The 46,157-nt window shown below is 73.0% G+C and carries 44 protein-coding genes and 1 riboswitch (1 of these 45 cut by a window edge); of the genes, 21 read left to right on the top strand and 23 right to left on the bottom strand.

What is annotated here, in order from left to right; translation table 11 throughout:
• Positions 1 to 375: 375 nt before the first annotated feature.
• Genes ACIPXC_RS13195 through ACIPXC_RS13185 form a run of 3 tightly spaced genes read right to left on the bottom strand, consistent with a single transcriptional unit; the run spans position 376 to position 3,319 of the window.
• A complete protein-coding gene (locus tag ACIPXC_RS13195) occupies positions 376 to 1,722 on the bottom strand; it encodes a bifunctional RNase H/acid phosphatase (RefSeq protein WP_401616398.1) in 1,347 nt (448 codons plus the stop codon).
• On the bottom strand, positions 1,722 to 2,465 hold the full coding sequence (locus ACIPXC_RS13190; RefSeq protein ID WP_401616454.1) for a zinc ribbon domain-containing protein: 744 nt from the start codon (positions 2,463 to 2,465) through the stop codon (positions 1,722 to 1,724). The genes ACIPXC_RS13195 and ACIPXC_RS13190 overlap by 1 nt, the downstream gene beginning before the upstream one ends.
• Positions 2,462 to 3,319, bottom strand: coding sequence for a Nif3-like dinuclear metal center hexameric protein (locus ACIPXC_RS13185; RefSeq protein ID WP_401616396.1), 858 nt, complete (start codon positions 3,317 to 3,319; stop codon positions 2,462 to 2,464). The genes ACIPXC_RS13190 and ACIPXC_RS13185 overlap by 4 nt, the downstream gene beginning before the upstream one ends.
• A gap of 224 nt (positions 3,320 to 3,543) precedes the next feature.
• On the opposite strand from ACIPXC_RS13185, the gene ACIPXC_RS13180 reads away from it, so the two are divergent.
• Positions 3,544 to 4,659 (top strand): hypothetical protein, encoded by a 1,116-nt coding sequence (locus ACIPXC_RS13180; RefSeq protein ID WP_401616394.1) that lies wholly within the window; start codon positions 3,544 to 3,546, stop codon positions 4,657 to 4,659.
• A 4-nt stretch (positions 4,660 to 4,663) separates the two neighbouring features.
• Here ACIPXC_RS13180 and ACIPXC_RS13175 read toward each other — a convergent pair whose 3' ends face one another.
• The 3 genes from ACIPXC_RS13175 to ACIPXC_RS13165 form a co-directional block, all read right to left on the bottom strand.
• A complete protein-coding gene (locus tag ACIPXC_RS13175; protein WP_401616392.1) occupies positions 4,664 to 5,605 on the bottom strand; it encodes a 3-oxoacyl-ACP reductase in 942 nt (313 codons plus the stop codon).
• A gap of 67 nt (positions 5,606 to 5,672) precedes the next feature.
• Positions 5,673 to 6,749: a Zn-dependent alcohol dehydrogenase gene (locus ACIPXC_RS13170; protein WP_401616390.1), complete on the bottom strand. Its 1,077-nt coding sequence runs from the start codon at positions 6,747 to 6,749 to the stop codon at positions 5,673 to 5,675.
• Between the two features lie 38 nt (positions 6,750 to 6,787).
• On the bottom strand, positions 6,788 to 7,642 hold the full coding sequence (locus ACIPXC_RS13165; protein ID WP_401616388.1) for a MaoC/PaaZ C-terminal domain-containing protein: 855 nt from the start codon (positions 7,640 to 7,642) through the stop codon (positions 6,788 to 6,790).
• A 216-nt stretch (positions 7,643 to 7,858) separates the two neighbouring features.
• On the opposite strand from ACIPXC_RS13165, the gene ACIPXC_RS13160 reads away from it, so the two are divergent.
• The gene (locus tag ACIPXC_RS13160) at positions 7,859 to 8,212 is read left to right on the top strand and encodes a DNA-binding response regulator (RefSeq protein ID WP_401616452.1); all 354 of its coding nucleotides are present in this window, start codon (positions 7,859 to 7,861) and stop codon (positions 8,210 to 8,212) included.
• A 236-nt stretch (positions 8,213 to 8,448) separates the two neighbouring features.
• Here ACIPXC_RS13160 and ACIPXC_RS13155 read toward each other — a convergent pair whose 3' ends face one another.
• The 6 genes from ACIPXC_RS13155 to ACIPXC_RS13130 form a co-directional block, all read right to left on the bottom strand.
• Positions 8,449 to 9,636 (bottom strand): lipid-transfer protein, encoded by a 1,188-nt coding sequence (locus ACIPXC_RS13155; RefSeq protein WP_401616386.1) that lies wholly within the window; start codon positions 9,634 to 9,636, stop codon positions 8,449 to 8,451.
• Between the two features lie 40 nt (positions 9,637 to 9,676).
• Positions 9,677 to 11,809 (bottom strand): acyl-CoA dehydrogenase, encoded by a 2,133-nt coding sequence (locus tag ACIPXC_RS13150; protein ID WP_401616384.1) that lies wholly within the window; start codon positions 11,807 to 11,809, stop codon positions 9,677 to 9,679.
• A gap of 376 nt (positions 11,810 to 12,185) precedes the next feature.
• Positions 12,186 to 13,052 (bottom strand): SUKH-3 domain-containing protein, encoded by an 867-nt coding sequence (locus ACIPXC_RS13145; RefSeq protein ID WP_401616382.1) that lies wholly within the window; start codon positions 13,050 to 13,052, stop codon positions 12,186 to 12,188.
• A 150-nt stretch (positions 13,053 to 13,202) separates the two neighbouring features.
• The gene (locus ACIPXC_RS13140) at positions 13,203 to 14,780 is read right to left on the bottom strand and encodes a serine/threonine-protein kinase (RefSeq protein ID WP_401616380.1); all 1,578 of its coding nucleotides are present in this window, start codon (positions 14,778 to 14,780) and stop codon (positions 13,203 to 13,205) included.
• A gap of 33 nt (positions 14,781 to 14,813) precedes the next feature.
• A complete protein-coding gene (locus ACIPXC_RS13135) occupies positions 14,814 to 15,152 on the bottom strand; it encodes a DUF397 domain-containing protein (protein ID WP_401616378.1) in 339 nt (112 codons plus the stop codon).
• Complete coding sequence (locus ACIPXC_RS13130; protein ID WP_401616376.1) at positions 15,112 to 15,960, bottom strand: Scr1 family TA system antitoxin-like transcriptional regulator; 849 nt, start codon at positions 15,958 to 15,960, stop codon at positions 15,112 to 15,114. Before ACIPXC_RS13130 ends, ACIPXC_RS13135 begins: the two co-directional genes overlap by 41 nt.
• Before the next feature lie 170 nt (positions 15,961 to 16,130).
• On the opposite strand from ACIPXC_RS13130, the gene ACIPXC_RS13125 reads away from it, so the two are divergent.
• From ACIPXC_RS13125 to ACIPXC_RS13110, 4 genes are all read left to right on the top strand, one after another.
• Positions 16,131 to 16,772 (top strand): class I SAM-dependent methyltransferase, encoded by a 642-nt coding sequence (locus tag ACIPXC_RS13125; RefSeq protein ID WP_401616374.1) that lies wholly within the window; start codon positions 16,131 to 16,133, stop codon positions 16,770 to 16,772.
• An 88-nt stretch (positions 16,773 to 16,860) separates the two neighbouring features.
• A complete protein-coding gene (locus ACIPXC_RS13120; RefSeq protein ID WP_401616372.1) occupies positions 16,861 to 17,856 on the top strand; it encodes an N-acetylmuramoyl-L-alanine amidase in 996 nt (331 codons plus the stop codon).
• 155 nt (positions 17,857 to 18,011) lie between these two features.
• Positions 18,012 to 18,836 carry a hypothetical protein gene (locus ACIPXC_RS13115; protein ID WP_401616370.1) on the top strand — a complete coding sequence of 275 codons (825 nt, stop codon included), beginning with the start codon at positions 18,012 to 18,014 and terminating at the stop codon, positions 18,834 to 18,836.
• A 288-nt stretch (positions 18,837 to 19,124) separates the two neighbouring features.
• Positions 19,125 to 20,135 (top strand): LLM class F420-dependent oxidoreductase, encoded by a 1,011-nt coding sequence (locus ACIPXC_RS13110; RefSeq protein ID WP_401616368.1) that lies wholly within the window; start codon positions 19,125 to 19,127, stop codon positions 20,133 to 20,135.
• Between the two features lie 40 nt (positions 20,136 to 20,175).
• On the opposite strand, the gene ACIPXC_RS13105 is transcribed toward ACIPXC_RS13110, so the two are convergent.
• On the bottom strand, positions 20,176 to 20,559 hold the full coding sequence (locus ACIPXC_RS13105) for a hypothetical protein (protein WP_401616366.1): 384 nt from the start codon (positions 20,557 to 20,559) through the stop codon (positions 20,176 to 20,178).
• Positions 20,560 to 20,793: 234 nt separating this feature from the next.
• Positions 20,794 to 21,432, bottom strand: a complete 639-nt coding sequence (locus ACIPXC_RS13100) for a hypothetical protein (RefSeq protein ID WP_401616364.1) — start codon at positions 21,430 to 21,432, stop codon at positions 20,794 to 20,796.
• A gap of 112 nt (positions 21,433 to 21,544) precedes the next feature.
• Here ACIPXC_RS13100 and ACIPXC_RS13095 point away from each other — a divergent pair, with 112 nt between their 5' ends.
• Positions 21,545 to 21,847, top strand: a complete 303-nt coding sequence (locus tag ACIPXC_RS13095) for a hypothetical protein (protein ID WP_401616362.1) — start codon at positions 21,545 to 21,547, stop codon at positions 21,845 to 21,847.
• A gap of 74 nt (positions 21,848 to 21,921) precedes the next feature.
• On the opposite strand, the gene ACIPXC_RS13090 is transcribed toward ACIPXC_RS13095, so the two are convergent.
• From ACIPXC_RS13090 to ACIPXC_RS13080, 3 genes are all read right to left on the bottom strand, one after another.
• Positions 21,922 to 23,004, bottom strand: coding sequence for a prenyltransferase (locus ACIPXC_RS13090; protein ID WP_401616360.1), 1,083 nt, complete (start codon positions 23,002 to 23,004; stop codon positions 21,922 to 21,924).
• A complete protein-coding gene (locus tag ACIPXC_RS13085; protein WP_030852354.1) occupies positions 23,001 to 23,735 on the bottom strand; it encodes a class I SAM-dependent methyltransferase in 735 nt (244 codons plus the stop codon). Before ACIPXC_RS13085 ends, ACIPXC_RS13090 begins: the two co-directional genes overlap by 4 nt.
• A gap of 64 nt (positions 23,736 to 23,799) precedes the next feature.
• Positions 23,800 to 25,119: a glycosyltransferase family 4 protein gene (locus tag ACIPXC_RS13080; protein ID WP_401616358.1), complete on the bottom strand. Its 1,320-nt coding sequence runs from the start codon at positions 25,117 to 25,119 to the stop codon at positions 23,800 to 23,802.
• 217 nt (positions 25,120 to 25,336) lie between these two features.
• On the opposite strand from ACIPXC_RS13080, the gene ACIPXC_RS13075 reads away from it, so the two are divergent.
• From ACIPXC_RS13075 to ACIPXC_RS13065, 3 genes are all read left to right on the top strand, one after another.
• Positions 25,337 to 25,960, top strand: coding sequence for a TetR family transcriptional regulator (locus ACIPXC_RS13075; protein WP_401616356.1), 624 nt, complete (start codon positions 25,337 to 25,339; stop codon positions 25,958 to 25,960).
• A gap of 82 nt (positions 25,961 to 26,042) precedes the next feature.
• On the top strand, positions 26,043 to 26,414 hold the full coding sequence (locus ACIPXC_RS13070) for a VOC family protein (protein WP_401616354.1): 372 nt from the start codon (positions 26,043 to 26,045) through the stop codon (positions 26,412 to 26,414).
• A 48-nt stretch (positions 26,415 to 26,462) separates the two neighbouring features.
• Positions 26,463 to 26,813 (top strand): hypothetical protein, encoded by a 351-nt coding sequence (locus ACIPXC_RS13065; protein WP_401616352.1) that lies wholly within the window; start codon positions 26,463 to 26,465, stop codon positions 26,811 to 26,813.
• 104 nt (positions 26,814 to 26,917) lie between these two features.
• Here ACIPXC_RS13065 and ACIPXC_RS13060 read toward each other — a convergent pair whose 3' ends face one another.
• Positions 26,918 to 27,151 carry a ferredoxin gene (locus tag ACIPXC_RS13060; protein WP_030656932.1) on the bottom strand — a complete coding sequence of 78 codons (234 nt, stop codon included), beginning with the start codon at positions 27,149 to 27,151 and terminating at the stop codon, positions 26,918 to 26,920.
• Entirely contained in the window at positions 27,151 to 28,614 is a 1,464-nt protein-coding gene (locus tag ACIPXC_RS13055; RefSeq protein WP_401616350.1) for an aldehyde dehydrogenase, read from the bottom strand. The genes ACIPXC_RS13060 and ACIPXC_RS13055 overlap by 1 nt, the downstream gene beginning before the upstream one ends.
• Positions 28,615 to 28,795: 181 nt before the next feature.
• On the opposite strand from ACIPXC_RS13055, the gene ACIPXC_RS13050 reads away from it, so the two are divergent.
• The 7 genes from ACIPXC_RS13050 to ACIPXC_RS13020 all read left to right on the top strand — a co-directional run bounded on the left by ACIPXC_RS13050 (position 28,796) and on the right by ACIPXC_RS13020 (position 36,856).
• Positions 28,796 to 29,845: an MBL fold metallo-hydrolase gene (locus ACIPXC_RS13050; protein WP_401616349.1), complete on the top strand. Its 1,050-nt coding sequence runs from the start codon at positions 28,796 to 28,798 to the stop codon at positions 29,843 to 29,845.
• A gap of 184 nt (positions 29,846 to 30,029) precedes the next feature.
• Positions 30,030 to 30,109, top strand: a riboswitch (cobalamin riboswitch).
• 126 nt (positions 30,110 to 30,235) lie between these two features.
• Positions 30,236 to 31,510, top strand: a complete 1,275-nt coding sequence (locus tag ACIPXC_RS13045) for a prenyltransferase/squalene oxidase repeat-containing protein (protein ID WP_401616347.1) — start codon at positions 30,236 to 30,238, stop codon at positions 31,508 to 31,510.
• Positions 31,510 to 32,166 (top strand): SCO2322 family protein, encoded by a 657-nt coding sequence (locus ACIPXC_RS13040; protein WP_401616345.1) that lies wholly within the window; start codon positions 31,510 to 31,512, stop codon positions 32,164 to 32,166. Before ACIPXC_RS13045 ends, ACIPXC_RS13040 begins: the two co-directional genes overlap by 1 nt.
• Positions 32,163 to 33,449 (top strand): energy-coupling factor transporter transmembrane component T, encoded by a 1,287-nt coding sequence (locus ACIPXC_RS13035; RefSeq protein ID WP_401616344.1) that lies wholly within the window; start codon positions 32,163 to 32,165, stop codon positions 33,447 to 33,449. Before ACIPXC_RS13040 ends, ACIPXC_RS13035 begins: the two co-directional genes overlap by 4 nt.
• On the top strand, positions 33,446 to 35,215 hold the full coding sequence (locus ACIPXC_RS13030; RefSeq protein WP_401616342.1) for an ABC transporter ATP-binding protein: 1,770 nt from the start codon (positions 33,446 to 33,448) through the stop codon (positions 35,213 to 35,215). The genes ACIPXC_RS13035 and ACIPXC_RS13030 overlap by 4 nt, the downstream gene beginning before the upstream one ends.
• Positions 35,216 to 35,238: 23 nt before the next feature.
• Entirely contained in the window at positions 35,239 to 36,162 is a 924-nt protein-coding gene (locus tag ACIPXC_RS13025) for an ECF transporter S component (protein ID WP_401616450.1), read from the top strand.
• A 289-nt stretch (positions 36,163 to 36,451) separates the two neighbouring features.
• On the top strand, positions 36,452 to 36,856 hold the full coding sequence (locus ACIPXC_RS13020) for a transglycosylase SLT domain-containing protein (protein WP_401616340.1): 405 nt from the start codon (positions 36,452 to 36,454) through the stop codon (positions 36,854 to 36,856).
• A 134-nt stretch (positions 36,857 to 36,990) separates the two neighbouring features.
• On the opposite strand, the gene ACIPXC_RS13015 is transcribed toward ACIPXC_RS13020, so the two are convergent.
• Positions 36,991 to 38,160, bottom strand: a complete 1,170-nt coding sequence (locus ACIPXC_RS13015) for a steroid 3-ketoacyl-CoA thiolase (RefSeq protein ID WP_401616338.1) — start codon at positions 38,158 to 38,160, stop codon at positions 36,991 to 36,993.
• Positions 38,161 to 38,401: 241 nt separating this feature from the next.
• On the opposite strand from ACIPXC_RS13015, the gene ACIPXC_RS13010 reads away from it, so the two are divergent.
• Positions 38,402 to 39,646: a cytochrome P450 gene (locus tag ACIPXC_RS13010; protein ID WP_401616336.1), complete on the top strand. Its 1,245-nt coding sequence runs from the start codon at positions 38,402 to 38,404 to the stop codon at positions 39,644 to 39,646.
• Positions 39,647 to 39,873: 227 nt separating this feature from the next.
• On the opposite strand, the gene ACIPXC_RS13005 is transcribed toward ACIPXC_RS13010, so the two are convergent.
• Positions 39,874 to 41,967 (bottom strand): bifunctional glycosyltransferase 87/phosphatase PAP2 family protein, encoded by a 2,094-nt coding sequence (locus ACIPXC_RS13005; RefSeq protein WP_401616334.1) that lies wholly within the window; start codon positions 41,965 to 41,967, stop codon positions 39,874 to 39,876.
• Between the two features lie 340 nt (positions 41,968 to 42,307).
• Between ACIPXC_RS13005 and ACIPXC_RS13000 the strand changes: the two genes are divergently transcribed.
• Together ACIPXC_RS13000 and ACIPXC_RS12995 are read left to right on the top strand one after the other, a co-directional pair.
• The gene (locus tag ACIPXC_RS13000; protein ID WP_401616332.1) at positions 42,308 to 42,613 is read left to right on the top strand and encodes a hypothetical protein; all 306 of its coding nucleotides are present in this window, start codon (positions 42,308 to 42,310) and stop codon (positions 42,611 to 42,613) included.
• Positions 42,614 to 42,928: 315 nt separating this feature from the next.
• Positions 42,929 to 43,273, top strand: coding sequence for an antibiotic biosynthesis monooxygenase family protein (locus tag ACIPXC_RS12995; RefSeq protein ID WP_401616330.1), 345 nt, complete (start codon positions 42,929 to 42,931; stop codon positions 43,271 to 43,273).
• A gap of 238 nt (positions 43,274 to 43,511) precedes the next feature.
• Here ACIPXC_RS12995 and ACIPXC_RS12990 read toward each other — a convergent pair whose 3' ends face one another.
• Positions 43,512 to 43,907: a nuclear transport factor 2 family protein gene (locus ACIPXC_RS12990; protein ID WP_401616328.1), complete on the bottom strand. Its 396-nt coding sequence runs from the start codon at positions 43,905 to 43,907 to the stop codon at positions 43,512 to 43,514.
• Between the two features lie 107 nt (positions 43,908 to 44,014).
• Between ACIPXC_RS12990 and ACIPXC_RS12985 the strand changes: the two genes are divergently transcribed.
• Positions 44,015 to 44,539 carry a GNAT family N-acetyltransferase gene (locus tag ACIPXC_RS12985; RefSeq protein WP_401616326.1) on the top strand — a complete coding sequence of 175 codons (525 nt, stop codon included), beginning with the start codon at positions 44,015 to 44,017 and terminating at the stop codon, positions 44,537 to 44,539.
• 21 nt (positions 44,540 to 44,560) lie between these two features.
• Here ACIPXC_RS12985 and ACIPXC_RS12980 read toward each other — a convergent pair whose 3' ends face one another.
• Positions 44,561 to 46,157: the 3' portion of a DHA2 family efflux MFS transporter permease subunit gene (locus ACIPXC_RS12980; RefSeq protein WP_401616324.1), read on the bottom strand. 473 nt of this gene lie beyond the right edge of the window; the window shows 1,597 of its 2,070 coding nt (coding positions 474-2,070); its start codon lies off the right edge, out of view; the stop codon is at positions 44,561 to 44,563.

Raw genomic sequence — 46,157 nt, 5'->3', positions numbered from 1 at the left:
CCGGCCCCCCGACCCACCCGCACCACGCCCGCAACCCGGGACCCGCGACACACTCCCGACCCCGCGAAGCAAACCCGTATCCCGCCCGGCAGCACACTCCGGACCCGGCAAGGCCAGCCCGGAACCCGCCGAGCAACCCCGCAGGGGCCCGGCCCCCCGACCCACCCGCACCACGCCCGCAACCCGGGACCCGCGACACACTCCCGACCCCGCGAAGCAAACCCGTATCCCGCCCGGCAGCACGCTCCGGACCCGGCAAGGCAAGCCCGGATCCCTCCGAGCAACCCCGCAGGGGCCCCGCGACACGCTCCCGACCCCGCGAAGCAAGCCCCGGACCCGCCGAGCAACCCCGCAGGGGCCCCGCAGGGGCACGGCCTACCGCAGGTGCGCGGTGTCGTTCAGGAGGCGGACCGAGGCGTTGCCGTCGGCGTAGTAGGCCACCGCCGACAGGGAGGCCGCGGACAGCTCCATCCGGAAGAGGGACTCCGGCGGGGCCCCGAGGGCCAGCCGGACCAGGATCTTGACCGGGGTCACGTGGGTGACCAGCAGTACGGTGCGGCCCGCGTGCGCGGCCAGCAGACGGTCGCGGGTGGCCGAGATCCGGCGGGTGGCGGCCGCGAAGCTCTCCCCGCCGCCCGTGGGGGCGGCCTTCGGGGAATCCAGCCAGGCCTGGAGGTCGTCCGGGAAGCGCTCCTGCACCTCGGCGAAGGTCAGGCCCTCCCAGGCGCCGAAGTCCACCTCGCGCAGGCCCTGTTCGACGGTCACGTCGAGGCCGAGCCGGTCGGCGACGGCCCGGGCGGTCTCGCGGCAGCGCAGCAACGGCGAGCTGATGACCGTCTGGACGGTGCCGCGGGCGGCGAGCGCCTCGGCGACGGCCGCCGCCTGGCGGCGGCCGGCCGGGGACAGCTCGGGATCGCTTCCGCCACTGCCGGAGAACCGCTTCTGCGGGGTGAGCGCGGTCTCGCCGTGCCGCAGCAGTACGAAGGTGGCCGGCGCCCCCATGGCGGGCCCCCAGCCCTGCCCGCCCGCAGGGGCGGTGAGGCCCTGACCGGCCCCGCCGGGCTGCGCGAGGAGGGCGGCGGCCCCGGTGTCCGCGGACGCCGGGGCGGTGGCGGGCGCGGTGCCCGCCGCGCCGGGCCCGGCGGTCGGCGCACCGGCCGACGTGTCGGCGCCGGCGACGCCGCGGGCGGCGGCCAGGGCCGCCCGGGCCGCCGCGGCACCCGCGGCGGCGTCACCGGGCGGGCCCGACGGGGCCGACGGCGCGGACGGGGCGGCGAGGGCGGCCGAGGAGTCCGACGGCTCCCACTGCGCGCCGCGCTTGCCCGCGTCCATCGCCTCGTTGGCGAGCCGGTCGGCGTGCTTGTTGCGCTCGCGCGGGATCCACTCGTACGTCACCTGCGCGCGGGGCAGGATCCGCGCGGCCTCGGCGGCGAGCGGCTTCATGTCCGGGTGCTTGATCTTCCAGCGGCCCGACATCTGCTCGACGACGAGCTTGGAGTCCATCCGGACCAGGACCTCCGCGTCGGACGCGAGGTCACGGGCCGCCGTGAGCCCGGCGATCAGGCCCTTGTACTCGGCCACGTTGTTCGTCGCGACGCCGATGTACTCGGCGCGCTCGGCCAGTGTCTCGCCCGAGCCCGGGTCGAGGACGACGGCGCCGTAGCCGGCCGGCCCCGGGTTGCCCCGGGACCCGCCGTCCGCCTCCACGACGAAACGCGGCATCAGATGCCCGAGTCGGCCGTACGGACGAGGATGCGGCCGCAGTTCTCGTGACGGACGACCTGGTCGCGGGCGGCGGCCTTGATCTCGTTGACCTCGGCCATGTCGAGCTCCAGCCGGCAGCCCTCGCAGCGGCGCTGGTAGAGGCGCGCGGCGCCGACCCCGCCCTGCTTGACGCGGATCTTCTCGTACAGGGCCATCAGGTCGCCCGGCATCGAGGTGACGATCACCTCGCGGTCCTTGGTGACCTTGGCCGCCTCGGCGTCGATCTCGGCGGTGGCCGCGTCACGACGGGTGGTGGCGTCGGCGACCTTGGCCTCCAGGGCGGAGACCCGCCCGGTGAGCTCGGAGACCCGCTCCTGCGCGGCCTCCAGGCGCTCCATGACCTCCAGGACCACGTCCTCCAGGTCGCCCTGGCGCTTGGCGAGGGAGACGACCTCGCTCTGCAGGTTCGCCAGGTCCCGGGCCGAGATGCCCACGCCGGAGTCCAGCCTCTGCTGGTCGCGGACCGCGCGCTGGCGCACCTGGTCGACGTCCTGCTCCGCCTTGGTCTGCTCGCGGGCCGTGTCGCTCGCCTGCGTCTGGGCGGCGACCAGCAGGTCGCGCTGCTGCGTCAGGTCCTTGGTGAGCGTGTCGAGCTCGGCGTGCTCGGGCAGCGACTTGCGCTTGTGGGCGAGCTGAGACAGCCGGACGTCCAGCGCCTGGACATCGAGAAGTCGGATCTGGTCGGCGGGCTCGGCGTTCAGTTGGGGGCTCCAGAGATAGAAGGGGAGGGTACGGACGGCGCGTGTACCGTCCAGGGGTCGGTGACCGTGCGCGAGACGTGGGTGCGCAGACCCCAGCCGTGGCGCTCGGAGATCGCGTCGAGCTGTGCGGCGGCCTGCTCGCACCAGGGCCATTCGGTGGCCCAGTGGGCGGCGTCGACGAGGGCCAGCGGGCTCTGCTCGCGGGCCTCGGACACCGGGTGGTGGCGCAGGTCGGAGGTCACGAAGGCATCCACGCCGGCGGCGCGTACCTCGGCGAAGAGGCTGTCGCCGGAGCCACCGCTGACGGCGACGCGCCGGATCATCGCGTCCGGATCGCCGGCGACCCGGATGCCCTGGGCCGTCGGCGGCAGCCAGGCCGCACAGCGCGCGGCGAACTCGCGCAGGGTCTCGGGGCGGTCCAGCTCGCAGATCCGGCCGAGGCCGCGGCGGCCCTCCGGGTCGGTCGGGTCCGGCACCAGCGGACCGGTGATCCGCAGGTCCAGGGCACCGGCGAGGGCGTCGGAGACCCCGGGGTCGGCGGTGTCGGCGTTGGTGTGGGCGACGTGCAGCGCGATGTCGTTCTTGATCAGCGTGTGCACGACACGGCCCTTGAAGGTGCCGGCCTCGACCGTGGTGGTCCCCCGCAGGTAGAGGGGGTGGTGGGTGACGATCAGGTCGGCACCCAGGTCCACCGCTTCGTCGACGATCTCCTGGACGGGGTCCACCGCGAAGAGGACCCGGGTGACCTCGGCGTCGGGTTCGCCGCATACGGTTCCGACCGCGTCCCACTGCTCGGCCCGCGAGGGGGGCCAGAGAGCGTCCAGCGCGGCGATGACTTCAGAGAGACGGGGCACGGGCCAAGGCTACCGTCCGTGGCGGCCCGCCCGGTCAGCGCCGGCCCCCGCGAAGCGGCCGGACCCACGCCCGTCACGCCTGCCTTTCGATGCCGCACAGCACAATCGCACCGCGCATCACAGACGAATCGCCGCCCGGACACCCTTACGTGTGAAGCCGCCTTGGTCGTGTTGTTCGGCGGGAATCCCGAAAACTAGCTTCCTCACCGGAGGTGACGGCCCGGATGACTGTCTGTGCCATCGAGATGACGACCACGGCCCCGTTCACGATCTCCGCGGACGGGACGTACGCCGCCCGGCTCGCCGGGAACGGCGAGGCCCGCTACGCGGAACGCTGGACCCTCGCCGGTCCCGAACCGTACGCGGTGCCGCTGCCCCTCGCACAGCCCGAGGAGGCGGACAGCGAGCTCCTCCCGCTGGCCGACGGGCGCGTGCTGATCCACCGGCGGATCGCGGACCGCCACGCCTTCGCCCTGCTCTACCCGACGGGTGCCGCGGCCGGGCCGCGCACCGGGGAGCTGCAGCTGGGCGGGGTGGACGCGGAGGAGGGCGTACGGGTCTTCCTGCTCCCGCCGGCGCCGGACGGGTCCGGTGCCTTCGCCGTGGCCGCGGCGGACACCGTGACCACGCTGTGGCAGGTGGCCGGGTGCGCGTTCGGGCCGCAGCGGGTGGCGCGGATCCCGGGGCGCTGTTCCGGCGGCGTGTGGCTGGACCGGACGGGGCGGCTGCTGGCTCTGGACCGCGAACTGGACGGCACCGTCAAGGCCGTCGCCGTGGACCTGGGGCGCAACGGCGAGGTCTCCCCGCTGCTGCAGATCACCGAGGACAGTGACGACCGGCTGCTGCTGGCCGAGCCGGACAGCGGGTTGCTGCTGATCCGCTCCGACGCCCCCGGCGCGCCGCGCCTGGGCTGGGGGGTGCTGGGCAGTTCGCGGCCGGTCCGCTTCCCCGAGTGCCTGCGGCTGGGGGACGCCCTGCCCTTCGCGGTCCAGCCGGGACAGGCGCTGATGCCGGAGACCTGCGGGGTGGCACTGTGGCTGCCCGAGGGGGACATCGGCCTGTGGCGCCCCGCCGACCGGCGCGTCTTCCGGCTGGCCGCCCCGGCGGGGTGGCTCGGCGGTGCGGGCATGTGGAGCCCCCAGGGCCGCCTGCACCTGCCGTGCACGACGGCGGAAGTGCCCTGCGGGATCGTCGGGATGAACCTTCCTGCTCCCCCTCCCCCGCCGGTGCACCTGGACCCGCAGGTGCACCTGGATCCGCCGGCCCCGCCGCCGTCCTCGCCGCCGTCCTCGCCGCGTCCGGTCCCCCTCCAGCAGGCTCCGCTGGCCGGACGGCAGTAGCGGGTCAGCCGTGCCTGAGGCCGAGGACCTCCGGCGCGGCGAAGGTCTCGTTCGCCGGGCGGGAGTCGTAGTGCGGGGTGAGGACCGCGTCGAGTTCCTCGTAGGAGAATGACTCCTTGCCCGTGTCGAACTTGGCGGCGACCTTGGGGCGTTCCATGACGACGACGATGCCTCCGTGCACGACGAAGAGCTGCCCGTTGGCCTTGGCGGAGGCGGGTGAGGCCAGATATCCGACGAGCGGGGCGACGTGCTCGGGGGCGAGGGCGTCCAGCCTGCCGTCCTCGGGGACCTCGAAGCCGGCGAAGACGTCCTGCGTCATCCGGGTGCGGGCGCGCGGGCAGATGGCGTTGGCCGTCACCCCGTACTTGGCCAGGGCCAGGGCGGTCGAGGTCGTCAGACCCACGATGCCGCCCTTGGCCGCGGCATAGTTCGGCTGGCCGGCCGAGCCGCCGAGGAAGGCCTCGGAGGAGGTGTTGACGATCCGGCCGTAGACCGGGCCGCCCGCCGCCTTGGACCGCTCCCGCCAGTGCGCGGACGCGAAGTGGGTGGTGTTGAAGTGACCCTTGAGGTGGACCCGGATCACCGAGTCCCATTCCTCCTCCGACATCGAGAAGATCATCCGGTCGCGCAGGATTCCCGCGTTGTTGACCAGGACGTCGAGCTTCCCGTACGTGGACACCGCCAGCCCGACCAGCTCGCGCGCCTGCTCGAAGTCGGCCACGTCGCCGAGGTGGGCGACGGCCCGCCCGCCCGCGGCCCGGATCTCCTCGGCGACCTCCTGCGCCGGGGCGGCCGAGGCCTCTCCGGAGCCGTCCCGGCCGGGCTGGCCGAAGTCGTTGACGACCACGCTCGCGCCGAGCCGCGCGAGTTCGATCGCCTCGGCCCGGCCGAGCCCGCGGCCCGCGCCCGTGACGATGGCGGAGAGTCCCTCAAGTGGCAGTGACATCCGTACGGTTCCCCTCGGAGATCGGATCTGCGGAACGGGTCGCCGGTCGGTTCGGCCGGCGACCGGGTCAGAGTTCGATGCAGGTGCGCAGGGCGACGCCGGTGCGCATCTGGTCGAGGGCGTCGTTGACCTCGGCCAGGCTCACGCGGTGGGTGATCAGGTTCGCCAGGTCGATCCGGCCGGCCCGCCACAGGGCGATGGTGCGCTCGTAGGAGCGGAGCACGTCGCCTCCGCCGTACATCGACGGGAGGATCTTCTTCTCGTCGAAGAACAGCGAGAACATGTTGATCTGGAAGTTGTCGTCGAGGGCGCCCGCGCCGACCACGACGACCGAGCCGCCGCGCCGCGTCATCTCGTACGCCTTCTGCGCGGTCGCGGACTTGCCGACGACCTCGAAGACGTAGTCGAAGCCCTCACCGGCGGTGATCCGGTTCTTGGCGTCGGCGAACTCCTCCGGGGAGACCGCCTCGGTGGCCCCGAACCGCAGGGCCGCCTCGCGGCGGGACTCCACCGGGTCCACAGCGACGATCTGGGCCGCCCCCTGCACCTTGGCGCCCTGGACGACGGATATGCCGACGCCGCCGCAGCCGATGACGGCCACGGAGGAACCGGCCTCCACCTCGGCGGTGTTGATGGCCGCGCCGAGGCCGGTGGTGACGCCGCAGCCGATCAGTGCGGCAATGTCGAAGGGGACGTCGTCGGGGATCGGGACGGCGCAGGCGGCGGGGACGACCATCTCCTCGGAGAAGGTGCCGGTGCCGGCGAAGCCGAAGATGTCGCTCGACGCCCGTTTGAAGTTGGGGGTGGCGACGTTCCCGAAAGCCTCCAGGCACAGGTGGCCCTGACCGCGCCTGCAGGAGGGGCAGTGGCCGCACGGCGGCAGCCAGCAGACCAGGACCCGGTCGCCGATCCGGTGGCTCGTGACCCCGTCGCCGACGTCGGTGATCACGCCGGAGCCCTCGTGGCCGGGGATGAAGGGCGCGGGCTGCGGCAGGACACCGCTCATCGCGGACAGGTCCGAGTGGCACAGCCCGGTGGCCCGGACGCGGATCCTGACCTTGCCGGGTCCGAAGCCCACGGCTTCCATGTCGTCGACGACTTCCAGCTTGTCCTGGCCGATCTCGCTCTGCAGTGCTGCGCGCACGGTGCGGCTCCTGTCGGTGCTGTCAGGGGGCGGGAGTGTTACGCGTGTTCGACGACGGTGTCGGCGAGGACCGGCGCGTCGTCGCGTTCTACGGCGGTCACCGAGACCAGGACGCGGCCGGGCTCCTGCCACATCCGGATGCGCAGCGTCTCGCCCGGGAAGACGATCCCGGCGAAGCGCGTGCGGTAGGCGCGGACGCGGGAGACGTCCCCGCCGAGGGCCGTGTCGACGACGGCCTTGAGGGTCATCCCGTAGGAGCACAGGCCGTGCAGGATCGGCTTGTCGAAGCCGGCCAGCTTGGCGAACTCGGGGTCGGCGTGCAGCGGGTTCCAGTCGCCGGAGAGGCGGTAGAGGAGGCCCTGGTCCTCGCGGATGTGCCGCTCCTCGACCCGGTCGGGGGCGCGCCCGGGCAGCTCCTCCCTGGCGGAGGGGCCGCGCTCGCCGCCGAAGCCGCCCTCTCCCCGTACGAAGATCTGCGCGTCACTGGTCCACAGCGGCCCGTCGGCGTCGGCGACCTCGGAGCGCAGCACGATCACGGCCGCCTTGCCCTTGTCGTAGACGGCGGCGACCTTGGAGCTGGAGGTGGCCCGGCCCTTGACGGGGATGGGCCGGTGCAGCTCGATGGAGTGGCCGCCGTGCAGCACGTGGGCCAGGTTGACCTCGATGCCGGGGGCGGCGAGGCCGCCGAGCATGGCCATGCCCGCTCCGGCGACGGTCGCGAAGCTGGGGAGGACATGGAGCTTGGATTCGAGGGTGTAGCGCAGTTCGTCGGGGTCGGTGGCCGGCAGACCCGCGCCGAGGCCGAGGTGGTAGAGCTGGATGTCCTTGTGGTCCCAGCCGATGTCCCCCTGGCGGGGGTCTGCGGCGAGGGCCCTGGCGGCATCGATCGGCATGAGGATGCGGCTCCCTGTCGTCGGTGGTCGGGAAAATCGCTGCCCTGGAAGACCTCGGCGCGGCCGTCCGCACCGTCGGCCGCACCGAGGTCGTCTGCGGGGCGGCCGGTTCTAGAACGCGTTCTAGGGCCGGCCGGTGAGGGAATGTATAACGCACGCCCCCGCACTTGGGAAGACTCTTGACTCCCCGTCAGATAGGCTTTCCCGGTGGACGAAATGCCCGTGGAACACCGCCGAGGCCGCCCCCTGCGGGTCCTGCTGGACCCGCCCGATCCGGCCCTGGCGCTCCGGCTCGGCCTCCAGCCGGACATCGAGGTCGTGCGCGACCCGATGGCCCGCCCGGAAGTGGCCCTCGTGGAGGAGCTCACGACGGTGACCGCCCTGCTGGAGGACGATCCGGAGTGCCGGATCCTCGTGCTGACCGGTTCGGCGCACCCCGGCCTGCGGGAGGCCGCGCTCACCGCCGGCGCGGCCGGCCTGGTCCTGCGGGACGACCGGGTGGAGGACCTGGCGGAAGCGATCCGCCGGGCCTCGACGGGCGAGACGGTGGTCGATCCGGCCCTGGGGTGAATCCTTTCGGGGCTCCCGTGCCTCCTGTGTAGGTCGCCGACCCCGAGGCCGGCACCTGACCTGGAGGTTCGACGTGATCACAGTGACCGGCCCTGCTCGCGGGAGCGGGGCCCAGCTCTCCTCCCCCGCGGGCCGAACGCGCGGGCCGGGGGCGGAGAGCTGGGGGCAGCGCCGCTGCGGCCCGGCCCGCGGGCGGCCGGGCAGGGCGGCGGTCCACCCCGCGGCGGGCCGCGCGGTCAGCGCCTGAGCATCGTCACCACCGCCGCGCCGCCCAGGCCGATGTTGTGGGCCAGGCCCACACGGGCCCCCGCGACCTGCCGCGGCCCCGCCTCGCCGCGCAGTTGCCAGACCAGTTCCGCCGCCTGTGCCAGCCCCGTCGCGCCGAGCGGGTGCCCTTTGGAGATCAGCCCGCCGGAGGGGTTGACCACCCACCGGCCCCCGTACGTCGTGGCACCGCTCTCCACCAGCTTGCCCGCGGCCCCGTCCTCGCACATGCCCAGCGCCTCGTACGTCAGCAGCTCGTTGATCGAGAAGCAGTCGTGCAGCTCGACCACGTCCACGTCTTCGATGCCGAGCCCGGACGCCTCGTACGCCTGCCGGGCCGCCGCCGCGCTCATCGGCTTGCCGACCACGTCGATGCAGGAGCCCGACGCGAAGGACTCCTCCGCGTCCGTCGTCATCGCCTGTCCGACGATCTCCACGGCCCTGTCGTGCAGCCCGTGCGCGACCAGGAACCGCTCGGACACCACCAGGGCCGCCGCCGCGCCGTCCGAGGTCGGCGAGCACTGCAGCTTCGTCAGCGGCGCGTGGATCTCCTTCGCCGCGAGGATCTCCTCCACCGAGTACACGTCCTGGAACTGCGCGTTCGGGTTGTTCGCCGAGTGCCGGTGGTTCTTCGCGCCGACCGCCGCCAGCTGCGCGGGCGTGGTCCCGTGGCGCTCCATGTGCTCCCGCGCCGCGTTCCCGAAGATCTGCGCCGTGGGCGGGGACATCTCGAAGCCGTGCCCCGCCGCCATGATCCCGTAGTGCCGGGCCACCGGCGAGGTCTTGACGTCGCCTCCGTCGGCGCCCCCGCCCAGCGCACCCCGCTTCATCTTCTCGAAGCCCAGCGCCAGCACGCAGTCGCTCAGTCCGCCCTCCACGAACTGCCGCGCCATCATCAGCGCCGTCGACCCGGTCGCGCAGTTGTTGTTGACGTTGTAGACCGGCACCCCGCTCAGCCCCAGCTCGTACGCCGCGCGCTGGCCGGCGGTGGAGGCCTGGAAGCAGTAGCCGACCGGCACCTGCTGCACCAGCGCGTAGTCCACGCCCGCGTCCGCGAGGGCCGCGGACCCGGCCTCCTTCGCCATGTCCCAGTACTGCCAGTCCCGCGACTCGGGCTTCTCGAACTTCGTCATGCCCACGCCCACGATGTACGACTTCATGCCCGCTGACTCCTAGTCTCCGGTCCCTGGTCCCTGGTCCCTAGTCCCTGGGAAGGCCGAGAATCCGCTCGGCGACGACGTTGAGCTGGACCTGTGTGGTGCCCCCGGCGATGGTCAGGCAGCGGGACATGAGCATCCCGTGCACCGCCCGCTCGCCCGCCCCCTCCCGCACCGCGCCCGCCGGCCCGAGCAGTTCGAGCGCGAGCTCGGCGGTCCGCTGCTGGTGCGGGGTCTGGACGAGTTTGCGTACGGAGGCGCCCGCGCCCGGCTCCAGCCCCGACACCTGCTGGAGCGTGGTGCGCAGCCAGATACAGGCCAGGGCGTGCGCCTCGGCGGCCAGCGCGCCGATCCGCGCCCGATGGGCGCCGTCGAGGTCGGCGGCGCGCGCGAGGAGCGCCTCCAGCCCCGTGTCGAAGGTCATCCGGTCGGCCATGTGCACCCGTTCGTTGCCGAGGGTGTTGCGGGCCACCTGCCAGCCGCCGTCGGCGGCGCCGACCAGTGCGTCCGCCGGGAGCTCGACGTCGTCGAGGTACACCTCGTTGAAGAGGGCCTCTCCGGTGATCTCCTTCAGCGGCCGGACGTCTATGCCGGGCGTGTTCTTCATGTCGACGACGAAGTAGCCGAGCCCCTTGTGCTTGGGCGCCGCCGGATCGGTACGGGCCAGCAGGATCCCGAAGTCGGCGGTGTGCGCGGAACTCGTCCACACCTTCTGTCCGTTCACCAGCCAGGAGCCGTCCTCCCGCCGCTCGGCCCGGGTCCGCAGCGAGGCCAGGTCGGATCCTGCGCCCGGCTCGGAGAAGAGCTGGCACCAGGTGATCTCCCCGCGCAGGGTGGGGAGTACGTAGGAGTCGCGCTGCGCCTGCGTCCCGTAGGCCAGCAGGGAGGGCACGATCCAGGTGGCGATGCCGAGGTCGGAGATCCTGACCCCGGCCGCCGCGAGTTCCTGCTGGACGACGAGCTGCTCGACGGGCCCGGCCCCGAGCCCGTAGGGCGGCGGCAGGTAGGGGGCCGCGTAGCCGGTGGGAGCCAGGATCCGCCGGGCGGCAACCGGGTCCAGGCCGCGCGCGTCCTCGATGGCGGCGCGCGCTTTCGCACGGTGCTCCTCGGCCTGCGCCGGCAGCTCCAGGCGCAGCTCGCGCCGCGCCCCGCCCGCCGCGTACCGCACGGCCCGTACGCGGTGCCCGTCGCCGGGACCGAGCAGCTGGCGGGCGACGATCGCCCGCCGCAGGTGGATGTGGGCGTCGTGCTCCCAGGTGAAGCCGATCCCGCCGAGGATCTGGATGCAGTCCTTGGCACAGGAGTACGCGGCGTCCAGGGCGGTCCCGGCGGCGAGGGCCGCCACGAGGGCGCGCACGTCGGCGGGCTCGTCCATGGCCTGCGCGGCGTCCCAGGCCAGCGCGCGGGCCTGCTCCAGCCGGACGAGCATGTCGGCGCACAGGTGCTTGACGCCCTGGAACTTCCCGATCGGCCGGCCGAACTGCTCGCGCACCTTCGCGTACTCGGCCGCCGTGTGCAGGGCGCGGGCGGCGGTGCCGCAGGCGTCGGCGGCGAAGAGCACACAGGCGAGGTCGCGGACGAGGGCGGCGTCCAGCTCCAGCAGCCGGCCCGCGGGGACGACCGCGCCGCGCGCCCGCACCTCGGCGGTGGGACGGGTCGGGTCGGCGCTCTCGTGCGTACGGACGTCCAGCGCGGCGGCGTCCACGGCGAACCAGCGGGTCTCCTGCGCGGCCTCCGCCGCGAGCAGCACGAGGTCGGCCTCGCCCGCGCCGAGCACGGGCGGCGCGAGCCCGTCGAGCAGGTGCCCGCCGCCCTCGGTGGCCACAGCGGTCAGGGTCCCCGGCCCCAGCGCGACCGCCCCGACCCGTCCGGCGAGCGGCTCGGCACCGGCCCGGTCCAGCAGTACGGAGGCCAGCGCACTCGGCAGGTACGCGCCGGGCAGCGCGCCCCGGGCCGCCTCCTCGACGACGACGGCCAGGTCGAGCAGGGTGCCGCCCTCCAGGTGCGGCTCCAGCAGTCCGGACTCCGCCAGCGCGTCCCAGTACCCGGGCCGCACCCCGGTCCGCGGCGGGGAGTCGAGCAGCTTGCGCACCTCCTCGGGCGGTACGACGCGCGCCACCCAGCCGCGCACCGCCTCGGCCAACTCCCGCTGCTCCCGCGTGATTCCGATGCCCATGCGCGGCAGACTAGAACACGTTTCAATCTGACGGAAGGTCAGATGAAGGTCTTCTTCGCGACCGGCCCGGTCGGCGCGGGCTGTCCGGTACTGGTCGACCTTGCACAGGCCAGTTTTAGGCTGCACGTGATCTTGCTTAGGTCAGCGTGACCTTGCATCGAGAGGCGGGGTAAGCTGCTCGTGGTGCATGCCTGAGGGGTGGTACCGGACGGCGTGACAGGGTCTCCGGCGGAGGGCTTCGAGGTCGGGTACATCTATCCCGGTGGGTCGGAGTTCCGGCGTCCGCTCGCGGATGTGTGGGCGACGCGGTTCGAGGACGCGCCGCACGCCATCAGATCCCGCCTCGCCCACCGATCGATCCACTCCACATACGTCCTCAGGGCTGAGCTGAGCTGGGCATACGAACCGGCATCACGCCAAGGACGAGGTTCTCCATGGCCTCGGGCATACGACCGAACCTGGCCAGCCAGTTGACGACGACATACAACTCGCCGCGCTCGTCAAGGCCGAGGAAGGCGTGGCCGTGGTCGAGTTCCCCCAGCGGAAAGAGGTGCCGCCCGATCTCCTCTCCCCATTCGCCGAAACGGTCCTTTTCGCCCAGCGCAAGCAGTGGGTCGAGTTCGAATGGTTCTCTCGCCCTGGTGACGCCTGAGCCACCGCTGACAACTGTCAGCCCACCGAACTCACGCAGGAAATCCTCGGCGGCGGAATGAATACGGAAGTCGTCTGCTTCCAGACGCTCACGCCACACCGTCGTGTCAACGTTCCGCCCCGGATACCAGCCCGCATCACGCAGCACCGCCTCTACCTCGGCCGACCAGACGTGCGACCCCTTCGTCTGCGCTGCCCGCTGGTCGCGAACAAGTCGGGCCGCGAACGCAACTGCCTCGGCAGGATCAGCCGTCTCGAAAGCGACACGCTCTCCCCGATCAGAGCGGTCCACTACCGAATAGGAATCCGGACAGGCGAACATCGCCGGGAGCGGTTCCCGACCCCAGTCCTCCCAGCTGTCCGATGGCGACACACTCAGCTGCTGCATCGACATCCACGGATACATCGAACTCAGCAACGGCTCACGCACAGCCGCCTGCAGCAACAATCCCAGGGACGGGGAAGACTGGTCCTTCCCGTCAGGTTGGGAAGGGTACTCCTCCAGGAGCTCCGCCCAAGCCTGTGCATGACTGCGCTTCGCACCTTCAGATCCCATGCCCCGACGATGCTGCACCTTCGCCAGCGTCGTCAACGACGAAATCGTGCCGGTCCCGGCCACGCGCAATGCAAGGTTGTTCTGGGCAGGGGGGCCGCATGTCCCAGCGCAACTCCTCACTCCGCACGTCACCACGCAAGCCCCTGGCAACGTCACATCGGATCGGACACGGGCCGGCGTTGCGGGTCAGCCTCGCGGGGCGGCCTTCAGTGCCGCGCGGGCGGCGTCCTTCGCCTTGGCCTCACAGGCACCCTTGGTGTACGGCTTCGCCCGGAGGCTCACCCGGACGGAGAGATTGCCCTCCCTCACGCCGAGGACGCAGGTCCAGCCGCCGCCGGCCGAACCCCAGTAGGCCTCGGTGCCGAACCCCAGACGGGACGCCGGGCGCTGACCGGCCGCCTCCGACTGGAACAGCCGCTTCTGCGCGGCCGCGTCGGCGTCCGCGTCACCTCCGAGGCTCAGGTTCCACCGGACCAGGGCGGTCGGCGACGCGGCGGTCTCACCGCCCCCGTTGCAGCTCGACTGCACGCCGTCGCCCACCTCGGACCGGGTGTCCGCCGTCGACGGCCGCAGGTCCAGCGGCACCTTCTCGCGCGCTTCCTGACAACGGGGGACGGCCGTGTGGGCGATGGGCGCGTTCATCCGGTCCCGCACGTACAGCGCGGTACCGGTACCGGCCACGAGGAGCGCACCGGCCGCCACCAGCGCCGCGACCCGGCGTCGGCGCCGCCGCGGACCCCCGGGGCGACCGATGCCGGGCGGCGCGGTCGGCTGCGGAGGCACCGGCGGGACGGGCCGCGATGCCGATGCGGGCTCGGGCTCCGGCTCCGGCTCGGGGTCCCGCGCCGGAGCGGCGGCCACCGGGCGGCCCTCCAGCAGCCCGTCGATCCGGGTCCGCTGCGCGGCGAGCATCTCGTACACGGCCGAAGGCCACTGACGGCCCGACGGGTTCACCGGACCGATCAGCTCGCGCAGCTCCGCCGAGGACGGCCTGGCCGCGGGGTCCTTGGCCAGGCAACGCCCAACGAGGTCGCGCAGCCCCTCCGGGACCCCGCCGAGATCCGGCTCGCCGTGCGCCACGTCGTACAGCGTCTTGAGGGTGGAGGCACCGGCGAAGGGGCTGCGGCCCGTCAGCGCCATGACCAGCAGGGAGCCCAGGGAGAAGACGTCGCTGGCGGGCGTGAGCGGATGCCCCTCCGCCTGCTCGGGCGACATGTACGCGGGCGATCCGACGACGAACCCCGTACGCGTCAGCCCGGCCTCCCCCTCCGCCTCGCCCTCCGTGGCCCGCGCGATGCCGAGGTCGATGACGCGGACGCCGTCCTCGGCGAGGAGTACGTTGTCGGGCTTGAGGTCCCGGTGGACGAGTCCGGCCCGGTGGATCTCGGCCAGGGCGGAGGTCAGACCCGCGGCGAGGCGGCGTACGACGTCCTCCGGCAGCACCCCGGCCGTCTTGACCACGGCCCCGAGGGAGGGCCCAGGGACGAAGACCGAGGCCAGCCAGGGCGTGGGCGCGTCCGGGTCGGCGTCGATCACGGCGGCCGTGTAGGCGGCCGAGACCTTGCGCGAGGCGGCGACCTCACGGCGGAAACGCGCCCGGAAGCCCTCGTCGTCGGCGAAGTGCGCAAGGACCTGCTTGACGGCCACGAGCCGCCCGTCCTGGCCGGCCGCCAGCAGCACCCGGCCCATCCCGCCCTGCCCGAGCACGCCGACGACCGCGAACGGTCCCACGTGCGTCGGGCCCCCCGGCCCCACCTGCTCCATGCCCCTGCCCCTCTCCCCCGAGTCGGGAGCGGATCATACAGAGGCGGCCCTGACGAACGCGGCGAAAGCGGCGGGGCGGACGGTGATCACAGGCCCCCCGGGGTTCTTGGAGTCCCGCACGGCGACGAGGCAGGGCTGCGCGGCCACCTCGACGCACTCCCCGCCGGTGTCACCGCTGTACGAGGCCTTCCGCCAGGCCAAGGTGCCGAGCGGGGCGCACTCGACACAATCACCGCCGGTGTCACCGCTGTACGAGGCCTTCCGCCAGGCCAAGGTGCCGAGCGGGGCGCACTCGACACACTCCCCGCCGGTGTCGGAGCTGTACGAGGACTTACGCCACTCCGCGCCCGTCAGGTGCTGGTTGGTGTCCATAGCGCTCCTCCATCACTCGGGCGATCAGCGCCGCCGAGTCCTCCAGCGAGAGGGCGGCAGCCTGCAGATGATCGTATCGGAGCGAACCCTCCCTGAGAGCTTGCGGATTGGCCGTCATATGGCCCTGGACGAAGTCCTCGGTGTAGACGATGTCCGGGTCGTCGTCGAACCGCAGAACGGTGAACGTACCCGGCAGGCCTGCGTGGGCACCCGCCTCGAAGGGCAGGATCTGCACCTTCACCCACTCCCGCCCCCGCAGGTCCAGCAAATGGGCGAGCTGGTTCCGCATGACGTCCCGGCCGCCGATCTCCTGATGCAAAACGGCCTCGCTCAGCACGACCCACACCAGTGGCGGGTTCTCGCGGTCCAGGATGCGCTGCCGCTCCATCCGGGCGGCCGACCTCGCGTCGAGGCGCTCATCGTTCCGTACGCCCAGCACCGCCCGCGCGTACTCCTCCGTCTGCAGCAGCCCGTAGACCAACTGCGCCTGGAAGGTGGAGATGTACGCAGCCCGCGCCTCCATCTCCGCGTACGGCTGGAACCACGTCGGCAGCTGATGGCGCAGCACCAGCCCCACCAGCCGCGAGAACACCCCGCCCGTGCCGAGCGCCGCGTCCACCCGCTCCGAGAAGTCCCGCGTCGGGACCCTCCGCGTGGTCTCGATCTGGCCGATCAGCGAGCCCGTGCAGAAGACGATGCTGCCGAGCTGTGCCTGGTTGAGGCCGGCCTCCTCTCTCAGGCGACGCAGTTCGGATCCGTAGTAGTCCAGCGGTGAGGCGCTGGGATCGAGATCACGCACGCCGACCATGGACGGTCACCCCCAAGCCAGTTGCCGGTTCCGTGGCCGAGCGTAGCCGTCCGACTGCGGAAAGGTGCCGGAACCGGGCAATCGGCCCGGGCGGCCGGGCCCCGGCATGGACCCCTACCCGGCGGTAGGGCAGCATGGGCCGCCACACGCAGCTCAGCAGGAGGAACGACATGGCCACGCCCAAGCCGGAGACCCTCGCCGCCTTCGAGGCCGCCAAGGGGTTCATGCCCGTACGGGAGGGCCTCGCGCTGTACGAGGCCGCCGCCGCGGCCGGGGCGCTCGGGCTGCCGCTGCTGGAGGTCGGCACGTACTGCGGGCGCTCGACGATCCTGCTCGCCGACGCCGCCCGCGAGGCCGGCGTGGCCGCGATCACCGTGGACCACCACCGGGGTAGCGAGGAGCAGCAGCCGGGCTGGGAGTACCACGACCCGACGGTCGTGGACCCTGAGGTCGGGCTGATGGACACCCTGCCGACCTTCCGCCGCACCCTCCACGGGGCCGGGCTGGAGGAGCACGTGATCGCGATCGTCGGCCGCTCCCCGCAGGTCGCGGCGGCCTGGGGCGGCAAGCTGGGCTTCGTCTTCATCGACGGCGGCCACACCGACGAGCACGCGACCGGCGACTACGAGGGCTGGGCCCCGTACGTGGCCGAGGGCGGCACGCTCGTCATCCACGACGTGTTCCCCGACCCGGCGGACGGCGGCCAGGCCCCGTACCGGATCTACCTGCGCGCCCTCGCCTCCGGCGCCTTCGAGGAGGTCTCCGTCACCGACTCGCTGCGCGTGCTGCGCCGCACCGGCCCGGGCATCTGACACCGCTTTTCCGTTCATATAAGCGCACCACGCCCCCGTATGGCGCAGTACCGGCCGGGCCGCCGGGCGGCGGTCTAGCATCGCGGACGTGCGCTACGACGACAGCCCCCCGCCCCCCGAGTCCGGCTCCTCGGCGAATCCGGACCGGCACTGGTTCACCCGACGCTCCACGCTCGTGGTCGGGATCGCCGCCCTCGCCCCGACCTGCCTGGCGGGCTGGGTCCTGACCCAGGCGCTGTCCGGGGCCGGGCCGGACCAGAACCGGCCCGCCTCGGCCCCGCAGGCCGCCTCGCACTCGGCGCTGTCGCCGGGCCAGCGGGACGCGAAGCCGGGCTCCACCCCGAGCGGGAGCCCGAGCACGGAGGCGAGCACGCCCGCGGCCGCCCCCGCTCCGGCCCCCGCCAAGGGCCCGCTGACCGGGAAGACCGTGGTCGTCGACCCCGGGCACAACACCGGCAACTTCAAGCACACCGACGAGATCGACCAGCAGGTCGACATCGGCACCAACCGCAAGGAGTGCGACACCACCGGGACCACCACGAACTCCGGCTACATGGAGGCGGAGTTCACCATGGACGTCTCCAAGCGCCTGCGGACGGCCCTGGAGGCACAGGGCGCGAAGGTGGTCCTCACCCACGAGACGGGCGCCCGCGCCTGGGGACCCTGCATCACCGAGCGTGCCCGCATCGGCAACGAGGCGAACGCCGACGCCGTCGTGTCCGTCCACGCCGACGGCGTCTCGGCCGGCAACCGCGGCTTCCACGTCATCCTCCCCGCCAAGGTCAAGAGCGGGGCCGCCGACACCGCGAAGATCGTGGGCCCCTCGCGCGAGCTCGGCGAACGCATCGCCGGGAACTTCGCCCGCACCACCGGTTCGGCCCCCGCCAACTACCTCGGCGGTGGAACCGGCTTGGTGGTCCGCGACGATCTGGGCGGACTGAACCTGTCAACCCGCCCCAAGGTGTTCATCGAATGCGGCAACATGCGTGACGCCAAGGACGCGGCGCAGCTGACGAGTCCGCAGTGGCGGCAGAAGGCGGCCCAGGGCATCGCGGACGGCATCGTCGGCTTCCTGGGCGGGTAGTCCCTCTCGGGCGTCCCGCCGGGGCGCCCGCCGCCCCGATCCTCTCGGTTGCGGGATACCTCCGTACCATGGTGCCGCCCGCCCTGCTGCAGGCACGGTCTGCGCTGCGACCGCGGCACCACGAGACGACCGAGACCGAGAAGGACACCTAAGACGTGAACATCCGCTCCCTCACTCGAGGCGACGGCGTGGTGATCGGAGCAGCGGTGCTGCTGTTCATCGCCTCGTTCCTCGATTTCTACTCCGCCACGGGCGTCGACCTCCCGAGCCCCTGGGACACCGACTTCTACCGCCTGGTGCTCCCCAGCGTCTTCCTGCTCGGCTTCGTCGCCGCCGGCCTGCTCATCGCGGGCCGCTTCCAGCCGGAGAGCCGCAAGGTCCTCGGCCTGCCGCTGGCGGCGTGGGGTACGGTCCTCGCCGTGTCGGCCGCCTGGTCCGCGCTGTGGGCGCTGATCACCTGCCCGAACACGTTCGACCTGGGCGCGGGCTCGGTCATCGCCTTCCTCTCCACGGTGGCCCTGGCGGGCGTGGCCCTCTTCGGCGCGAAGGTTCCGGCGCTCGCCGGTCCGCTGGTGCCCGAGGCCCGGCCCGCCGCCCCGCAGCCGTACGGCGGCCAGCCGCAGCCGGGTGCCGGGTACGGCTACCCGGGCGGGCAGCAGCCGTACGGTTCCACCCCGCAGCCGGTCCCGCCGTACGGCGGCTCGGGCACGCCGGCTCCGGCGCCCGGGCCTCAGGACTCCGGTGCCGGCCACCGGGCGGCGACGCCCGCCCCGGCGGCGGACTTCAGCCCGTTCTGGTTCGCCGTGCCGGTGGCCCGTCCCCTCTTCGCCGAGGACGGCTCGCCCACGCAGATCGCCGAACTCGCGCCGGGCACCTGGTACCTGGCGGTCGAGCAGCGTGGCGGCGGCGCGCTGGTGGCGCAGACGCAGGACGGCCGTCGCGGCATCCTGAGCGACACCTCGGGAATCCAGCGCGGCTGATTCCCGCACCCCACCGCACCCCACCGCGTTCCACCACGACGCCCCACCGGTCCCCGGTGGGGCGTCGTGCGTTCGGGCCTGTCGGTACGGGTCAGTGGCAGCGACCCGACCAGCTCTCATATGCGATGAGTTGAAAACGGGTGGGGCACCGTCGACCTCATCGCCGACATCACCGGCTGCTTCAGCAAGCAGCGCGGCCCGGCCCCTACGGCCTCCCGCCCTTCCGGGCGGGGGGCCGTTGCCCTACAGTCGCCTGACGCATCGTCAGTTACGATTGGAGGGAGCGCCATGCGCCTCGGACTCGCACTCGGCTACTGGGGCCGCGGCCCGGGCCCCGCCCACCTCGACCTCGCCACCGAGGCCGAAAGGCTCGGCTACGACTCCGTGTGGACCGCCGAGGCCTGGGGCTCCGACGCCTTCACCCCCCTGACCTGGATCGCCGCGCACACCTCACGGATCCGCCTGGGCACCGCCATCGCCCAGATGGCCGCCCGCACCCCGACCGCCACCGCGATGCACGCCCTCACCCTGGACCACCTCTCCGGCGGCCGGATGATGCTGGGCCTGGGCCTGTCCGGCCCCCAGGTGGTCGAAGGCTGGTACGGGCGCCCCTTCCCGGCGAGCCCGCTGACCGCGACCCGCGAGTACATCGACGTCATCCGCCAGGTCCTGCGCCGCGAGGGCCCGGTCGCACTGGACGGCCGCTTCCACAGCCACCCGTACCGGGGCTCGGACGCCACCGGCATCGGCAAGTCCCTCAAGCCCATCACCCACCCGCTGCGCCCGGACCTCCCGGTACTGCTGGGCGCCGAGGGCCCGAAGAACATCGCCCAGACCACCCGGATCGCGGACGGCTGGCTGCCGCTGTACTGGTCACCCAGCCGCACGGACGTCTACCGGGCCTCCCTCACCGACCTCCCCCCGGGCTTCATGATCGCCCCGATGGCCCGCGCCAGGGTCTGCGACGACGTCACCGAGGGCCTGCTCCCGGTCAAGGCCATGCTCGGCTTCTACATCGGCGGCATGGGCCACGCGGCCCGCAACTTCCACGCCGACCTGATGGCGCGGATGGGCTACGAGGAGGAGGCCCGCCGCATCCAGCAGCTCTTCCTCGCCGGCCGCAAGGAGGAGGCGGTACTCGCCGTCCCGGACGCGTTCGCCGACGAGATCTCCCTGGTCGGCCCCCGGGAGCGGATCGCGGAACGGCTGGAGATGTGGCGCAAGGGCCCGGTCACGGACCTGCTCGTGACGGCCCCGGACCCGCACACCCTGCGCGTCCTGGCGGAGCTCAACAGCTGAGGAGGGGGGCCGCCGGTACGGACGGGACACCGCAGTGCGCTCACTGCGCCTGCGGCAGGGCCTCCAGCAGCTCGCGCACGTCCAGCGGCATCACGGCGATCTCGATGCTGCCGCCGCCGTTGTACGCACAGGCCACGATCCGCGAGCCCGGGTTGATGGAGATCCCCTCCTTCATCGAGGGAACCCGCACCCCGGTGGCCCGGCCCCCGGGCAGCGCCACGGCCTCCCCACGCTCGGGAACCCAGCGGGCCGCACCCCCCTCGACGTACACCCGTCCCGGCCGCCAGCGCCCCTGACCGGCCGGCTGCCGCGCCATCCCCGGGATCCCCGGCACGGGAGCGGCGCCCGCCCGCGCCAGATGCCTGCGCCGCACCAGCCATCCGACCCCGACGACCCCACCGGCCAGCAACACGTACTCGATCACACGCCCCATTGAAACAGCCGGCGGCCGGGGGCGGCGTCGCCGCCCTCCGGCCCGGGCCCGGTGGTGTCGGGGCTAGGTGCTGTGACCGGAAAGGTTCACCGCCTCACGACGCCCGGTACGGCACCTCGCCGCGTTGTCGGACCACGGAAGTACGTCCGGTACGAGCCGCGGCCCTCCGCCTTGCGATGCACCGCATCGGACGCCGCGAGACGGCAAACCTTTCCCGCCACAGCACTAGCCGCCGAGCTGGGAGGCGCTCGGGACCTGGTTGGTCACCTCGACGCCCGCGCTCCTGCCGGCCTCCTTGATGCCGTTGATGACGGCGTCGAAGGACGAGATGTCGGCGTCCCCCGCCTGACCCTTGCGCAGCTTGCTGCCGAGTCCCTTCAGCGACTCGATGCCCGCCGTCAGCGGGGCGACCGCCTTCGACAGCAGCGGGTCGCCCTGGGCGTTGTCGGCCGCCGCCTTGAGCCGGTTGTACGCGAACGCGCCCGCCAGGCCCGCCTTGATGAGCGCGAACGTCCGGCCCTTCGCCCCCTTCTTGAACTTGCCCTCCCGGTACGGCTTGACGATCCACTGATACGTCGCGCCCGCCGCGAGCGACGCGTTGGCCACGAAACGCGTCTTGGCGAACTTCTGCTTCTCCGCCGACGTGCTCGGCGACGGCGTCACGGCGGCCCGCTCGTCGGCCTCCACCGCCACCGGCTCCGCCGCGGCGAGCGCGGCCAGCTCACCCATCGAGGCGGCGGACAGCTCCTCCCGCTGGGTACCGCCGCCACCGCTGCCGCAGGCGGTGGCACCGGCCAGCAGCGCGGTCGACAGGACCACCGCCGTGAGGGCGCGACGGAATCGGACGGTCGTGGGTACGGACACGGTTTCCTCCGGGAACTCAGGCGTCCCCCGCAGCCTCACCCCGGCCCCGCGGGCCCGCCACCCGGCGGACCCGTTCGGGTTTGCGACGCACCCCGGCGGCAACACGCCCGCCATGACCTCACACACGCGAGTACGCACCCGAGGAAGCAGTCAGGCAGGGCGGGCCGTCGCTCTGGTGGCGGACGCGCTGGCCTTCGTGATCGTCTTGTGGATCCTGCTCTGGTTCCTGGATGCCAACCAGGGCAACGCACTGGTCGACTTCATCCACTCCACCGCGAGCCGGCTGGCCGGCTGGTCCTACGACCTGTTCACCTTCAGCCACGAGTGGATCCAGGTCCTCGTCGGCTACGGCCTGGCCGCCGTCGTCTACGTCCTGATCGGCCACGCCGTCGCCGGCTGGCTCTACCGCCGCTGACGGCGGCCCCGACGGCACGAAGGGGCCCCTCCCGCCGCCGGGCGGGAGGGGCCCTTCTTCGCATCAGGTCCGGCTCAGCCGCAGCAGTCCGGCTCCAGCCCGGCCGGGAGCGAACCCCCGCCGAACACCTCGGTGGTGGCCTCGTCCCCGCCCAGCGCCGCGACGGCCAGCAGCAGCGACCCCGCGGTCCACGTCGTCTGCTCCACCGGCCACACCGCGTCGTCCTGGAAGACGTACCCCGTCCAGTACATGCCGTTGTCCGCGCGCAGGTGCCCGATCGACCGCAGGATCTCCAGCGCCCGGTCCGACTCCCCCGTCGCCCACAGCGCGAGCGCCAGCTCGCAGGACTCGCCGCCCGTCACCCACGGGTTCGGCAGGACGCACCGCACCCCCAGGTCCGCCACCACGAACTCGTCCCAGCGGCTCTCGATCCGCGCCGTGGCCTCGGCGCCGGTCAGGGCGCCACCGAGGACCGGGTAGTACCAGTCCATCGAATAGCGGTCCTTGTCCAGGAACCGCTCGGGGTGACGGCGTATCGCATGCCGCAGCGCACCCGCCGCGAGCTCCCAGTCCGGCTGCGGCTCCTCGCGGTGCTCGGCGATGGCCAGCGCGCAGCGAAGCGCCTGGTGGATGGAGGACGACCCGGTCAGCAGCGCGTCCGTGACCGGCGTCCCGTCCGCCTCCCGCTTCCAGCCGATCTCGCCGCCCGGCTGCTGGAGCGACAGGACGCACTCCACGGCCGAGTAGACGGCCGGCCACATGCGGTCGAGGAAGGTGTCGTCGCCGGTCGACAGGTAGTGGTGCCAGACACCGACGGCTATGTAGGCGGTGAAGTTGCTCTCGCGGCTCGCGTCCTGCGGCTCGGCGGTGTCCACACCACCCGGCCGGTCGGCGTAGGCCGCGTACCAGGAACCGTCCTGGTTCTGGTGCCGCGCCAGCCACGCGTACGCCCGCTCGGCGGCCTCGTGCTCCCCGGCCGCGTCCAGCGCCATCGCCGCCTCGGTGTGGTCCCACGGGTCGAGGTGGTGACCGCGGAACCACGGGATGGCGCCGTCGGCGCGCTGCACCGCGAGGATGCCCGCGACCGTCTCGGCGGCCTGCTGCGCGGTCAGTACGCCGTCCAGGACCAGGTGTTCGGTACGCCCGGGCGAGCTCACTGCGCCGCGCCGACGGGAAGGTGGGGCTTGGTCGCGTACGCGACGAAGCTCTTGCCGATGAGGGGGTTGAGGGCCTGCTCCGCGAGCCGTGTCGCGAGCGGCTTCTTCATGATGTCCCAGACCAGGAGCTTGTGGTACGCCTTGACCGGCAGCGCCTTGTCGTTGTCCACGCCGAAGGCGCACTTGAGCCACCAGTACGGGGAGTGCAGCCCGTGCGCGTGGTGCGTGCCGTACGGCTTGAGGCCCGCTGCCCGCATCTTGCCGAGCAGTTCGTCCGCCTTGTAGATGCGGATGTGGCCGCCCTCGACCTCGTGGTAGGCGTCGGAGAGCGCCCAGCAGATCTTCTCCGGGCCGTAGCGCGGGACGGTGATGGCGATGCGTCCGCCGGGCTTGAGCACGCGGACCATCTCCGCGAGGACGCCCTTGTCGTCGTGGATGTGCTCCATGACCTCGGAGATGATGACGACGTCGAAGGAGTCGTCGGGGAAGGGCAGCGCGAGGGCGTCGCCCTCCATCGCGGTGGCGGTGGCGCCGGCCGGGGCCTCACCGGCCTCCTTCATCGCGGCGAACCACTTGGCGACCTCGCGGATCTCCTCGCCGTTGCGGTCGACGGCGACCACCTGGGCGCCTCTCCGGTAGCACTCGAAGGCGTGGCGGCCCGCGCCACAGCCGAGGTCGAGCACACGATCGCCTGCGGCGAGCGGGAACCGGGAGAAATCGACGGTCAGCACGGGGTCCTGCCTTCGCGGTCGCGGGGGTGTTCGGGGGTGGGGACGGTGTGGACGAGGCGGAAGATCACCGCGCGCGGCGGCTGCGGGCGACCCGGGACCGCTCGATGGCTGCGCGGTAGTGCGCGGCGGTTCCCTCGGCGGCGGCGGCCCACGTGAACCGGGTCAGGACCCGTTCGCGTCCGGCGGCACCGAGACGGGCCCGTAGCCGCGGGTCGCCGAGCATCCGGCCCAGTGCGGCGGCCAGGGCGCCGGCGTCACCGGGCGGCACGGCGAGGCAGGTCTCGCCGTCGGGGCCGGCGACCTCGGGGATCGCACCGCCGGTGGTGGCGACGAGCGGGGTGCCGGTGGCCATGGCCTCGGCCGCCGGGAGCGAGAAGCCCTCGTACAGCGAAGGCACGCACGCCACCTCGGCGCTGCGCACCAGGTCGACGAGCTCGGCGTCGGTGATGCCCTTCACGAAGCGGACGGCGTCCTGGAGGCCGTACGTCTCGATGGCACGGGCGACGGGGCCCTGCTCGGCGCGCTTGCCGACGACGACGAGGTGGGCGTCGGGCTGCTCGGTGCGCAGCTTCGCGAGCGCCTCGACGAGGAAGACGAGGCCCTTGAGGGGGACGTCGGCGCTGGAGGTGGTCACGATGCGGCCGGGGACCTCGGCCACCGAGGCGTCGGGCGACCACAGATCGGTGTCGGCTCCGATGTGCACGACGTGGATGCGCTCGTCACGGACACCGAGATGGTCGGCGATCTCCTGCTTGGAGGATCCGGAGACGGTCAGCACCGACGGCAGCTTGCGGGCCACGCGGCCCTGCATGCGGGTGAAGGCGTACCAGCGGCGTACGGAGGCCCGCTTCATGCGGCCCTGCGCGGCGTCGAGGTCGAGCTTGCGGTCGACGGTGATGGGGTGGTGGATCGTCGTCACCAGCGGGGCGCCGACATCGCCGAGCAGGCCGTAGCCGAGGGTCTGGTTGTCGTGGACGACGTCGAACTCGCCGGCCCGCGCCCGCAGGTGGCGGCGGGCCCGCAGCGAGAAGGTCAGCGGCTCGGGGAAGCCGCCGGTCCACATCGTCGCGACTTCCAGGGCGTCGATCCAGTCCCGGTACTCGTCGCGCCCCGGTGTGCGGAAGGGATCGGGGCTGCGGTACAGGTCGAGGCTCGGGAGTTCGGTGAGCGTGGCGCCCGTGTCGAGCACCGGGTAGGGCTGTGCGCCGATCACCTCGACGGAGTGTCCGAGGCGGACCAGCTCGCGCGAGAGGTGCCGGACGTAGACGCCCTGACCGCCGCAGAACGGGTTCCCCTTGTAGGTGAGGAGGGCGATGCGCAGCGGACGCTCGCCGTCGTCGGCGGGACCCGCGAAAGGGCTCGTCGCCACGGCCTCAGCGGTCACTCTCGGCCCCCTTCTCACTGCGCTTTCGCCGGAGCGTAACCGCTCGGATAATGTAGAACAAGTTTCAGACTTGATCCGTCCAAGAGCATTGAATCTACCGGCCGGAAACCACACCGTAAGAGGTGGAGCAGGTGATTCGCGCCACGACGCGACGCCTGCGATGCTGGCTGCGGATCAGCACCGGAGACAGCCCGCGCAACGACACGGAACGGGACACATGAGTGCGGAAGTGAAGGCCGTCACCACACCGGCGTCGCCTCCCCTGACGGAGCGCCAGGAGGCACGCCGTCGCCGGATCCTGCACGCGAGCGCCCAGCTGGCCAGCCGGGGCGGTTTCGACGCCGTCCAGATGCGCGAGGTCGCCGAGGCGGCCGGCGTGGCGCTGGGCACCCTCTACCGCTACTTCCCCTCCAAGGTGCACCTGCTGGTCGCCACCATGCAGGACCAGCTCCAGCACCTGCACACCACGCTGCGCAAGCGGCCGCCCGCCGGGGAGGAACCGGCGGCCAGGGTCGCGGAGACCCTGATGCGCGCCTTCCGCGCGCTCCAGCGGGAGCCGCAGCTGGCCGACGCGATGGTGCGGGCGCTGACCTTCGCGGACCGCAGCGTGAGCCCCGAGGTCGACACCGTGTCCCGGCTGACCACGGCGATCATCCTGGACGCGATGGGTCTGGAGCACACCCCGACCGCGGAGCAGCTGTCGGCGGTCCGCGTCATCGAGCACACCTGGCACTCCGCACTGATCACCTGGCTGTCGGGCCGCGCCTCGATCGCCCAGGTGAAGATCGACATCGAAACGGTCTGCCGTCTCATCGACCTGACGTCCCCGGAAAAGTCCTGAAGCGACCGCTCCCCCGCCCGGCAGCGCCCGCCCCGGCCTATTCGCTGGACAGCGGGAGGGCAGCCGGTCGATAGTCCGGCCCATGGCTTCTCTCATACGTCACATCACCGTTGACTGTTCCGACGCCTACCGGCTGGGCCGGTTCTGGGCCGCCGTCCTGGACGGCTCGCTGGCGGACGACGACTTCCCCGGGGACCCCGAGGCGCTGGTATCGGCGCCCGGATCGACGCTGCTCTTCGTGACGGTTCCCGACGTCAAGAGCGTCAAGAACCGTGTGCACGTGGACCTCCAGCCGCAGGACCGCACCCGTGACGAGGAGGTCGAGCGCATCCTCGCCCTGGGCGCCACCGTCGTCGGCGATCACCGCAGGCCCGACGGGACCGGGTGGGTGACCCTCGCCGACCCCGAGGGCAACGAGTTCTGTGTCGAGCGGAGCGCCGCCGAGCGGAAGTGAGGCCCCGTGCACGTCTTCGTGAACCGGGTCGACGAGGCAGGACGACGCGTGACCTTTCGCTGCAGGGCTGGGCACGGGAACGCGGTCACCCGCTGGATGGGCGGCCCGCTCCCCCCGCAGGGCACCGACGCCTTCGTCGAACTCACCGTCCCCGCCCCGGTCACCGAGTGGGTTCCCGCGTCACCGACGGCCTCGCAGGACATGGCGATCGGCCCGGACGGGGTGGTCGTGACCGGTGAGGTGCTGGGGGTCGGCGGGCCCGGGGACCCCGTGGTGGAGCTCAGGGTCGGCACGGACGTGGTGCTGGTGGAAGTCGCCTGCGGCGGGGACGGGCCGGAGCCCGGCCGGCGCATCTCGTTCGTGTCATCGCGGATCGAGGCGTACCCGTACGAGCTCTGACGGCCTCGGTCGCGGCCCCCGGGCCGCCGCCACGGAGCGGGGGGCCCGACGGCTCCCGCCCCGCGGCGTCCGGCGCCGGTCCTCCGCCGGACGCCCCCTGGCCTCTACTCCTCCGGAGGGAAGACCGGTTCGCCGGTGGCGGCCAGGGTGATCATGATGGCTTCGACCGGGCAGCCCTCCGCCGCCGTCAGGACCGGTTCGTTCGCGTCCGACTGCGGACTGCGGGGGTGGGACTGGCGCGCCGAGTCCAGGACGAAGCCGTCCGGGGCGTGGTTCACGCACATGCCCGAGCCGATGCACACCCCCCGGTCCACCTCGACCTGCCAGCGGTCGCCCATCAGGCACCCGCCTCGTGGCCCGCGGGCAGGTGGATCATCTTGTGCTCCAGGTACTCGCTCAGGCCCTCCGGGCCGAACTCCCGCCCCAGTCCGCTGTTCTTGTAGCCGCCGAACGGCCCCAGCATGTCCAGGCTGAAGGTGTTCACGTTGAAGGTGCCGGTGCGGATCCGGCGGGCGAAGTCGATGCCGTGTCCGACGTCGCCGGTCCAGACGCTGCCGCTGAGCCCGAAGTCGGAGTCGTTGGCGACCCGTACGGCCTCCTCCTCGTCCCCGTACGGGATCAGGCAGACGACGGGGCCGAAGATCTCCTCGCGGGCGATCCGCATGGTGTTGTCGACGTCGCCGAAGAGGGTGGGCTCCACGTACCAGCCCTGGTCGAGGCCGGCCGGGCGGCCGCCGCCCGCCAGCACCTTCGCGCCCTCCTCCTGGCCGATCCGGATGTAGTCCAAGGAGCGCTGCTGCTGGCGCTGCGCGACGAGCGGGCCGAGCTGCGTCGCCGGGTCGAGCGGGTCGCCGACGACCAGCGCGCCGGCCGCCGCCGCGAGGGCCTCGGCCACCTCCTCGTAGCGGCTGCGGGGGGCGAGGATCCGGGTCTGGGCCACGCAGGCCTGGCCGTTGTTCATCCAGGCGGCGGGCACGATCCCGGCCACGGCGCTCTCCATGTCGGCGTCCGGGAGGACGACGGCGGCGGACTTCCCGCCGAGTTCGAGGGTGACCCGGGTGAGGTTGCGTGCGGCGACCTCCATCACGCGCCGGCCGGCGGCGACCGAGCCGGTGAAGGCGACCTTGTCGATGCCGGGGTGGCCGACGAGGTACTCGCTGACCTCCCGGTCGGCGGGCAGGATCGACAGTACGCCCTCGGGCACTCCGGCCTCGCGCGCGATGTCGGCGAGGATGTAGGAGTCGAGCGGCGCCTCCGGGGAGGGCTTGAGGATCACAGTGGAGCCGGACAGCAGCGCGGGGGCCAGCTTGGCGGCCGCCACGAACTGCGGGACGTTCCACGGGATGACGGCGGCGACGACGCCCACGGGCTCGCGGCGCACCAGGATCGGCCCGAGGACGCCCTGGCGGTGCTCCTCGTACGGGTAGGCGCGCGCGACGGTGATCGCGGCGTCGTAGACCATCATCGGGCCGAGCGCCTGGGCCAGGACGCTCCATGAGTACGGGGAGCCGTTCTGGGAGCTGATCGAGCGGGCTATCTCCTCGTGGCGGACGGCGATGGCGTCCTTGATCCGGGAGACGACCGCGATGCGCTCCTCCAGCGTCATCCGCGGCCAGGGTCCCTCGTCGAAGGCCTTGCGCGCGACGGCGACGGCGCGGTCGACGTCCGCCTCGGAGGCGTGCGGGACGGAGCCGATGACCTGCTCGGTGTGGGGGGAGACGATCCGGATGGTGTCGGTGCCCAGTGGATCCGTCCACTCGCCGCCGATGAACAGCTTTCCGTGGTGCACGAGCTCCGTCATGGCTGAGGCCTCCTGCGGCTTGGCGTTCCCGAACTGATACCAGTTCTAGTTCTAGGAGTCCACGGCCAGGACGGAAGAGCGAAGAAGATCCAACGACTAGCCAGAAGGCCGTAAAGATGGTCGACTTGGGCTACTAATGGAACGCGTTCTCGTCGGAGGACGGTCGACAGGCGGAGGGCTCATGCCGCAGGACACGTCACAGGTCACCGATCACGGCGGAGGCGTGTGGGGGATCAAGGTGCCCATCCCCGACAACCCCCTCGGACACACCCTCGTCCACGTCCTCGACACCGACCGCGGCCCGGTCCTCGTCGACACCGGCTGGGACGACCCCGAGTCATGGGACACCCTCGTCGCCGGCCTCGCCGCACTCGGCATCGCGATCGCCGACGTCCACGGCGTGGTCATCACCCACCACCACCCCGACCACCACGGGCTCTCCGGCCGGGTCCGCGAGGCGTCGGGCGCGTGGATCGCCATGCACGCCGCCGACACCGAGGTCGTCGTCCGCACCCGCTCCGCCGAGCCGCGCGTCTGGTTCGACTACATGAGCGCGAAGCTCACCGCCGCCGGAGCCCCCGAGGAGCACATCGCCCCGCTGCGCGCCGCCCGCGCGAACGGCCGCATGCGGACCCTGCCCGGCCTGCGTGCAGCCGTCCCCGACCGGGAGATCGTCCCAGCCGAACTGCTGCCCCTCGCCGGGCGCCGGCTGCGGGCGATCTGGACACCCGGCCACACCCCCGGCCACGTCTGCCTGCACCTGGAGGAACAGCATCCGGCAAACCTCCCCGGCAACGGCCGCCTCTTCTCCGGCGACCACCTGCTGCCCGGGATCTCCCCGCACATCGGCCTCTACGAGGCCCCCGAGGACACCCGCGTCACCGACCCCCTCGGCGACTACCTCGACTCCCTCGAACGCATCGGCCGCCTCGCGCCCGCCGAGGTGCTCCCCGCCCACCAGCACGCCTTCACCGACGCGCCCGCCCGCGTACGGGAACTGCTCGACCACCACGAGGAACGCCTGTCGGGACTGTGGGAGCTGCTGGCCGAACCGCTGACCCCGTGGGGGCTCGCGGAGCGGATGGAGTGGAACCGGCCCTGGGAGCAGATCCCGTACGGCTCCCGCAACATCGCCGTCTCGGAGGCGGAGGCACATCTGCGGCGGCTGGTGAAGCAGGGCCGCGCCGAGGCGGTCCCCGGCACCGACCCGGTGACGTACCGGGCACTGTGAGGCGGCCCCCGGCAGCCACCCGACAGGTGACGTACCGGACACTGTGAGGCGGCCCCCCGGCTCCCACCCGGTGACGTACCGGGCGCCGCGAGGGCGGGCCGGGCCCGGCCATGATCCAACCCACACCCCCCGGTCCCGGGGCTACGGGCCGGTAGAGTGAGGCGGTCGTCCACACTCCGTACGGGGGGAAGCCGGTGCGATTCCGGCGCTGACCCGCAACCGTGACCCGCCCCGGCACCAGCCCGGCGGGGAGCCGGAATGCCCCGTACCGTAAGTGCGCGGCTCGTGCCGCCGGTCCCCCGGCGGCCGGCACCGTCGAGGAAAACGGAGCCGGAGCCCGGTGCCCGTGCGTGCCTGCCCCGGTTCCCCAGCAGGAGAGGCACCCGCCCCATGACCGTCCGCCGCAGCGCCGCCGCGCTCGCCGCCTCCGCCGTGCTCTGCGTGGGTGTCGCCCCCGCAGCCCTCGCCGACACCGCGCCGCCCTCCCCCTCCGCGCCCCCGGTCATCCCCTCCGGGCTCCACGGCAAGAAGGACCCCACCTACGACGGCGTGTGGCGGCAGTCCTTTGCGCTGCTCGCCCAGGACACCGTGGGCGTCAAGCCCGCCGCGCAGGCCGTGGACTGGCTGGTCGGCCAGCAGTGCGCGAACGGCTCCTTCCCCGCCTTCCGCGCGGACACCTCCAAGGACTGCGACGCGACGGCCTACATCGACTCCAACGCGACGGCCGCGGCCGTGCAGGCGCTGGCCGCGCTCGGCGGCCACGACGACAGCGTCAAGAAGGCGGTCGGCTGGCTGAAGTCCGTACAGAACGAGGACGGCGGCTGGAGCTCCAACCCCGGCGGCGCCATGGACGGCGGCACCGACGCCAACTCGACCGCCATCGTGATCAGCGCCCTGACCGCGGCGGGCGAGAAGCCGGCCGAGACGAAGTCGAAGGCGGGCAAGTCCCCCTACGAGGCGCTGCTCTCCTTCCAGCTGGGCTGCACCGCCGAGCCGGCCACCGACCGGGGCGCCTTCGCGTTCCAGCCGGTCGGCGGCAAGCTGACCGCCAACGCCGACGCCACGGCCGCGGCGACGCTGGCCGGCCTCGGCACGGGCACGGCCGTCGTCCCGTCTGGTACGGACACCCCCGCCGCCCCGCTGACCTGCCCGGCAGCACCCGCCGCGGACCCGGCGGCCGGCGCCGCGGCCGCCGCCCAGGGTGCGGCCGGCTACCTGGCCGAGGCCCTCAGGAAGGACGGCCACCTCACCGCCGTCACCCCGGGTGCGGACCAGCCGACCGCGGACACCGGCAACACCGCCGACGCGGTGATCGCGCTGGCCGCGGCCGGGCACAAGCAGTCGGCGGCGGGCGCGCTGGAGTGGCTGAAGGCCAACTCCGCCGCGTGGGCCAAGGACTCCCCGGCGGCCCTGGGCACCCTGGTCCTCGCCGCGCACGCCACCGGCACCGACCCGAAGTCCTTCGGCGGCACCGACCTGGTGGCCGCGCTGAACGCGACGGGCCCGGCCCCGCAGGGCCCGGACACCGGCGCGACCGAGGTGGACAGCGAGACGAAGGAGCCCTCCGGCGGCCAGAACGTCTGGTGGATCATCGGCGCGGGCGCCGCGGCCGGTGTGGGCATCGGCATCCTGCTGAGCGGCCGCCGGAAGAAGAACCAGCTCTGATGCGCCACCGCCTGCCCGCCGCGGCCCTCGCCCTCGGCATCGCCTTGACCCTGCTGGCCGCCGCTCCGGCGCTGGCGGCCGGCTACCGCTACTGGTCGTTCTGGGACGGCGCGGACGGCGGCCAGTGGTCGTACGCCACGCAGGGGCCGTCCCTGGCCCGCCCCGCGGACGGCTCCGTACAGGGCTTCCGCTTCGCGGTGAGCAAGGACGCGGCGGCCGAGGCGGCGAAGCCCCGGGCCGCAGCCGACTTCGAGGCCGTGTGCGGGGCCACCGCCCCGGTGGAGGGCCGCAAGCGGGTGGCCCTCGTCATCGACTTCGGTGTGCAGGCGGACGCCCCGACGGGCGAAGTGGTGCCGCAGGAGGCCCCGCGCACGGCCTGCGCGCAGCTGGCGCCGGAGGCCACGACGGCCGAGGCGCTGGCGGCGGTCGCGAAGCCGCTGCGCTACAACAGCGCCGCGCTGCTGTGCGCGATCTCGGGCTATCCGCAGCACGGCTGCGGGGAGCAGATGGCGGAGACCGGCGCGGCGCGGGCGTCCGACGGGCCGTCCGGGTCCGCGCCGGGCGGCGGCCCGTCCGCGGGCCTGCTGGTGGGCATCGCCGCGGTCGCCGTCCTGGCCGCCGCGGGTGTCTGGCAGTCCCGCCGCCGGGGCCGATGACGCACCCCGCGCCGCGCCCCGCCGGAGCATCCGCCGGGGCTCCCACCACACTCGGCGGAGCTGCGAACGAAGCCGCGGGCGCGACCGCGGGCGGCCCGCCGCTCGGAGCCGCACCCGGCGGCGGCGTGCCCCCGGCCCGCCGGAGCGCGGCCGCGGCGGACGCGCCGCGCCGGTCGTCGTACGAAAGGTTCAGAGCCCCGCAGGACGGCCGGGCCACCGCCCTGCACGCGGGGGCCTGGTGGCTGTGGGCCCTCGGTCTGGCCACCGCCGCGTCCCGCACGACCAATCCGCTCGTGCTCGGACTGATCGTCGGCGTCGCCGGTTTCGTGGTGGCGGCGCGCCGCACGGACGCGCCCTGGGCCCGTTCCTACGGGGCGTTCCTCAAGCTCGGCCTGTTCGTCATCGGCCTGCGCCTGCTCTTCTCGATGCTCCTGGGCTCGCCCATCCCCGGCACGCACGTCCTGTTCGTCCTGCCGGAGGTCCCGCTGCCCGCGTGGGCGCAGGGCATCCGGTTCGGCGGAAGGGTCACCGCCGAGCAGCTCGTCTTCGCGTTCTACGACGGCGCGAAGCTGGCCGCGCTCCTGGTCTGCGTGGGCGCCGCGAACGCCCTCGCCAATCCGGCGCGGCTGCTGAAGTCCCTGCCGGCCGCCCTGTACGAGGCCGGGGTCGCGGTCGTCGTCGCCATGACCTTCGCGCCGAACATGGTCGCCGACGTCGTGCGCCTGCGCACGGCCCGCCGACTGCGCGGCCGCCCCACCGGCGGCGTCAAGGCCGTCCTGCAGATCGGCCTGCCGGTGCTGGAGGGCGCCCTGGAACGCTCGGTCGCGGTCGCCGCGTCGATGGACGCCCGCGGCTACGGCCGTACGGCGCAGGTCCCGCCGGCCGTCCGGCACACCACCACCGTCCTCACCCTCGGCGGCCTGCTCGGCATGTGCGCGGGGACGTACGGTCTGCTGGCCGCGCAGGGCGCCGCGTACGGGCTGCCCGTGCTCGGCGTCGGCGTGGTCCTGGCGCTGGCGGGGCTGCGGCTCGGCGGGCGCCGGTCGGTGCGCACCCGCTACCGGCCCGACCGGTGGGGTGCGCGCGCGTGGCTGGTCGCCGGTTCCGGGGCGGCCGTCGCGGGCCTGCTCATCCACGCCGGCGGTGTCGATCCGGCCGGTATGCACCCGGGGGTGGTCCCGCTGGTGGCGCCCTCGCTGCCCCTGTGGCCGGCGGCCGCGGTCCTGATCGGCCTGCTGCCCGCCTTCGTGGCACCCGTACCGCCGAAGGAGGCGTCGCAGTGATCCGCTTCGAGCAGGTGTCGGTCAGCTACGACGGCGCCGCCGGCCCTTCGGTGCGGGGCGTCGACCTGGTGGTCCCGGAGGGCGAGCTGACGCTGCTGGTCGGCCCGTCCGGGGTCGGCAAGTCCACTCTGCTGGGGACGGTCTCCGGTCTGGTCCCGCACTTCACGGGCGGCACCCTGCGCGGCCGGGTCACCGTCGCGGGCCGTGACACGCGGACGCACCGGCCGCGGGAGCTCGCGGACGTGGTGGGCACGGTGGGCCAGGATCCCCTGGCCCACTTCGTGACGGACGTGGTGGAGGACGAGCTGGCCTACGGGATGGAGTCCCTGGGCCTGCCGCCCGCGGTGATGCGCCGCCGGGTGGAGGAGACCCTCGACCTGCTGGGCCTGAACGAGCTGCGCGACCGGCCGATCACGACGCTGTCCGGCGGCCAGCAGCAGCGGGTCGCGATCGGCTCGGTGCTGACGACGCACCCGAAGGTGCTGGTGCTCGACGAGCCGACGTCCGCGCTGGACCCGGCGGCGGCGGAGGAGGTGCTGGCGGTCCTACAGCGTCTGGTCCACGACCTGGGCACCACCGTGCTGATGGCGGAGCACCGGCTGGAGCGGGTGGTGCAGTACGCCGACCGCGTCCTGCTGCTGCCCGCCCGCGGCGCGGCGCCGGTGCTGGGCTCCCCGGCGGAGGTGATGGCCCTCTCCCCGGTGCACCCGCCGGTGGTCGCCCTGGGCCGCCTCGCGGGCTGGTCCCCGCTCCCCCTGTCGGTCCGCGACGCCCGCCGCCGGGCCGCGCCGCTGCGCACCCGTCTCACGCCCGCGGCGGGCTCCGTCCCGGGCGACCCGGTACCGCCCCTGGCCGCGCCCGCCCGCGCCGCCGCTTCCCGGGCTCTGCCCGGACCCGGGGGCGGCGCCCCCGGCAACGGCGCCGCACCCGGACTGTTCGCCCGCCTGCTGCGCCGCGGCAAGCCGCACCCCGCCGAGCCCGCCGCAGGTGACACCGCTCGGGTGCGCAACCTCGGCGTGCGCCGCGACTCCCGCCAGGTCCTGCACGGCATCGACCTCACGGTGGCGCCCGGCGAGACGATCGCGCTGATGGGCCGCAACGGCGCCGGCAAGTCCACCCTGCTCTCCGCCCTCGTCGGCACGCTCGCCCCCACCACCGGGGAGGTGACCGTCGGCGGCCGGACCCCGCACCGTACGCCGCCGCCCGAGATGGTGCGCCGCGTCGGACTCGTCCCGCAGGAACCCCGGGACCTGCTGTACGCCGACACGGTCGCCGCCGAGTGCGCCGCCGCCGACTCCGATGCCGGGGCACCGCCCGGTACCTGCCGTGACCTGGTGTCGGAGCTGCTGCCGGGCGTCGTCGACGAGACGCATCCGCGTGATCTCTCCGAGGGGCAGCGTCTGGCCCTGGCGCTGGCGCTGGTCCTCACGGGCCGGCCCGCCCTGCTGCTGCTCGACGAGCCCACGCGCGGCCTGGACTACGCCGCCAAGGCCCGCCTGGTCGAGGTCCTGCGCGCGCTGGCCGCCGAGGGGCACGCCGTCGTCCTGGCCACGCACGACGTGGAGCTCGCCGCCGAGCTGGCCGACCGCGTGGTGATCCTGGCGGGCGGCGAGGTGGTCGCGGACGGTCCGACGGCGGAGGTCGTGGTGTCCTCGCCGGCGTTCGCGCCGCAGGTCGCGAAGGTGCTGGCGCCGGGGAAGTGGCTCACCGTGGGCCAGGTCACGCGGGCCCTGGACGCGGCGGGTGCCGGAGGGACCGCCTCGTGAGCCGCCCGACCCCCGCGAACCGGGTGAGCCGCCCGACCCCCGCGAACCAGGCAAACCGGGTGAGCCGGGCGAGCCGTCCGGTCCGGATCGGCCCCCGGGCCGCCGCCGTCCTGGTGCTGGTCACCGTCATCGGCGTCGCGGCCTTCGGCTGGCCGCTCCTCGCCGACCAGCAGTCGGGGCTGCTCGCGCACTCCCAGGACGCCCCGTGGCTCTTCGCGGCGCTGCTTCCACTCCTCGTCGGTGTCGTCGTGGCGACGATCGCCGACGACGGCATGGACGCGAAGGCGGTGGCGATGCTGGGTGTGCTCGCCGCCGTCGGGGCGGCGCTGAGACCACTGGGCGCGGGCACGGCCGGCCTGGAGCCGATGTTCTTCCTGATGGTGCTGGCCGGCCGGGTGCTCGGCCCGGGCTTCGGTTTCGTCCTCGGCTCGGTGACGATGTTCGCCTCCGCCCTGCTGACGGGCGGGGTCGGGCCGTGGATGCCGTTCCAGATGCTCACGATGGGCTGGTTCTCGCTGGGGGCGGGACTGCTGCCGGGTCCGGAGCGGATCCGCGGCCGGGCGGAGCTGCTGATGCTGGCCGCGTACGGCTTCGCGGGCGCCTTCGCGTACGGCGTGGTCATGAGCCTGCAGGGCTGGACGATCATCCCGGGTGAGGGGCAGGCCATCTCGTTCCGGCCGGGGGAGCCGTTGGCCGCGAACCTCGCGCGGTTCGTCGCGTACTACCTGGCGACCTCGCTGGGCTGGGACCTGGGCAGGGCGACGCTGACCGTCGTACTGACGCTCGCGCTGGGCGGCACGCTGCTGCGGGCCTTGCGGCGGGCCACACGGAAGGCCGCCTTCGATGCGCCCGTCACCTTCGATCCGGGGGCGAAGACGGCTGGGGACCTGCCACTTACAGGTGTACGTCCGGCCACCGAGGGTGAGTTCGAGGGCCCTCGCCGGTGAGGCGGCCCACAGGACGCAGGTCACATACGAGGGCGGGTAGTAGGCCGCGGGATGCCCGTCAGCCCTCTTTTCACCCGGTTCGCGCGTGGGTCGACGGCCCTCGGTGTGGGGGGTGGACTAGTAGGCGGGTCCTTTGCCAGGGCGCCGGGGCGTCGGTAGAACTGGATGAGTCGCACGGCGGCCGGGGTGCTCCACCCCCCGCCGACGAACCCCTCTCCCTCGCGTGAGTGGCTCACGCACGCCCTCGGCATGCGTGCGACCGCCCTTGTCCCCTTCGGAAGGTTCATCCGTGTCCAACGCTGTCATCCGCCGCATCGCCGCTTCCAAGAAGACCCTCGTCGGTTCCGTCCTCGCCCTGGGCGTCGCCGGTTCCATGCTGGCCGCGGTTCCCGCGCAGGCCGCTCCGACGGGTGCGAAGGCGATCGCCCAGCAGATGATCAAGGACCCGGCGCAGTTCGCGGCCTTCGACAAGATCGTCTCGCACGAGAGCGGCTGGAACCACACCGCCACGAACTCCTCCTCCGGCGCGTACGGCCTGGTCCAGGCCCTGCCGGCCTCGAAGATGGCCTCCGCCGGCGCGGACTGGAAGACCAACCCGGCCACCCAGATCAAGTGGGGCCTGGACTACATGAACGAGCGCTACGGCAGCCCCGTCGCGGCCTGGAACTTCTGGCAGGCCAACCACTGGTACTGAGCCGTCGCCCGTGGCAGCGGACATTCGAAGGCCCCGGTGGCCGGCCTCCCCAGGTCCGGCCACCGGGGCCTTCTGCATCCCATCCCACGGGATCGCGTGCGCCCTGCGCGCGGGGGTGTGCGCGCGGAGCGCGGTCAGAGGCGCTGGATGATCGTCCCGGTCGCCTGTGCGCCGCCGGCGCACATGGTGATCAGGGCGAACTCCTTGTCGCGGCGTTCCAGCTCGTGCAGTGCGGTGGTGATCAGGCGGGCGCCGGTGGCGCCGACGGGGTGGCCGAGGGCGATGCCGCCGCCGTTGACGTTGACCTTCTCCAGGTCCTGGTCGAAGACCTTGGCCCAGCTGAGGACGACGGAGGCGAAGGCCTCGTTGATCTCGACGAGGTCGATGTCCTTGAGGGACATCCCGGCCTTGCCGAGCACGGCCCGCGTCGCGTCGATCGGCCCGTCCAGGTGGTAGTGGGGGTCGGCGCCGACGAGCGTCTGGGCGACGATCCGGGCGCGCGGCTTGAGCTTGAGGGCGCGGGCCATCTTGCGCGAGGCCCACATCACGGCGGCGGCGCCGTCGGATATCTGCGAGGAGTTCCCGGCGGTGTGCACGGCGGTCGGCATCACGGGCTTGAGCCGGGCCAGGGCCTCCATGCTGGTGTCGCGCAGGCCCTCGTCCCGGTCCACCAGGCGCCACATGCCCTGTCCGGCGGCCTGCTCCTCCTCCGTGGTGGGCACCTGCACGGCGAAGGTCTCGCGCTTGAACCGCTCCTCGGCCCAGGCGGTGCCCGCCCGCTCCTGGGAGAGCAGGCCGAGGCGGTCGACGTCCTCGCGGGTCAGGCCCCGGTTGCGGGCGATGCGTTCGGCGGCCTCGAACTGGTTGGGGAGGTCGACGTTCCACTCGTCCGGGAAGGGCTTGCCCGGGCCGTGCTTGGAGCCCGACCCCAGCGGTACCCGGCTCATGGCCTCGACGCCGCAGGCGATGCCGATGTCCATGACCCCGCCGGAGATCATGTTGGCGACCATGTGGTTGGCCTGCTGCGAGCTGCCGCACTGGCAGTCCACGGTCGTCGCGGCGGTCTCGTACGGGAGCCCCATGGCGAGCCAGGCGGTGCGGGCGGGGTTCATCGACTGCTCGCCGGCGTGGGTGACGGTGCCGCCGACGATCTGCTCGACGCAGTCCGGCCGGATCGCGGTACGGGCGAGGAGCTCGCGGTAGGTCTCGCCGAGCAGATAGGCGGGATGGAGGTTGGCGAGCGCGCCTCCGCGCTTGCCGATCGGGGTGCGTACGGCTTCGACGATGACGGGTTCCGCGGCCATGAGCTCGTCCTCTCCTGCACAGCGCCAGCGCGGCGGGCCGTCCCGGCGCCCCGCCCTGAACTAGTACGCGTTCTAGTTCTATCCGCAGTCTCGTGACCCCGGGCCCGGCACGCAAGGGTCTTGCACGCGGCCTGCACGGATTCCACACGCAACAGGTGGCGCGCCGACCCTTGTCACTTCTGGAACTCGTTACTACCTTCAAGCCAACTTCTGATGGTCCGTCAGACTTTGGAGTTGCCCGATGTCCTGCCCCGCGCTCCCCGACGGCTTCGACGCCACCGACCCCGACCTGCTCCAGAGCCGGGTCCCCCACCCGGAGTTCGCACGGCTGCGGCGGACCGCCCCCGTGTGGTGGTGCCCTCAGCGCCGGGGGGTCACCGGTTTCGACGACGAGGGCTACTGGGCCGTGACCCGGCACGCGGACGTCAAGTACGTCTCCACGCACCCCGAGCTGTTCTCCTCGACCACCAACACCGCGATCATCCGCTTCAACGAGCACATCCAGCGCGACGCGATCGACGCCCAGCGTCTGATCATGCTGAACATGGATCCGCCGGAACATTCCCGCGTACGCCAGATCGTGCAGCGCGGTTTCACCCCGCGCGCCATCCGCGGCCTGGAGGATGCGCTGCGCGACCGGGCCCGCAGGATCGTCGAGGAGGCCTCGGCCACGGCGGCGGACGGGAGTTTCGACTTCGTCACGCAGGTGGCGTGCGAGCTTCCGCTGCAGGCCATCGCCGAGCTGATCGGCGTACCGCAGAAGGACCGCTCCAAGATCTTCGACTGGTCGAACAAGATGATCGCCTACGACGACCCGGAGTACGCGATCACGGCCGAGGTCGGCTCCAACGCCGCCATGGAGCTCATCGGTTACGCGATGAACCTCTCCGCGCAGCGCAAGGAGTGCCCGGCCCAGGACATCGTCACCCAGCTGGTGGCCGCCGAGGGCCAGGGCAACCTGGGCTCCGACGAGTTCGGCTTCTTCGTGCTGCTGCTGGCGGTCGCGGGCAACGAGACCACGCGCAACGCCATCAGCCACGGCATGCACGCCTTCCTGACCCATCCCGAGCAGTGGGAGCTCTACAAGGCGACCCGGCCGTCCACCGCCGCGGAGGAGATCGTCCGCTGGGCCACCCCAGTGGTGTCCTTCCAGCGCACCGCCACCCGGGACACCGAGCTCGGCGGCCAGAAGATCAGGGCGGGAGACCGGGTGGGGATGTTCTACTCCTCCGCCAACCACGACCCCGAGGTCTTCGAGAACCCGGACGTCTTCGACATCACGCGCGACCCGAACCCGCACCTGGGCTTCGGCGGCGGCGGTCCGCACTTCTGCCTCGGCAAGTCCCTCGCCGTGATGGAGATCGACCTGATCTTCAACGCCCTGGCCGACGCCCTGCCCGACCTGCGGCTGGCCGGCGAGGGGCCGCGCCGACTGCGGGCGGCCTGGCTCAACGGCATCAAGGAACTCCGGGTCAGCCACGGCTGACCCGTGCACCAGGACGGCAGGGGACGCTCCTCCCACGCCCCGGCCCCTGCCGTCCGCCGTCCGCCGTCCGGGGGGGCCTACGGGCCGGCCTCTGTTCGAGTGGCGGACCGGCCCGAACGGGGTGATCCTGACTCACAGCGGCGATCCAGCCGAAGGGGCGCCGGGGCGATGTGCGCCCCGGCGCCCCTTCGGCCTGCGCCCGCCGCACGGCCGGGTCGGCGGGACCTCTAGGGGCGCGATCCGGCGACGGGTTCGGCGGCGGCCGTCGCGGATGCGGGGGCCGTCGCGGATGCGGGGGCCGTCGCCCGGTCCGCGGCGTCCCCGTCCGGCTGCGCGGGGAGGCCCAGGTGCAGGCCGCGCGGCCCGGACAGGACGTGGACGAGTCCAAAGCCGGCGGTCACGACGACCGCTCCGCCGACCGCGTCCAGCACCCAGTGGTTGGCGGTGGCGACGATCGCGCACACCGTGATCAGCGGGTGCAGGGCGCCCAGCAGCTTCTGCCAGCCCTTCGGCGCCAGCACCACGATCACGATCCCGCACCACAGCGACCAGCCGAAGTGCAGCGAGGGCATCGCCGCGTACTGGTTGGAGATCGCGGTCATGGCCCCGTACGAGGGGTTGGCCAGATCCTGCGGGCCGTGGACGGTGTCGACGAAGCCGAGGCCCGGCATCAGGCGCGGCGGCGCGAGCGGGTAGAGCCAGAAGCCGACGAGGGCGAGGACCGTGGCCAGGCCCAGGGAGGCGCGGGCCCAGCGGTAGTCGCCGGGGCGCCGCCAGTACAGGACCGCCAGGATCGTCAGCGGGACCACGAAGTGGAAGGAGGTGTAGTAGAAGTTGAAGAAGGCCTCCAGCCAGGGCGTGTCCACCACGGCGCGGTTCACCGCGTGCTCGATGTCGATGCCCAGCACCCGCTCGATCCCGAGGATCTGACCGCCGTTGCCCTCGGCGAGGGAGCGGCTGGTGGGGGCGGCCGCCCTGATGTGGGAGTAGAGCGAGTAGCCGACCCGTATCAGCAGGAGTTCCAGCAGCAGGTTCGGGCGGGACAGCACGCGCCGCCAGAACGGCAGCAGCGGCACGCGCGACCAGCGGGCCGCCGCCGGCCGCCCGTAGTCGGTGGGTACGGGATCGCGCCAGTACGGGGACGAGCGCGGCAGGAACGGCACCGCGCAGGCCGCCGCCACCGCGACGAGCAGCAGCACGTTGTCCCGTACGGGAGCCAGCGCGGCCAGGTTCGGCAGCAGCACCGCACTCGGCAGGGTCACGGCGAGGACCACCGCGACCGGCCACACGCGCCGGTCGGCGGCGCGCCTGCCCACCTTGCCGGCCACGGCGAGCAGCACCCACAGCAACTGGTGGCGCCAGCCGGTCGGGGACACGGCGACGGCGGCGCAGCCGGTGACGGCGACGGCGAGCAGCAGTTGGCCGTCGCGGGCGTAGCGGACGGCGCGGCGCAGGCCGAACCAGACGACGGCGCCCGCGAGGGCGGCGTAGAGGAGGACCTCGGCCGGTCCGGTCAGGCCCAGGCGCAGCAGCGCTCCGTGCACGGACTGGTTGGCGAGGCCGTCGGGGGCGCCACCGAGGCCGGTGCCGGCCAGGTGCCGGACCCAGTACGTCCAGGAGTCGCGTGGCAGGGCCGCCCACGACAGGGCGGTGGCCGCGGCGAAGGTCACGGCGGCGGTTTGGGCGGCGGGGCGGCGCCCGGTCAGCCACAGCAGCGGGGCGAAGAGCAGCAGTGCGGGCTGGAGCGCGGCGACGAGGCCGACGAGGAGGCCGGCGGGCCGGTCGCCGGGCACCCGGAAGACGGCGAGGAGCAGAAGCAGGACGGGGACGACGGCGGTCCGGCCGGGTGCGGCGGCTTCACGGACGGGCAGCGAAACCATCATCAGGGCGGTGAGGACGGGCGCGGCGAGCAGCGCGGTGCGCCGCGGCACCGGGTCGGGCAGGCCGCGGGCGGCGACGAGGCCGATGGCTGCGACGCACAGCAGCGTCACGCAGGTCCAGGTCACCTCCAGGGAGGGGGCGGCGAGACCGGCGATCGGCCTGAGGACCAGCCCGGCGAAGGGAGTGCCGGCGAACTGGCCGGAGGCGTAGAGCGAGCCTCCGGCGCCGCCGCCCGCGCCGCCGGAGGCCGGAAGGCTGCCGGGGAGGTCGAAGCCGCCCAGCCACTCGGCCGGCGGCACGCGCAGCACCGCGGCGGCCTGTCTGACGGCGAGGGCGCCGGCCAACGCCCACAGCAGGAGCCTCGCCGCGCCGAGTCTGCTGCCGTCGCCTATGCCCCCGGCATGTCCGTTAGCTGTGCCGTGCTCCGCCGCGTTCGCCACGCCCCGCCGGCCTCCCGCCCCTGTTGACCGCAACCCCGACTTCGCCTGGCTGCCGCGCTCCCTTACCCGCACGACGATATCCCCCGCGGGATCCCCGGGACGGCTCGATGGGCATCGTGACGGCCCGCGGACGGCGCCACGGCCCTCGCGTACGGGCTCACCTGGGACGATCTCCGTCTGGCCGGCCCGGCAGAGACAAGTGGTGCGCGAGAGGCCGACCGGGCGGGCGGGGATCGCGGCGGATGCGGCGGATGCGGCGAGGGCGGTGAAGGCTGCGTGCAGGTGACGCGGTCGGCTCCGGGGGCTCCCGCGTAGCGTGGGAACACAGGAGGTGAGGGTCATGACCGGACCGATACTGACCGAGGTCAGCGCGGTCGTCCCGGCCGGCCGCGAAGCGGACCTCGTCACGGCCTACGGTGAGCTCGTCGCACGCCCGCTGCCCGAAGGACTGATCCGAACCGAGTTGCTGAGCGGGCCGGACGGGCGCTGGCGGATCCAGACGCTGTGGCGGGACCTCGCCGCCCTCGACGCCATGCGCGCGGCCCCCGAGGGCCCGGCAGCACCTCGGCTCTTCCGTGACGTGGGCGCTGAACCCGAACTCGCGCTGTTCGACGTCAGAGTCCGCTACACCGCCCCCGGCGCATAGCCGGTGGGGTCGCGCCCCGTGCTGTCGGCGGGGTCGGAGATCGACGATCAGAGGGGAGCCGCGCACCGGCAGGGGCGCGGCGGCGTGGGGCGCCCCGGCAGCCGGACCGGTCGGGCCCACCCCCTTTGCGGCCGTTCCGCCCCTCGGGCCGTTCCACGCTCTCGGGCCGACGACCGACAGACGTCGATCCCGCCGCGCCACGGGGGAGGCCGGCCCACCGTCCTCACGGTGCTTTGACCGGGGGATGTAGGAAACTGCACGCACGTGATCAAGGCCGGGTGCAGTGCCCGGCCTGTGTTTCCCGAGAGGTGTCATGTGCCCAGCATCGTGAAGATCAACGTGCTGACGGTTCCCGCCGAGCAGCGGGAGGTCCTGGAGCGGCGCTTCGCGTCGCGGGCCGGGGCGGTGGAGAGTTCGGACGGGTTCGAGTGGTTCGAGCTGCTGCGCCCCGTCGAGGGCACCGACCAGTACCTCGTCTACACGCGGTGGCGTTCGGAGGAGGACTTCCAGGCGTGGATGGAGGGGCCGATGAAGGCTGCTCACCAGGGTGGCGGCGGGGCGGGCGGCCAGGCCGGTGCGGAGCGTCCGGCACCGGCGGCTTCGGCTTCGACGGTGTGGTCGTTCGAGGTCGTGCAGCAGGCGGCGCCGAAGCAGGCCTGACACCTACCGGCCGGGCGCCTGGAGCGCGCGCGGGCGCCCGTACCCCGCTCCGCCGCCCCGGGGGGATGCCGCCGAGCGGTCTCCCCGGCGGTCTTCCCGGGCGTCGTCCCGAGCGGTCTTCCCGGGCGGGCGAGCGGGGACGGCCGCACAGGTCGGGCGGGGCGGAGTCGGGACCGGGGGGCGGAGTCGGGACCGGGGGGGGGCGGGGTCGGGACCGGGGGTCGGAGTCGAAGTCGGGTCAGCTCCAGAAGGTGTCTTCCTCGTCGATGTCCGCCGTGCACTGGTCGATGTCGGTGATCTTGTGGCCGACGATCGTGAAGAAGAGTCCTTGGCGGATCTCGATACCGCGGTCACCACGGTCGGCGCGCGCCGTGTGGAAGCTCATCACGTGTCCCCGGCCGTCCGCCAGCACGGACTCCAGGTGGACCTGGAAGGTGCCCTTCGTCTCCTCGCCGAGGCGGCGGTAGAAGTCGAGGACGTGTTCCCGGCCCTTGTGGTGCCCGGACATGGGGTTGTCACCGGGCACGTGGTGGATGACGTCGGCGGTCATGAGCGCGCCGAGCGCGTCCATGTCGCCCGTGCCGAAGGCCTCGTAGCCGCGGCGGATCAGGGCACAGTCCGGATGTTCTGCCATGGCGTTTCACACCCTCCAAGTTCACAGAATGTCCATTTTTCCTATCATCAGCCCGCCATTGTGGATATTCCACGCGGGAGATCGCGCGCCAACTCCACAATGACGCCATGACCACTCACAGCGAACACCTCATGCCGACGCCGTCCGCTCGCGCGGCGTGGACCGTGTCCCCGGAACCGTTCACGACGGGCGACGCCACCCGGCTGCGCCGTGCCTATTACGCCGAGGTCGCCGGCCGGTACTGGAAACGCGAGGTCACCGAGGCCGAGATCGACCAGGGGCTGGTGGACTTCCCGGACGACGGGCTGGAACCGCCGACGGGGCAGTTCGTCGTGGGCCGCCTGGAGGGCGAGGCACTCGCGTGCGGCGGCGTCCGGATGCTCGACGCGAAGACCGCAGAGCTCACCAGGGTGTATGTGGACCGGCGCGCCCGCGGTACCGGCGGCGGGGCGGCCCTGCTCCGGTGCCTGGAGGCGGAGAGCCGTGCGCTGGGCGCGGAGCTGATCCGGCTGGACACCCGGTCGGACCTGGTGGAGGCGCGCGCGTTGTATGCGCGCAACGGCTATCACGAGATACCCGCGTACAACTCCGGCCCGTATGCGGAGCACTGGTTCGAGAAGCGCCTGGTCTGATCCGCGAGGGCTGCAGCGGGCCTAGGGTGCGGCGTGGTCGCGCCGGGGCTCGGCGTCGTAGGGCTCCTCGGCGTCGGATCCGCACAGCTCCGTGTTGATTTCCTCGACCAGCTTGACGAGGTCGGTCGGGCGGTCGGGACCCCACCAGTCGCCGAGGAGTGCGGCGAGGGACTCCTGCCGGGCCGCGCTGAGCTTCGCGGCGGCTTCGCTTCCCTTCCCGGTCAGGACCAGCGGCAGCCCGTCCCGGACGGCGAGTCCGCGCTCTTCGATCTGGCGGGCGGCATCGGTGATCACCTTCACCGGCACGTTGACGCGCTCGGCGAGGAGCGCCGGTTCCGCCGAGCCGTATTTGTTGATCCGCAGCAGCAGCCAGCTGGAGGCGGGCAGCAGGTCGTAGCCGGCCTTCTCGGTGATCTTCTCGTAGACGTGGTGGCGGCCTTCGCGGGTGCCGAGGACGGACAGCGCGCGGGCCACCTCGTCGTGGGAGGAGCGCTGGACGGGGTTGGAGGCCAGGGTCTCGGTGACGTCGGGGGCGGTGACGGAGGCGCGGAGCGTGTCCTCCTTCAGGAAGCAGGCGAGCACGAAGGCGACCAGGACGACAGGGACGGCGTAGAGGAAGACGTCGGTGATGGCGGTGGCGTAGGCGTCGAGGACGCGGGGCCGGAGGTCTGCGGGGAGTGCGCCGATGGCCCGGGGGTCCGCCTCCAGCTGGGGGATGCCGGCGTCGGCGGGGAGGGTGACGCCGGCCAGGGAGGCGGACAGTTTGTCGTCGAGCCGGCTGGTGAAGACCGTGCCGAAGATCGCGACGCCGAAGGAGGCGCCGATGGAGCGGAAGAAGGTGGCACCCGAGGTGGCGACACCGAGGTCGGCGTAGCTGACGGCGTTCTGCACGACGAGGACGAGGACCTGCATGACCAGGCCGAGTCCGGCGCCGAAGACGAAGAAGTAGACGCTCATCTCCCAGGTGGAGCTGGTGCGGTGCAACTGGTGGAGGAGGAGCAGGCCGATGGCGGTGACGGCGGTGCCGGCGAGCGGGAAGACCTTCCAGCGACCGGTCCGGCTGACGATCTGCCCGGAGGCGGTGGAGGAGATCAGCATGCCGATGACCATCGGCAGCATGTGGACGCCGGACATGGTGGGCGACACGCCCTGGACGATCTGGAGGAAGGTCGGCAGGTAGACCATCGCGCCGAACATCGCGAAGCCGACGACGAAGCTGATCGCCGAGCAGAGGGTGAAGGTGCGGATACGGAAGAGCTTCAGCGGCAGGACCGGTTCGGCTGCTGTGCGCTCGACGTGGAGGAAGGCGGCGAGCAGCAGGACGCCGAGGACGGCGATGCCGATGATCCGGGCCGAGCCCCAGCCCCAGGTGGCGCCGAGTGAGGCGACGAGGACGAGGCAGGTGGCGACGCAGGCGATGAGGAAGGTGCCGAGGTAGTCGATGGTGTGCTTCGAGGACCGCGCCGGGATGTGGAGGGCGGCGGCGATGACGACGAGGGCGACGAGACCGATGGGGAGGTTGATGTAGAAGACCCAGCGCCAGGACAGGTTGTCGACGAACAGGCCGCCCAGGAGGGGGCCCAGCACGCTGGTCGCGCCGAAGACGCCGCCGAAGAGG

Origin of the sequence: Streptomyces sp. NPDC090021 (assembly GCF_044748225.1) — a bacterium.
Classification (GTDB): Bacteria; Actinomycetota; Actinomycetes; order Streptomycetales; family Streptomycetaceae; genus Streptomyces.
This window is presented reverse-complemented; position numbering and strand designations above follow the sequence as displayed.

Excerpts from the sequence above, each read along its gene's own strand:
- ACIPXC_RS13195 (WP_401616398.1), bottom strand. The coding sequence starts at position 1,722 with ATGCCGCGTTTCGTCGTGGAGGCGGACGGCGGGTCCCGGGGCAACCCG.
- ACIPXC_RS13180 (WP_401616394.1), top strand. The coding sequence starts at position 3,544 with ATGACTGTCTGTGCCATCGAGATGACGACCACGGCCCCGTTCACGATC.
- ACIPXC_RS13175 (WP_401616392.1), bottom strand. The coding sequence starts at position 5,605 with ATGTCACTGCCACTTGAGGGACTCTCCGCCATCGTCACGGGCGCGGGC.
- ACIPXC_RS13165 (WP_401616388.1), bottom strand. The coding sequence starts at position 7,642 with ATGCCGATCGATGCCGCCAGGGCCCTCGCCGCAGACCCCCGCCAGGGG.
- ACIPXC_RS13160 (WP_401616452.1), top strand. The coding sequence starts at position 7,859 with ATGCCCGTGGAACACCGCCGAGGCCGCCCCCTGCGGGTCCTGCTGGAC.
- ACIPXC_RS13155 (WP_401616386.1), bottom strand. The coding sequence starts at position 9,636 with ATGAAGTCGTACATCGTGGGCGTGGGCATGACGAAGTTCGAGAAGCCC.
- ACIPXC_RS13150 (WP_401616384.1), bottom strand. The coding sequence starts at position 11,809 with ATGGGCATCGGAATCACGCGGGAGCAGCGGGAGTTGGCCGAGGCGGTG.
- ACIPXC_RS13140 (WP_401616380.1), bottom strand. The coding sequence starts at position 14,780 with ATGGAGCAGGTGGGGCCGGGGGGCCCGACGCACGTGGGACCGTTCGCG.
- ACIPXC_RS13135 (WP_401616378.1), bottom strand. The coding sequence starts at position 15,152 with ATGGACACCAACCAGCACCTGACGGGCGCGGAGTGGCGTAAGTCCTCG.
- ACIPXC_RS13130 (WP_401616376.1), bottom strand. The coding sequence starts at position 15,960 with ATGGTCGGCGTGCGTGATCTCGATCCCAGCGCCTCACCGCTGGACTAC.
- ACIPXC_RS13125 (WP_401616374.1), top strand. The coding sequence starts at position 16,131 with ATGGCCACGCCCAAGCCGGAGACCCTCGCCGCCTTCGAGGCCGCCAAG.
- ACIPXC_RS13110 (WP_401616368.1), top strand. The coding sequence starts at position 19,125 with ATGCGCCTCGGACTCGCACTCGGCTACTGGGGCCGCGGCCCGGGCCCC.
- ACIPXC_RS13095 (WP_401616362.1), top strand. The coding sequence starts at position 21,545 with ATGACCTCACACACGCGAGTACGCACCCGAGGAAGCAGTCAGGCAGGG.
- ACIPXC_RS13075 (WP_401616356.1), top strand. The coding sequence starts at position 25,337 with ATGAGTGCGGAAGTGAAGGCCGTCACCACACCGGCGTCGCCTCCCCTG.
- ACIPXC_RS13070 (WP_401616354.1), top strand. The coding sequence starts at position 26,043 with ATGGCTTCTCTCATACGTCACATCACCGTTGACTGTTCCGACGCCTAC.
- ACIPXC_RS13060 (WP_030656932.1), bottom strand. The coding sequence starts at position 27,151 with ATGGGCGACCGCTGGCAGGTCGAGGTGGACCGGGGGGTGTGCATCGGC.
- ACIPXC_RS13055 (WP_401616350.1), bottom strand. The coding sequence starts at position 28,614 with ATGACGGAGCTCGTGCACCACGGAAAGCTGTTCATCGGCGGCGAGTGG.
- ACIPXC_RS13050 (WP_401616349.1), top strand. The coding sequence starts at position 28,796 with ATGCCGCAGGACACGTCACAGGTCACCGATCACGGCGGAGGCGTGTGG.
- ACIPXC_RS13045 (WP_401616347.1), top strand. The coding sequence starts at position 30,236 with ATGACCGTCCGCCGCAGCGCCGCCGCGCTCGCCGCCTCCGCCGTGCTC.
- ACIPXC_RS13040 (WP_401616345.1), top strand. The coding sequence starts at position 31,510 with ATGCGCCACCGCCTGCCCGCCGCGGCCCTCGCCCTCGGCATCGCCTTG.
- ACIPXC_RS13035 (WP_401616344.1), top strand. The coding sequence starts at position 32,163 with ATGACGCACCCCGCGCCGCGCCCCGCCGGAGCATCCGCCGGGGCTCCC.
- ACIPXC_RS13015 (WP_401616338.1), bottom strand. The coding sequence starts at position 38,160 with ATGGCCGCGGAACCCGTCATCGTCGAAGCCGTACGCACCCCGATCGGC.
- ACIPXC_RS13010 (WP_401616336.1), top strand. The coding sequence starts at position 38,402 with ATGTCCTGCCCCGCGCTCCCCGACGGCTTCGACGCCACCGACCCCGAC.
- ACIPXC_RS13000 (WP_401616332.1), top strand. The coding sequence starts at position 42,308 with ATGACCGGACCGATACTGACCGAGGTCAGCGCGGTCGTCCCGGCCGGC.
- ACIPXC_RS12990 (WP_401616328.1), bottom strand. The coding sequence starts at position 43,907 with ATGGCAGAACATCCGGACTGTGCCCTGATCCGCCGCGGCTACGAGGCC.
- ACIPXC_RS12985 (WP_401616326.1), top strand. The coding sequence starts at position 44,015 with ATGACCACTCACAGCGAACACCTCATGCCGACGCCGTCCGCTCGCGCG.